The following is a 56578-nucleotide window of genomic DNA, read 5'->3' on the forward strand; positions in this document are numbered from 1 at the left end:
TTGCAAAGACAAAAACCATCAGGTTGATCGCTGCAATCACCGCGTCTTCGTGGGTGCGAAAGAAGTTGCTGTCGCGTCGCAAATCCCGCAACAGGTGATAGGAATGGATCAAACGCAAAGCGCGCAATATCCGCAAAAATGCTAGATTGCCCGTCAGGAACGGATCGAGCACCAGCGAAACGATAACAACAATATCCGCCAACGTGTAAATCTGGCGCAGCAACTTCCAACGGTCCTTCGCGATCCAAAGCCGAGCTGAGAAATCCAGAAAAATCAGAAAGCCAATCAACAGGCTTGCAGCTGTAACGCCCGGCCCGTGTAGAATATGAGCGGTAGCGACGAAGAAGATGATCGACACAATGTCGAACAGGATCAGGCCATAGCGAAACCAGACCGAAATCGGGTCATGCCCGATATACAGGTATTTCACAGTCTGCTTCATATCCGCCCTGTATCGTGCTGCATCTAAAGTGAAATTAACGGCAGTTGCACAAATCACCAAGCCACGAAAAAGGCCGCCCCGTTTGGAGCGGCCTCAGGCAGTATTTTGATGCGATCAGGCTGCGCGCGAGGTCAGGACTTCGTCCACCTGCTTCGCGGCCGAAACTTCGCCAGCACCGGACACGGCTGCGACTTCTCGGGTCAGACGCTCCAGCGCGGCTTCGTAAAGCTGACGCTCGGAATAGCTCTGCTCGCGCTGATCGTCGGTGCGATGCAAATCGCGGACGACCTCGGCAATCGAGATCAGATCGCCCGAGTTGATTTTCTGTTCATATTCCTGGGCGCGGCGGGACCACATGGCGCGTTTGACCTTGGCCTTGCCCTTCAGTGTCTTCATCGCCTGACTGATGACATCCGGCGAGCTGAGCGACCGCAAACCGGATTCGGTTGCTTTGTTGGTCGGCACGCGCAATGTCATTTTGTCTTTCTCAAATGAGATGACAAACAGTTCGAGCGAAAAGCCCGCAACTTCCTGCTCCTCGATCGAGATGATCTGACCCACGCCATGGGCGGGATAGACAACATAGTCGTTGGGGCGGAACTCAAGCTTTTTCGACTTTGTCATTCAGTTTTTTCCTTGCTTACGGACCAGGACACAGACAACAAAAGCACCACATGCGGGGACTGTCTAAGCCCCGTCAGGCGGCGTTTTTGTCACAAATTCAGAACTCCAAAGTGAGCATACTTTCGGAGTGCATCCCAATCTCGGTCATCATACAGGTTAGGAGTATACCACAAAAATATGACACCCGAAAGTTTACCCTACGGGAATTTTTCGAATTACACGCTGCTTCAACAGGTTACTTCGTGAACTTCGTGTCATACGCCAGGCTGCAGCAGCGAATCGCTCAGCCGCCTTCGCCGGGTGCCTCAGAGAAATACTTCTCCATTTTACCCTCTTCTCCGTCGCGCTCTTCAGCCTCAGGAAGCGGGTCTTTCTTGGTCACAATCACCGGCCACTGTTCCGAGAACTTGCGATTGAACTCGACCCACTGTTCCATTCCCGGCTCAGTATCGGGGCGGATTGCGTCTGCCGGGCATTCCGGTTCACACACGCCACAGTCGATGCATTCGTCCGGATGAATGACCAAAGCGTTTTCACCTTCGTAGAAACAGTCCACCGGGCACACTTCGACACAGTCGGTGTATTTGCAGGCGATACAGTTTTCGGTGACAACATAGGTCATAAGCGGATTCCCGTTTGCGGTTTGTGCGACTAGCTAATTCAGTCTGGCCTACTCTTCAAGATGGGATCAGCGATCTTCTGTGCGAGAAAGATCAAGAGCGCGCCGATCTTTCTTGGTCGGACGACCTTTTCCCTCAAAACCCGGATTCTTGGGCGTTGCGTCCCGCTTTTCGGTCATATCGAAATACAGCGTTTGCGCCTCTGGGGCCGGACCCCGGCGATCCCCAAGTTTTTCGATACGTACGACACGCACCATTCGCCCTTGCGGAAAAGTCAGAACGTCACCGGGGCATACAGCCTGCGCCGGCTTCAGCACCCGGTTTCCGTTCAACCTGACATGGCCGCCGCTGACCTGCTTGGCGGCAAGGCTGCGGGTCTTGAAGAACCGCGCCTGCCACAACCACTTGTCGATCCGCAGTTTGGCCTCGGCCATCTTACATCAGTTGCCGTCCTTCAAACCCATAAGCGCCGCAGCGAACGGGTTATCGGGATCAATGGCTTTTTCCTTTTTCGGAGGCCGTGACGAGAAGGACTTGGCGCCGTGAGGTTTGCCACCCTTCTTGCTATGTGGCTTGCCGCGACCGTCCTGAGGTTTACCACGCGGTTTTCCTTTGCCCTGCCCCTGCTCGCGGCGCGGTCCACGGTTCTGCTGACGCTGGCGACCCCAGGTGAAGGTATAGAAGACCTCGGCCTCAGGTTCATCCGCTGCGGCGTCAGGCGCTGGTGCCTCGGCTGCCGCCTCGGTGCTTGTCGTAGCCTCGGCTGACGCCTCGGCGTGTGTGACGCCCTCTTCCGATGCGGCCTCTGGTGCGGCGGATTCTTCGGCTGCAGCTTGATCAGACGCTTCTGAGGCTGGCTGCTCCACCGGGGTCGGTTTGACCTTTTCACGTTCGCCACGCTCGGCCTTGTAGCCCAAGCCCTGCATCAGGTCCGCGAATTGTTCAAGCGTCATGCCGGTGATCGAAAGCATATCCGGCTTGGCTTCGAACCCTCCCCGGCTGTCTTCAGCACGCAGCATGTCGGCCAGACGTTCCAGCATATCGATCCGGATCGAACGCTCACCCGCATCGCGGTAACCACACATGGTGTCATAGCCCTGCGGCGCATCCTTGGCGACAGGTACAGTAACCAGACCCGGAGGTGGAGCTTCGGGGAATTCCTGCAAACCGCTGGACAACGCCCACAACACCAGACGCAAGCGCGTCGGCGCGGGTTTCAGCAGCAGCGGCATGAAGATCGTGAACTGGCCAAAGCGGATGCCATGCTTGCGCAGAGCACCGCGCGCGTCCTGATCCAGATCTTTGACCTCTTGCGCGACCTGCGCGCGGGGCAGCACGCCCAGCGCTTCGACCATGCGGAAGGCAAAGCCCTTGGCCAGTCCCGTCAATTCCTCGTCGCGCGACAGGTTCAAAAGCGGCTCGAACAGCGCAGCAACCTTGCGGTCGATGAAATGCTGCAACCGGCGCTGCACTTTCTGTTCGACATCCGGCCCTGCGGCTTCATCCACAAAAACCTCGACCATCGGCTTGAGAGGCTCTGCCCCGGCGACAAGTTTGCCGACGGCATATTCGCCCCACATCAGGCCACCCTGATCGGTGAAATCAATTTCGGTATCGGGCGCATTATAGAAGCGATCGGCACGCAGATGGAATTGCGGCGCGAGTGCTTGCAGGGAAGCCGATTTCAAAGCTTTCGCCTCGGTTCCTTGCGCGCTTTTGTCCGGGGTAAACCGGAACCCTTCCAAACGACCGACGAATTCGCCTTCGACGGTCACTTCACCCTTGTCATTTACTTCGGCCAAAAGGGCCTCCTTCTGTTTGAGCCGGCGCAGCAAAACAGATGTACGCCGGTCCACAAATCTTTGAGTCAGACGCTCATGTAAGGCATCTGACAGTCTGTCTTCTACAGTGCGCGTCTCATCACGCCAATGCGATTCGTCACGCACCCAGCCGTTTCGTTGCGCAACATATGTCCAAGTGCGAATATATGCCAACCTTTTGGACAGCGTATCTATGTCGCCATGGGTCTGATCTATCCGACGGATCTGTCGCGCCATGAAGTCATCCGGGATCGATCCATGCTCATGCAAGTGACCATAGATCACCTCCAGCAAGCTGGCATGTTCTGCGTGGCTGATGCCGCGAAAGTCGGGGATTCGGCACACATCCCAAAGCAAACGGATGGATTGTGGATCGCTTGCGCGGGCAACTATCTCGGCCACTTGTGACAGGGATTTCAGCGCGTTCAGGTCATCCGCAGGGCGTGCTTTGGTCAGATGCTCGTCATTTGGGCTGACCTCAAGCGAAGTGATCAGTGCGTCGATGGAGCCGAACCGCAAGGCGGCATTCCGCCAGTTCAGCTTTTTCATCGGCGTAAAGCGGCTGTCCATGATGGCCTGCGCCACTCCTTCATCCAACGGCGGCGCTTCACCGGTCACACCAAAGGTGCCGTCAGACATACCGCGACCGGCCCGGCCTGCAATCTGCGCCAGTTCATTCGGGGCCAGCGGGCGCATCCGGCGGCCATCAAATTTGGTGAGGGATGAAAACGCGACGTGGTTCACATCCAGGTTCAAGCCCATCCCGATGGCGTCGGTGGCAACCAGATAGTCGACCTCGCCATTCTGATAGAGGTCCACCTGAGCGTTGCGCGTTCGTGGGCTGAGCGCACCCATGACCACCGCCGCCCCGCCCTTTTGACGCCGCAGCAACTCGGCAATGGCATAAACACTGTCGACCGAAAATCCGACGATGGCGCTGCGCGCGGGCATCCGGCTGATTTTCTTGGACCCGGAATAGACCAGTTGAGACATCCGTTCGCGCCGGACGAACTGTGCCTCGGGCACCAGCGCCGCGATTGGTCCGCGCATGGTATCCGACCCCAGGAAAAGCGTCTCATTCGTGCCACGGGACCGCAGCAGACGGTCGGTAAAGACATGGCCGCGTTCGGGGTCGGCACAGAGTTGGATTTCGTCGATCGCAACGAAATCTGCCCCCATGCCTTCGGGCATCGCCTCGACTGTGCAAACCCAATATTGGGTGCGCGGTGGCACGATGCGCTCTTCGCCCGTGACCAAGGCCACAACCGACGGGCCGCGAATGGCGACGATCTTGTCATAGACCTCACGAGCCAACAGCCGCAGCGGCAGGCCAATCACGCCGGTGCGGTACCCCAGCATCCGTTCGATCGCGTAATGGGTTTTGCCTGTATTTGTCGGGCCCAATACGGCCACTACTCGGGATGACCCGCTCACCATTGCCCCCTGCCCCGGACCTTACAGCGCTGCGCCTTCAACCTGAGGCTTCAGTCGATTCACCGCATTGGTTACTTCTTCGTGGTGGGGATGTATAGCCAAGGCCCGCGAATAAGCATCATACGCTTTCTCAGGCTCTCCTACGATTTCAAAGATCAAACCCAGCCCATAAATCGCTTCGTAGTGGTTGGGGTTCAGGGTCAGTACGTGTTCAAGATCGGCGGCTGCCATGCCAAACCGTTCGATCCCAAAAAACGCCGAAGCGCGGACATGCCAGCCTTCGGCGAACTCAGGCGCGTGATCCGTCAACGCTGTCAGGTGATCCAGTGCGGCGTCGATGTCACCATCTTCAAGCGCTTCTCGACCGCGCTCCAGCAGCAGATCCGCCGAGGCCGAGCCGGATTGCGCCCACAAAGCCTGTAACTGCCTGTCCAGGGCCATTGCCTGTTCGGGTGTCGATTGGGCAAGTTGCTGCAACAGCGCGTCTTCATCGCGCAAATCCGCCTGTTGCGCTAGGCAACTGGTGGAAAACGTGACTAGAACGGCAAGTGCCGCAACGGTACCTTTGAGATTGTGGATTGCAATGCTCATAACAATAGTCAGTGTAGCGTTGCGACCGGGGATGTCCATTCACGGCGCACTAACAAAATGAGGAAAAGCATGAGCGAGATTCTTGAAAAGGCAGCAGCCGCGCTGAATGAAAAACTGGAAGGCGGCGCGTTTGATGCTTCGGCCAAGTTTGCAATCGCCGATCTGGGCGCAATCGTTCTGGATTCTGACGGGGCACGAGTCAGCGACGATGACGCCGATGTCACCATGAGCGCTGACGCCGACACGTTCGAACAAATCCTCAGCGGCGAACTGAATCCCACCGGTGCATTCATGTCCGGCAAACTGACCATTGACGGCGACATGGGTGTTGCGATGAAGCTTGCCTCGGTGTTGGCCTGATGGAATTGACGCCGGCCCCTTTCTTTGAAGACGTGGCCGGCGGTCCCGTCGGTGGGAAGGCCCACTGGGTAATGACCTCGGACCAGATAAGAATCCGGGTCGCCCATTGGCTGCCCGAGGGCGACGCGCACGGTACCGTGCTGATGTTTCCCGGTCGAACCGAATACATCGAAAAATACGGAAGCACCGCTGCCGCGTTCATCCAACGCGGCTTTGCAATGCTCGCCGTTGATTGGCGCGGTCAGGGACTGGCAGATCGCTTGCTGGACGACCCTCGTGTCGGACATGTCGATCAGTTTACGGATTATCAGCGGGACGTTCAGGCAACGCTTGACCTTGCCCGAGCGCTGGAACTGCCAAAGCCCTGGTACGTGATCGGACATTCGATGGGGGGTGCCATAGGATTGCGCGCTGTGATCGAGCAGAAATGCTTTGCCGCTTGTGCCTTCACCGGTCCGATGTGGGGCATTTTCTTTACCCCGGTTATGAAACCCCTCAGCCGCGTGACGGCCTATTGGGGCACAGCGCTTGGCCTTGGCGAAAAAACGCCACCGACCACGACGCTGGAAAGCTATGTTCTGTCGCAACCCTTCGAGGGCAATATGCTGACCCGCGATCCGGCGATGTTTCGGATGATGCAGGATCAACTGAAAGCCCATCCTGAGTTGGCGCTTGGGGCGCCCTCGAACCTTTGGTTGCGCGAGTCGCTGGACGAGTGCGCGTGGCTGATAGAGCAACCCGCACCTGACACACCTGGCCTGACCTTCCTTGGCAGCCACGAACAGATCGTCGACCGCAAGGCCATACGTGCGCGCATGAAAAACTGGCCAAACGGCACACTCGTTGAAATCCCGGACGGCGAACATGAAGTGCTGATGGAGGCCCCTGATGTACGCGGGCCGGTTTTGGATCAGTTGGCAGAGCATTTTCTGTCCAATCGAACCAGCTAAGCTGCGATCCGAAAACCCTACTTCTGTCTGGCCTGTTGTTGGACTGGCCGCTTGTGATCCGCGCACGCCAGCCCTAGATGTTTGCAAAAGCTATCTACAAAAGGTGATCCATGCGCGAACTTCCCTTTCCTGTCCGAGACGCAAACGCAATGGGCGGTGCCGACAACCTTGGCAACCTTCCGGAATGGGATCTGAGCGATCTATACACCTCGGAAGACGCACCCGAGCTTGAGCGCGACCTGGGCTGGCTGGAAGGTGAATGCGCCGCCTTTGCCGCAGACTACGAAGGCAAACTGGCCGATCTGGACGCAGACGGCTTGCTGTCCTGTGTGTTGCGCAACGAAAAGATCAACTCCATTGCCGGCCGCATCATGTCCTTTGCCGGTTTGCGCTATTATCAACTGACCACGGATGCCGAGCGCGCCAAGTTTCTGTCGGACATGCAGGAAAAAATCACGATCTTCACCACGCCGCTTGTGTTTTTCACGCTGGAACTCAACCGTATCGACGATGACGTGCTCAAGGCGCATTTCGACGCCAATGCCGATCTGGCCCGTTATGAGCCGGTTTTCCGCCGCATCCGTGCGATGAAGCCCTACCAACTGTCCGATGAGCTGGAAAAGTTCCTGCACGACTTGGGCGTTGTCGGCGATGCGTGGGAACGTCTGTTTGATGAAACCATCGCCGGACTGACCTTTGAGGTTAATGGCGAAGAACTGAACATCGAAGGCACCCTGAACCTGTTGACCGAGCAGGACCGCGCCAAGCGTGAAGTAGCTGCGCGCGAACTGGCGTCGGTGTTTCAGGACAACATCAAGACCTTTGCCCGTGTCCACAACACCCAAGCCAAGGAAAAGGAAATCGTCGACCGCTGGCGCAATATGCCCACCGCGCAAACCGGACGTCACCTGTCGAACGATGTAGAGCCCGAAGTGGTCGAAGCGCTGCGCGAAGCTGTCGTGGCCGCCTACCCCAAGCTGAGCCATCGGTATTATGAACTAAAGCGCAAATGGCTGGGTCTGGACGTGATGCAGGTCTGGGACCGCAACGCGCCGCTGCCCATGGAAGACACCCGTGTCGTCAATTGGGACGAGGCGGAAAAAACCGTGATGGATGCATACAACGCTTTCGATCCACGCATGGGAGAGATCGCATCGCCCTTCTTCTCAAAGGGCTGGATCGACGCAGCGGTGAAACCGGGTAAGGCTCCGGGGGCATTTGCGCACCCCACGGTAACCAATGTCCACCCCTATGTGATGCTCAACTATCTGGGCAAACCACGCGACGTGATGACCCTGGCGCATGAGCTGGGCCATGGCGTGCATCAGGTGCTGGCCGCCGATCAGGGTGAGATGCTGTCCTCGACCCCGCTGACGCTGGCTGAAACAGCGTCTGTCTTTGGCGAAATGCTGACCTTCCGGAAGATGCTGGAACAAGCCGAAACACAAGAGCAACGCAAAGTCCTGCTGGCCGGTAAGGTCGAGGACATGATCAACACAGTGGTCCGCCAGATCGCCTTCTACGACTTTGAATGCAAGCTACATGCCGCCCGTCGCGAAGGTGAACTGACCCCGGACGACATCAACGCCCTGTGGATGAGCGTTCAGGCTGAAAGCCTTGGCCCTGCATTTGAATTCATGGACGGGTACGAAACCTTCTGGGCCTATATCCCCCACTTTGTGCATTCGCCCTTCTACGTTTACGCCTATGCCTTCGGCGATGGCCTCGTGAACGCGCTGTATTCGGTTTACGAAAGCGGCGCAGACGGCTTCGAAGACAAGTATTTCGAAATGTTGCGCGCCGGTGGGTCCAAACATCACAAAGAGCTTCTGGCCCCGTTCGGCCTTGACGCGAGCGATCCGAAGTTCTGGGACAAGGGCCTGTCGATGATCTCGGGCTTTATTGATGAGCTGGAAGCGATGGAAGCCTGATCAGGTCTGGCCCTTTGTCGTTAGGAACACGGCAGCTACAATCAAAACTGCGCCAAGGGCTGTGATCGGAGTGATTGCGGCCCCCAAAAAAAGCGCAGAGTTGATAAATGTGAATACAACTGAAGCTGCAAACATCAATGTTGCTGTCAAGGTTGAGACCCGCGCAGCAGCTTCGTACCAAAGATAGTAGGCCAACGCTGTTGGCAGAACACCCAACAAAATCAAAAACAAAACGTCGTTGGCCGTTGGTATTTGCAATGAAAAGGCGGCCATCGGTATCAACAATACGCCTGAGCAAAGGAAAACACCGAACAGGAAATTCAATCTCTCTCCTGTTGTTTTCGAACGGCGCATTGCACGGCTGCTGGAGATTAGAAACACGGCCCAGCTAAGGCCCGCGCCGATTTCCAGAAGATCGCCGAACAAAGGTTCACCACCGCCCTGAAAATCCCGGTAAACTGTTAAGAGCACGCCCAGAATTGCGAGTGCTGTCGCCAGGATGTCTGTGCGCGTCACCTTCGTATCTGCAAAGAAATAAAGGAAAACCAGAACAAAGAACGGAGCGGTATTCTCGAGCACCATCGCATTTGCCGCTCCAGTATGCTCGAGTCCAATATGGAACAGGATGTAGTTGACCACAGTCGACAGTACCGCCAGCCGAAAATTCCAGTCGTCCAGTTGAATCGACACTGAAACCCGCATCGCCCGCAACATGCAATAAATCGCCAGAGCGGCGATAAACAGGCGCGTGACAGCAATCTGTAGCCCGCCCAGATCACTTGTGAGATAGCGCACGATGACACTGTGCGTGCCCCAAAGGAACGCCGCCAGAAACCCAAGGACCAGACCGTTTTGCATCAGTTTGGTGCCGGGCATCACTGAGCCCCACTTATTTTAGTTGGCTGTCTTTAGAGCCCCGGCGGTTCATTCCGCCTCGTGCTTTGAACGCCCCGTCCCGCTCTTGTTGGCAATCAAGGCAAAGTTTCACGCCCGGCAGCGCAGCGCGTCGCTTTTCAGGAATCGGCTCTTCACACTCCGCGCAATGGGTCAGGCTTTCGCCGACGGGGCGCTTCTGCGCTTGCATCCGCGCCAGCTCGTCCGAAATCGAAGCTTCTATCTGTTCGCTTACCGCTCCGTCGCGTGCCCAGCCACCGGCCATGGGTTTCCTCCTGCAACATGGAACGACAGGATAGCCGAGCCTCTAGCCTCTGAGCAAGTTACAGTGACACCGCGTTTTCAAACACACGATCAATCACCTCTTGCGTGCCCCGCGAAAACTCTAGTGGACAGGGATAATCCGCACCGTCCCGGATCGACCGGCAAAACGCTTCAACCTGCAGCTTGTAGTGGTTTGCCCCAGGGAACCTGGTGATTTGAACCTCAAGACCCGGGCGATGCAGTTCTACCCGCGCCTCGCCAAACACGCGCGCATTGAAAGGCGTTGTCAGACGGATTAAACCGCCCTCGCCATGAAACACCATTTCCTGATGAGGGTGCATTCGGATGGACACGTAGGCCGAATAGGTGAAGCCGGGGAATTGGGCACGGATTTCGGTAAAGGTGTCTATGTCGCTCTGCCAGCGGATCGCAGATTGAACTGCAATGGGCTCTGCCCCAGTGGCAAAACGCGCACCACCGATTACGTAGACACCGATGTCCCGCAATCCGCCACCGCCCGTTTCGGCCCGGTTGCGGATGTTGCCCGTGTCCGCCCGATTGTCAAAACTAAACGCGCCGGTGACGTGTACCAAATCCCCAATGGCACCATCCGCAATCAGATCACGTGCCAGCTGCCACTGGGGGTGATGCACGATCATATAGGCTTCGGCCGCAAGCACTCCGGTCTGGTCGCGCTTGGCGATCAGTTGGTCAAACTCAGCGGCCTTCATGGTCATTGGTTTTTCGCACAGTACATGTTTACCGGCGTCCATTGCCCTTAGACTCCACTCGACATGCATGTGGTTCGGCAAGGGGATATAGACCGCGTCGATACCGGGATCTGACAGCAAAGCCTCGTAACTGTCCAACACCCTGAGGTCCGGGCAAAAGGACAGAAATGAATCTGCCTTTGCTACGTCAGATGTTGCCAATGCAGCCAAACGAGCACCATTGGCCGCGTGTATTGCCGGAGCCATATGCTCCCGCGCGAATTTCGCGGCCCCCAAGACGCCAAACTGAACGGGCTTTTGCATCGCACTCTCCATCCGTTTCTGTATGACCTCTCTGCCGCTTTTGACGTTCGCGAGTCAATTCACGGGTCGATCCGGTCACATAGATCAACGGTCCATAACGAATTTTCAAAGGGGTAAAACGAAACCAGCCCGCAGAGATTGCGGGCTGGTATAACGGTCAGCTGGTTGCCAGCATGCCTTTTTCGCGGGCAAGGTCCCGCATCTTCTTTTGCAGTTTCTCAAACGCGCGCACTTCGATCTGACGAATACGTTCGCGGCTGACGTTATACTGCGTGCTCAACTCTTCCAGAGTCACCGGCTGATCCATCAACCGGCGCTGAGTCAGGATGTCCTTTTCCCGATCGTTCAGCACATCCAGAGCAGCGGTCAGCAACTCACGGCGTGCTTCCAGTTCGTCGCGCGCTTCATAGTCGCCCGCCTGATCGGCATCTTCATCTTCCAGCCAATCCTGCCATTGCATCGTGCCTTCACCTTCGGACCCCACGGTCGCGTTCAGCGAGGCATCCCCACCGGACATACGGCGGTTCATGCTGATGACTTCTTCTTCGGTCACACCCAGATCATTGGCGATCTGTTTGACGTTTTCAGGACGCAGGTCGCCTTCCTCCAACGCGCCGATACGGGCCTTGGCCTTGCGCAGGTTGAAGAACAGCTTTTTCTGAGCCGAGGTTGTACCCAGCTTCACCAATGACCACGACCGCAGGATATATTCCTGGATCGAGGCGCGGATCCACCACATGGCGTAGGTTGCCAGACGGAAGCCTTTTTCAGGGTCAAACCGTTTCACCGCCTGCATCAGGCCGACATTCGCCTCGGAAATCACTTCGGCCTGCGGCAGTCCGTAGCCGCGATAGCCCATGGCGATCTTGGCCGCCAGACGCAGGTGAGATGTCACCATTTTATGCGCGGCTTCAGTGTCCTGCTCTTCGACCCAGCGCTTGGCCAGCATGTATTCTTCTTCCGGCTCCAGCAGGGGAAACTTGCGAATTTCCTGCATATAGCGATTCAGGCCGCCCTCGGGCGTCGGTGCGGGGAGATTTGCGTAATTTGCCATTATGATGTCCCTCCGACAAATGTTTAAGTCTTTAACATAGGATATGGGTAAGGAACCCTGCCTATTCAAGAGGTGCTGTTATCAGTCTGAAATTAAACTTCTGTTAAGGGAAGATAAGAAACTCTTACTCACAAGACTTTGCTTATTGTGACACTGGTGCGCGCAGCCCTGCAATCAGAGATTCCATGTCCTGCGGCAGATCAGCCTCGAACCGAAGGTTTTCACCCGTCACGGGATGCTCAAACCCCAAAACGGCTGCATGAAGGGCCTGACGTGGGAAATCGCGGACAGATTCGGCAGTCGAAACCGAAAATGCCTTGGCAGACAGCTTGCGCTTGCCGCCGTAAACCGGGTCTCCGACCAGCCCATGCCCTGCATGGGCCATATGGACCCGAATCTGATGGGTGCGCCCGGTTTCCAGCCAGCATTCGATCAGAGCCAGCCCCACAGGTTTTCCGAAGCTTTCAACAACCCGCGCACGCGTTACAGCGTGGCGACCCCCATGGAACAAAACAGCCTGCCTCTGACGGTCGGTCTTGTGGCGCGCAAGCTGCGTTGTCACGCGCATGATGTTGCCGGGCTCGAAACTGACCCCTTTGACACCGCGCAAACGAGGGTCGTTGGCGTCCGGCACCCCGTAGCACACGGCGCGGTAATACCGCTCGACGCTGTGATCGGCAAACTGCGCAGCCAAACCGTGATGCGCTGCATCTGATTTGGCCACCACCAAAAGACCGCTGGTTTCCTTGTCGATGCGATGCACGATGCCCGGTCGCTTGACCCCGCCAACACCTGACAGATCATCCCCGCAATGGTGCAGCAACGCGTTTACCAGAGTACCGCTGGGCGAACCCGGCGCGGGATGCACGACCATGCCTGCGGGCTTGTTCACGACGATCACATCCGCATCTTCAAAGACAACCTCAAGCGGGATGTCTTCGGGGCCAATATGGCTGTCTTCGGCCTCGGCCACGACAATGGTAACCTGTGCCCCTTCCGCAACTTTTGCCTTGGGGTCACACGCCTCACTTCCGTTGACCTGAACCGCACCCTCTTCGATCAGGCGCGCAAGCCGGGTGCGCGACAAGTTTTCACCATCTGGCACATCCCTTGAAAGCGCCTTATCAAGGCGTGGCGGCGGATCAGCCGCGATCTGAAACTCAATCTGGCGGGTGCCCATGACTGTCCCTTCCGAACCCCAAGAACCGCAGGAAACACCGCAGCTGCGATTGCTGCGGCGGATGGTCATGTTGTTGACCGCGGTGATGATTGGCGGGGTTCTAGTGACATTCGCCCTGATTGTCATCCGCCTATCGGACCGCACCCCCACCCTTCCGGATCAGATCGAGCTGCCGGACGGTGCGAAGGCCCAGGCGCTGACCATTGGCTCCAACTGGTATGCGGTTGTCACGGATGACAACCGTGTTTTGATCTTTGACAAAACGACCGGAAAGCTGCGTCAGGAGATTGTGGTCGAGTAAGAAAGGGCGAACACCTTGAGCGCGCACCAATTTTGGCATGCGGCTTACATTTCGTTCGGAAACAATGCCGTACCAACCCACGCCGCACCCAGCCGCTGATCCAACGCATCTGAGCGTATCTTCTGTTTTCCGGCAATCGGGGACAGAGTGACCTCGCGCAGGCAGATCCTTTCGCCCACCAAGCTCAAATCGACCCTGGCAAATTCGACGTCCTGCGCCAGAGTTTCTGCGATCCGAACCATCTCGTCGAATTGCGCGGGCTGCGGCTCTGAGTCCGAACTGGTTGGGAAAAACAACTCATCAGCAAGGTATGCGTAGTCTCGGTCGTGCAGCATCTGAATGCGCCCGCGCCCCCGGTCGCGGTCAACCTGCACCAAATGAACACGCCCTGCGATCACCCAGAACTGCCAGTCGGTGACTGTTGGTTCACCGGCTGTCAGGTCTTCTTCAAGACAATAGTTGGGCTGCCGGGTAACGCGCCACCAGTCCCCGGTCCAGAACCCTTCCGGCGTTTTGGTTTTGTGCCATGCGGCCATCTGTTTGTTTGCCGCGTCGCGCTCTGCTTCGTCCAGCGGAAGCGACACACCAATCCTGTGCGTTACGCTGGCCGAGCCTTTCAGGCTGTATTCTCCGGACTCACCGGAAAGCGCTTCAGGCAGGGCCGGTATGTGTGAATGCCATACACGCCTTGGCACGGTCAGACCGTCTGGCACCTGTTCCACAGCTTTGTCTTGTTCTGCAACAATCGCGTCGGGAACAAAGCCAAACAGCTTCATCACCAACAGCTTTTCCGAGAAGGTTTTCGGTGCAAGAAGATCAGGCAGACGACGGTGGCTTTCGGCATAGTTGAACAGCGACAAGGCAAGTGCATTCAGCCGCGCAGCCTCACTGCCGTAATGATCCCAGCCGCGCAGACGGCCCGGAGGGGGCGGATCGTTCACACCATAGAGATTGTCGGCCTGGATCCTGTCCAGCTCTGCCTGCGCGACTTTCAAATAGTCTTCCCTGTCTGACAGCAGGGCCGTAGACATTGCGCCGCCTGTGGCTTTTTGGATGTCGTCTGTTGTTGTCCGCAACGCAGGAAGGACGGCCGGAAACTCGATCGGCTTGGGCCCTTTTCTGCCATGGCGCGGCAGTGGCGCATCACTTGCGCGGATACCCAGGTTCCGCAAACGTCTGTCCAGGAAAGAATGCCGCTTGATACCATTTGCGATCCACCAGCGCATCCGGCGACCCCACAGATGCACCGCAAGGGTGTCATCCTTGATGTATGCCTCTCTGAACTCTCGGACGTGAATATCGTTGGCTTGTCCCGCCTGACGAAACGGCAACGGATAAAACACCGGGATTGGGCTGGCATGTTTCAACTCGTCATGTTGGCGCAGATACCATGTCATGACACCCGGTCCGTAAACGCTGTGCTCTTGATCCGAAGCGTGCGGCAACTCGCCGGCGCGCTTCATCCGCTCAAGCTCTGCGCGTTCATCGCCTTCGACCCACGGGCGGATCGGGTAAGGATCCTCGCTGTACTCTACATACGCGTCCAGTGCCGGACTATCTGAGGGCAGCCGCATCACGGCATTACAGATCGTGTCCCTGTTGAAGTAACCAAAGATGTGATCGGCCCTGGGGATCGGAGACAACGCCACCACATCCGTATCGCACCAGAGGAAATCCGTCTTTTTCATCAACTGCAATCTGAAGATGTCAGATTGCGGAACCGGCGTTTTGAACTGATTGTTCATGATGAACTCTTTCGGCTCATGCACTTCGTTGGCCGATACCAATTCAACGCCAGACGGTACGTTTTCGACCTGCCCATAGTGAAACAAAACCAACCTGTGGCCCTGCTCGATGAAGGACAACATGCACATCTGTTCCAGAAAACTCAGGCGGCCTTCCATCCAGAGCATCCCAATCGTCGGAAGAGAGCGATCCGCAGCCATAGTTTTGTTCTCCGAGGGGTGATCTGTTAGGACTCTGGCCGCAGTTCGCCGGACGCAGGGGTGGGCTCTGCTGAAAGCCGCTCCCGCACAATGCGGTCTTTTTTGACGAACTCCACCGCCGGTTTTGCCAGCAGTTTTTGGTACAATTCGTTGTAATCCGGCTGTTTCAGAAGATCGTTTATCAGCGCCTTGTGCCAGCGGAAAGATTTTCTGTGCAACCGTTTAAGCCGGTCATCTGCTCGAAACTCCTCCAACACAGCGTCAACCTCATCCTTGTATCGCAGGATCGTTTCATCCGTTGCACCGCCGCGGTTCCAGCGATCCCAGTAATCCGTACCAAGTGTCTGAGATGAGTGGTTGGCCCTGCCCCGGCTGCGTTTAGCCAGGTAAGCTTGAGTAGACCGAACCGCATAGTGGTTTATTTGCGCGATTTCAAAGCCAAAGGGTGGCGAGACATGGTTGCCAAAAGGCGCGGGTTCTTTGGCATGCCCTCCGGGCACAGAACGGAAAACCGCCGCCTGATACTCGGCCCGGGGATGAGGGTTGTGAAGCCCATAGCGTAAATAAACTTCACCTTGCCGGAACATGGATTTCACAAAACGACGCCCTGCCCCGCCCTGTTCATAGTCCAACTCACCGTCGAAAAATTGCTGCGTCACGGGTGCATCCCGCATCACATGCCGACCGCTGTTGGAAAAAATCTTCCACGGGATCGAGATGACATCGACACCCGGTGTCGCTTCGATCAGATCGTCCAGCTTGTTGTTGCCGACGTGAATGTTCAGAAACTCATCCGCATCGCCCACGTAGATCCACTTGGCCTCTTTTACGACCGGAAGACGGCGCGCCTGTCTGAGAGCGGACCGGTGAATCCCACCTGTTCCAACGCGATTTTTGTGAAACTCGACATGTCCCAAGTCCTGCAATCGGCGAAGTATTTGGTTTGTACCGTCCGTACAGTCATTTGTGTAAACAATGATCCGGTCGAACCCCAAAACCTTGTGATGGGCGACCCATTCCAGAATATAAGGCCCCTCGTTCTTCATCGCGGTGATGAGGATTTTTTCAGGCTTAACCATCGCTGCCACTCAATCCCGCCGCTTAACTGGCCTGCCCTTTGCTGTCGTCCTGCGGAACAATCTTTTCTATGGCAATCTGAGCACCGGCAATTGCCCGGATGCGCAACGCGCGTGGGTGCTTGCCAAGAAACTCGTTCACCGCCCGGATAACGCCATCACCCCACCAGCCCCGACGGTGGTAGTCATCAAAGGCCATGATCCCGCCAGGTTTGATCTTGGGAAACAGTGCAGCCAGATCGGCAGTCACGCCTTCGTAAGAATGGTCCCCATCGACATAGGCAAACGAGATGCTTTCGTCATCGAACAGTTCAAGTGCAGGCACCGAGAAATCGCGAATGATACCGACCTTGCCCTCTTCAATCTCTTTTTCGAACGACTTGACCACTTTCTGAAAGATGGCCTCCATCTTTTCGTCTTCGGTGCGGCCAACAAATGCGGTCGTGTGCGACTCTTCCCCAATATGCTTCCACGGATCGATCAGAAACAGCTGACTGGGTTCAAGCAGTTTGAGAATGGTTGGCGAGAACTCTCCTTGCCAGACACCAATTTCAACTGCGACGCCTCCTTTTGGAAGGCGTGACAGAAACGTGCGGCGGATTGCATCCTTGGTGTTCTTGCGTTTGGTTGCCTTGTCGGCCTGCGGCTTTTCCTTACGCCCCGGCGCAGCACCAATGATCTGGGGTTCGTTTGCCATCTCAACCTCGTTCTGTTTTCGAAGCAGGCATCAAAACGATGCGACCACCCCTCTTTGTTCTTTTCTAGATCGCTACCACGCCAACAGCGCAAGAGCCAGAAGCTTGGGTTATTCTTTGTCAAGCGGTGGCAATTTGTCGATCCCAAGCCACGGTGGCTCTAAGCTGGTTATTCTATAGGTGCTGGCATTGCCCGCCAGGAACCTGTTGATCGCTGCAGACATACCCGAATAAGAACCTTTGCCACGCCTGTATGACGTGAAGGCGATGCTGCCGCCCGGCGCAAGCACCCTGTCTATCCGTCTCAGCAATTGCAGCATAACACGTTCGGCCCGGACACCGCGAATGATCGCCACACCGACGCTTTGATCTTTGAACAGTTTCAACATCAAGGCAGGCATCGCCCTGTACACACGCAGTTTTCCCGTCAGAATGGGCTCGCGGAAATACTCGAGAAACGCAAAGAACGCGCGGTCAAGTGCCTGCAATTCCTCATCTTGGGTGGTGTCCGGGCAGGCGAACCCGTTCCAGGACAAACCCCAAGGTGCAATTACGGTCAATTGCGCCACAGTCCCCAAATCCAGTATTTCCTGGACGATTTCCGGTTCAACCTGCCCGATCAGGACCCAGGACTTCTTTCCGCTGATCGATTTCAGGAACTTCTTTCGTTGCTTTGCCGTTCTTTCAACTTCCTTAGGGGATGGCGGCAAAAAACTGGGGTCTCTGGGATCAAACGGCAGATCGACCTGTTTCGGGTCAGTGATCTTGGCGTGTTCGGCCTTTGCCTGTTCATAATCCAAAGGCGTGTCCAAGGCATCAAGCCGAACAAACCACGGGTAATTCAGCGTCTTGTTGTTCGAGATCATCGCCATTTGCCCGATCCGGTTCCATTTCGCGACCTGTGCGAAACTGACCTCGGGGTCTTTGTACATTTCCACATCAAACGATGCGTTGGCTTCTTCCAGGACCCCCAAATCCAGGGCTTTCAAGTTCTGGCCGCTGCGGAAATTCTGATACCGACGAATGAAACTCTTGGCGGCGTCGGTTTGGCGAACCGTGGCGATCCGGGACTTATGAAACTCAACAGCCTGTTTGTGAAGGTTTGACAGAACCTCATCCTGACACAGGCGTTCATGTGCGCGACGCATACGATCAAGCTTGGACAGGACTGACTGTTCCTCGACATCATTGAAGCAATGCATATGCCAATAGGCCTGCCCGGTCGCCTCCATCTTGGGATGAAACGCCGTTGTGTTCACATCCCCGCGAAGCCGCTTCATCAGATAGCTTTCGATGGACCTGACGGCATAGTGGTTCATACGAAACAACGCAGTCCCAAAGGCCGCACCAGTTGTCGTAAACGCCCAGCCACGCCGACGCATTGCAGGTGGCAGCGGGTCGCCATCCCCATCCACCCAAGCGAAGTTTTCAACTTTACCCTTGATCGGTCCGCGCGGTCGATGTGTGTTGATCAAACGATAAGAGCCGTTGTTGCGGATCAGCGATTTGAACGCGCGCAAATTCTGCGGCATGACCATGCCCATCTCGCCGGCACGCGTGAACTGCTCAATAACGAATTTGTCTTCGAACTCGACAATACCGTTGTGCCCAAACATCTGCCAAAGCGCCGCAAAACCATCTGCGTGTGGCAACGTTCGGAAAAGGTCATCCAGCGTGCCTTCGCCGACGCGGATATCGAAGAATTCATCGACGTCACACACCAGAATCCACTCGGCCTCGGACGACCAGGGATGTTTCATTGCGTTGGCATAAGCCGACGCTTGCGGCCCATGTTTCCACGGCCCGGGATTATCGATATGCGCAAGGAAACCAAGCTCTTCACACCGCTTGAGGATCGCATCCGTGCCATCCGAGCAGTCATTCGAGTTTACGATGAAGTGCGTGAAACCGATCGATTGGTAATAGGCAATCCACTCAAGAATGAAGGGGCCTTCATCTTTCATCGTGGATATGACTAGTCTCATCAACGCATCCCGCAACAATGGCCTGTACATTCAGAGTCACGGGAAAAGTGCATCACAGCAGAGGCATAGCTCGCATCCCTGAACAGGGCTGTGTTACGGGCCGTGGAATGGCAATGCAAGTGGGCAGCAGAGTGTTGCCCGTTCAGAAGCCACAACCGTGTCCGAAGCGCACGTGCTTGTCAGTTGCGGCAATGTGCATGCCAGAGGATCAAGATGTGAAATGGTGCGCCTAACGAGAGAAAGTTCGAACTATCTGTTCGAGGTTCTCGAAGAATGGGAAACCCATCTCACGCAACTTGACCTTAACGGTCGGAGGTGCGTCGATGAAGTATCCAGACAATGATATCAACAACTTAAATGACTCCGAATCCAAGAAAGAGCGCGAACCTACCTTTCCAGTGCCGTTTTCGCTGCGGCTGAGCTTTGAAGAGCGGGCGCAGCTTGAAAACGAGGCTGCTGGCATACCGGTGGGCGCGTATATCAGGCAAAGGCTGTTCCGCGACAAGGAGACCCCGCGCAAGACGCGTGGCAAGTCTCCGGTAAAAGATCATGTGGCGCTTGGACGTGTGCTAGGAGCACTCGGCCAATCGCGGATATCCAACAATCTGAACCAGCTTGCCAAGGCCGTGAATACCGGTTCGCTGCCTGTCACACAGGAGACCGAGGACGCGATCAAGCAGGCTTGCGATGATGTCAAAGCCATGCGGCAGGATTTGCTGCTGGCGCTTGGCGTCCGCTCATCGGGATCAGGCTCCAAAACAGGGCCAAGCCTGACGCCATGATCCTCAAGGGTAATCAGCGGGGAGGTGCTGCCAAGCTTGCGCAGCACCTCCTTCGCACAGATGAGAACGAGCATGTGACGATACATGAGTTGCGTGGCTTTGCTTCTGACGATCTGACCACCGCATTGCGCGAGGTCGAGGCGATCAGCAAAGGTACACGCTGTCGTCAGTACCTATTTTCGCTGAGCCTCAATCCGCCCGATATGGTCGAGGCCAGGATTGAGGACTTCGAGGCAGCGGCTGCGGAGATCGAGAAAAAGCTCGGCCTTGAAGGTCAGCCCCGCGCGATTGTTTTTCATGAAAAGGAAGGACGGCGGCACGCCCATTGTGTCTGGTCGCGGATTGATGCGGAGTCGATGACCGCGATCAACCTGCCGTTCTACAAGCGCAAGCTCGCCGAGCAATCGCGGCAGCTCTACCTTGAGCATGGCTGGGACATGCCGAAAGGCTTGCAGCATTGGACGCTACGCGATCCGCTCAGCTTCAACCGCGCCGAATGGCAGCAAGCCAAGCGGGTCAAGCTTGATCCGCGTGAGCTTAAGGCACTATTCAAAGCCTGTTGGGACTCGGCGGATTCAAAGGCTGCGCTGCAAAATGCATTGCAGGAACGCGGCTTCTGGCTGGCGCGGGGTGATCGGCGCGGCTTTGTCGCCGTTGATTATCGCGGCGAAATCTACTCGCTTGCCAAATGGTCTGGCGTCCGCGCCAAGGATGTGAAGGAACGCCTTGGCGATCCGAAAGATTTGCCGTCCGTCGATGAGGTCAAAACCCGTATCGGGCAGCACATGACGGGGGCACTATCCCGCTTTGTGAAAGACATGGAAGCCGATGCGCGGCGGCGCTCGGCAAGCCTTGAGTTCCGGCGCAGCGAAATGGCCGGTCGGCACAGGGAAGAGCGAAAGGCGCTTAAGGTCGCGCAAGACAAACGCTGGATTGCCGAAACCAATGCCCGTGCGGCCCGCTTACCGCGCGGCATGAAAGGCATCTGGCATCGGATCACGGGGCGCTATGCGGAAATCAAACGCCAGAACGAGCGCGAAGCCTGGGACGCGCATCGTCGCGATCAAGGTGAGACGGATAGTTTGATCCTGCGCCAGCTTGAAGACCGGCGTGTGCTGCAATTCGAGATCAGGGAGCACCGCCAGCAGGAGCAACAAGAGCTTCTGGATTTGCGGGCCGATATCGCCCGTTACCAAGCGCTTGATGCGCAGCGCGAGGCCGAGCCATCGCGAGACGAAGACCGTGGGCGGGGCCGCGACCGTGATAGGCCGCACCGCCCAAGACGATAGGAGATTTCAATGAGCAACGCGTTATTCACGTTACTTGTACCCCGCCGGATTCACGAACTGGCATGTGCCCTTGATCGGGAAGTCGAGAAGATCGGCGGGGAAGTTTCGGCGGTTGCGTTGGCCGAAGATCACACAGACCACGCGCATGACGCCGCAACCTGTGACGAATGGTACGAAGTTTGGCGTTATCTCATGGATCGGGATGTGGCCGAAGGGCCGACGCGCTACATCGTGACGGATGATCCCGCCGTTTCGCGCCTAACACCGGCCCATCCTTCCAAACCGGATTAAGCTGTCACCAAAGCGTTTATCCGTGACAACTTAGACCGTGCCGCTCTTTCCGCTGTCGTCCGGCCACAGTTCTTCAAGTCATCAGTTCTGGCAGAAAGGCCCGTGCAAACGGACAAGGCGATGAATGCCTGCTCCACGATGTTGCGCCCGAGGGTGTCCGATAAGGCCGCTTTCTGCGCCTCCCGATTCCGAGAAGAGCCGGATGGTCCGGTTCGAAACGGAAAAGGAGGATCGCATGATCACGTTTATCACAATGCACGAATTGCGAAGCCTGTCGGATCAGGAGCTTGGCGAGCTGTTTCAACTATTCACGCTTCTGCTTTCTGAAACCGAACCGCATACGCCAGACCACCGCCGTATTCGGGCAACGCTTGAGAATATCCGCAGCTTGCTTGGGCAACCACGGCAACAGTGCATCCGCCGCATTTGACACTGCGCAAAATTATCCCGCGTGGCCAAGTGAATCCTCAAGCAATGCGACCAGCTCGGCGCGGCGCTCCGGTGGCAGGGAATCGAGATTTCGCTGCCGCCATTTGACGGCGGGTAGATCGCTGGCGTGCGGGGTTCCGATCAATGACCAGTCCGGCTCCCCGCGCTCAAATCCGATCAGAAAGTCTCGATGTTTATCTGGCATGTTGCCGATCAGATCAGCGATCAAGTTTTGCTGTGTCTGAATGAGGTCTTCGATGGCAACGGCAGTTTCGGTCATGCCGTCGAAGCCGTCCCTGAATTCATCGGCAAGGTCTTTGACGCGGCCAGACAGCACCTCTCCCATAGGGCGGTTGTGGCTGAGAAGATAAACAAGGAAAGCTTCGCGCAGCGCGTCGGTCAGCCCTTCATTGGCAAGCAGATCGCGAACGTCGAATAAGTCTCGCGGATGCTGGCGGTCTAGGGCGGCGACGAGCTTGCCCGCATAAAGGTCTTCGAAGGACACAACGGCGATTTCCGCATACCCGAAAGCGTCTTCGACGGCCTCGATCACGGGTTGGGCGCTTGGTTCTTTGACAACACCGCGTAGCACTGGTGAGACTTCAATCTTGACCTGCGTGCGTTCCGCCGAAACCACCAAACGCAACACAGTGCCTTCGTTGATACTCTGTGTCGTTCGCGAACCTGGGATTTCGGCGAGTATGGCGGCCTCGATCCGCTTCATTGCCGCGTCAATTTCGGCAAGCGCCTCCGGCCTTGCGTGCATGGGCAGATACATCAGGTCGATATCAACCGACAGGCGCGGTAGATTGCGGACAAACAGGTTGATTGCTGTGCCGCCTTTGAGCGCAAAGCAGTCCTCACGCGCGGTAATGGGCAGAAGGCGCATCAGCAAGCGGACTTGACGTTCATAGTGTTCACGAAAGGCCATCGAGGTCCTCCGGAACGGTGATCAGATAGACAGGATCGAGCCGCCCGCCTTTCACGAGCATCCGCTTGCCCTTGCCAAGATCAACAGCGTCTTTGTCGAGCCGCTTGCGCCATGCATGATTGTGACGGTCGGCAAAGTAGAAGAACAGGCGCTTGACCTTGATGCTAGCGCAGTCGGTCAGAAGCTTTTGCAGGCGGCGCGGGCTAAAGTTTGCGGCCCCCTGCATGAACATGTCGGCCTGATGGAAGCTCTCGCGGCTTGGCAACTCGTCGAGCATTTCGAGATAAGCCCGCTCTGGTCTCGAAAGGGTCAGCGGCCAATCCCATTGCCCCCATGCCAATGCATCGAGGCTTCCGCCCTGAAGACGTTCCAGATCGCGCCCCGTTCCTTTGGCGATGTCCCATGCGAGGCTTCCAAGTCCGAGGGTGATCGGTTCGTTCCGAAACAGGGTTTCGCTGTTGTGATAGACAAAGCGTTGCGGAAGGTTCAGCTTGTTGAGCCAGCTTGGCGGCTTGTCGGGGCCGTGCAGATGGATCGTTTTGGTTTCATGCACGAGATAGTGGGCGAAACCTTGAAGCTCCAACGCTGTTCGGCCTCCAACAACGAGTGGCGCTGCGAGCAAGGTTTGGAGTGATATCACGACCTGCTGCCAATTGAGCGAGCCGCGCGGACGGCGGTAGACGCCGCGCGCGGCCTGCTCCAACCATCCGTTTTTGACGTAGTATGAGCGTAGGTTGCTGGCGATGCCGCGCTTCTCAAGCCATGCAGCATCGACCACCAACCCTTCGGGCAGGTCCTTCTCTAGTCGGTTTAGATGTGACGATCTTTGCTCACTCATATTGAGTATATTACATGAAGTTCAAACCCACAGCAAGTTTGATGTTTGCAATATTTACTCAACCATACTGATGATAACGTACGCTCCTCAAACCAAGTTTGCGCCCGCCTTGCGAGAAGTCAACGCGGCTGGCCGAATGGCCAGCCGAAAATTTTGCACCCTAAAACAGCGCGAGTTGCGGCGTTAATTCGGCTTCTAGTTTCCGCTGGAATGCAACAAGATCGGCATTTGGGCCGAGGCGGTCTATTCTATTTTGGCAGTGTGGTAATAGGCTTTTGATGGCATGTTTGCGAGCTGCAAGCGGATCATTGAAAGCCTGTTCGGTCCAAACTGTAGCAGGGAAAGAAAATCCGGATTCCGGTGTGCTGTAGCTGACGGATACCAACCAAAAGCCTTTCTGGGTTTCGTATAGCCGGATCGTGGCCGAAAACCGTTTGTGTTCCACTCTTATCTTTTCGCTGACACGGCTCAGAACCCCGTGTTCATTGCATTCTGCGCCCCATAGTCTCGCCGCTGCTTTTGTTGCTTGGGGTTCGACATAGTACCGCTGGCCAAAGCTCTGTTTTATTGCGTGGAGTTCACAGCGAAAATCGATGATGTTGTTGGTTTCTTCAATGTTCATGGTTCTAATCCTTTCGTTGAAAATTGATGGGGTGGCAGAGCCGCCGCTTACGCGGCGACTCCTTCCTCCTGCTCGGTTTCTTGCTCTTGGAAGCTGTGCAGGTAATCCGCTGCCCGCTGTGCGTGCGCTGCGGCGCTAAAGATTGCCCGCTTGTCGTTCTTCAAGACTTTGAGCCAGCTCTGGATATAGGCCGCGTGATCCGTTCCGGCTTCGGGTGTCAGGTCCAGATCGGCACAGAGGAAGGCCGCGCCTAGCTCGGCAACCAATTCTTCACGGGCGTAACCTTCATCGCCCCATTTCTTGCGCCCGAAATCACGGTCAAGGCGGCTCTTGTGCTTCGTCCAGTGGGTCAGTTCATGCGCCAAGGTCGCATAGTACCTTTCAGGGCTGCGGAAGCTCTCGAAACACGGCATTTGCACATGATCGCTGCCGCCGCTGTAATGGGCTGAATTCCCGCCAAAGCGAATATCTGCACCCGTGGCCGCAAAGAAGGATTCCGCGTGATCGATCCGCTCGGCAGGATCAATGACGGGTTCGGGCTTCACATAGAAATGCTCTGGCAGTCCGTCGATCTGCTCCACGTTGAACACGCTATAGCCCTTCATGAACGGGATTTTCCGTTCCTCTTCCGTGCCGTCGTCCTGCTCTTCGGTTTTGGTGATGGTGTTGGCATAGACAACCAGATTGCCGCGCTCGCCTTTTCTGACATGCGCCCCGAATTCACGGGCTTGGCGGTAGGTCATCCAGAACGGCGAAAGATAACCGCCCTCCATCGCCGCGCCCCAAAGCATCAGCACGTTGATGCCGCTATAGGCCATACCGTTATGGCGCAGGGGTTTGACGATCCGCCCGTCCATGTTTCCGGCTGACCACGGTTTGAGCCATGTCAATTCACCTTGTTCCAGATCAGCAATGATCTTGTCTGTTACTTTTTGATAAATGTCTTGTTTCATTGGCCTTTTCCTCCTCTTGAAAAGCCGGTTGCACATGCAACCGGACTAGGCCCGCGCCAATGAGCGGGGGGAGACCGTCAGGACCGCAGACAGCGGAGGGGGATCACCCGCCCTGCACAAACGAAGAGCGGAAGGACGGGGAGACCGCTGGCTGCGCCCGCAACTAATGTGAAGGGCTTGGTCTTGACGGAGGACGGGGCCGCAGGCCCCAAACAGAAGAAAGAACGTCAGCCCGTCAGGGCTGGCCAAAGATGCGCGAGGGATGGAAGCCGCATGGCCGAGACCGCCGCAGGTTGGCTCGGTTCACGACAGCCCGGTGCGGTGTTACCGCACGCGCTAAAATCACTGTTTCAGAAACTCACTCTTCGTAGACACTTCCGCTATTCCGCAGGAACAGGTTCATCTTGTCGATGTCTCTCACGCTCGAAACATGATTGAGGAATGCAATATTGGCTTCGTGCGCGGCGTCGATCAAATCTCGTAACAGCTCCGCATTTGTCAGGCTTGCACCGCTCAATGAGGCTCTGGCTTCAGCGACCTCTTCGCAGGATGTCTGCACCAAATAACTGTGCATTTTGCCAATGAGACCAACCACGATATCGGAAATCTGTATCCCAGGCTCCGACTTGGAGTCAGCAAACCTGTAGTGCGTCACTGGAACTCCGCTCGATGAAAGCTTCATTCCTTGAATTTGGTCCCGAATGGAATCTTCCATGTCGAGGATGTGGCTGGAATATTTGAAGAGTGCGATTCGGGTCAGGTAGAAGATGTCGAAGCTTTCGATCAGAAGATGAGGCGTAAATCCTTCGATGAAGTCGAGGCTTGGAAGATTGCGTCCAGCTTGCAGCATGCCTTTGAGCATGTTTGCGTTAAATTCGGGCAAAACACCTTCGCTTTTCTCCAGCAACCTGAGAAGGTCATCGAGAAAAGGTTTTCGGTTTTCCGGCGCGAGGTCTGGATAACCATAGCGATAAAATATGTTTGTGGTGTCTCGCAGGTTAGCCCTGAGCAGCGCGGCTAAGTCGGCTTTCAGCACCGCGTGGATTTCGATCAATCGCGGTTCGCCTAACCTGTAAAGGATCGAGTCCATGATATCGACGAGCGACCAGTAGAGCGGGTCGAGCGCATGATAGTGGAACACTAAACCACTATCGGATATCCATCGTAGGAACGTGGTCAGCTTATCGGACTTGAGCAAGTCCAGAAACTCGCCTTTGGCAACATGCTTGAGCTTTATTTCGTCCGCGCTCTTTTGGATTCGCATCGCGTCGCGTAATGCCTGAATATCAAGTGCGCGTGGCGCGCCTTCGTGGACCACTCCACCTAAAACAAAGGCAACTGGTTCCGCGACGTTTAAGCCGTGCGCGTCAAGACGGAGCTTTTTGATATTGTTCGTTTCGTCATGGTAAAAAGTGTAAACGCCATCAATTTTTGATAAACCGTGCATTTTTCTGTGCGCGTCTCGCATTTCATCGATGTCAATCAAAGATTCTCCTCCTATGCGTAATCGTAGTCGAGGCTAAGCAAACGGCACTATGTTGATGCGTCTTTGTCCACCGATTTTCGAGCAACCTCGACGTTCACGAAAACGTACCAAACCGGATGGGCAAGGCGATCTGTAACCAAAGTTCACGACAGCCCGCCCCGTCGAAGTCTAACGGAGACGGGCGCAGCTTCAATGTTGAAAACGTAGAGGAAAATCTGATCTAATGGCTGTGGATTGAAGTAACGAACACAGATTTAGAAATGGCAGAAAAAACAATGGATAAGCCAACAATCGGCATACTGGCCTACGGCTCTTTGATTTCCGACCCCAGAGCAGAGATTGAGCGCACTCGGACCGACACCATCCATGACGTCATGACTCCCTTTCACATCGAATTTGCGCGTAGCAGCAATGGTCGTGGCGGCGCACCGACCCTCGTTCCTGTCACAACTGGCGGCGCCCACGTCAGAGGCCAGGTCTTCGTTATGGACGCTTCTGAATCCGAGGCCGCCGATATCCTCTATCGCCGTGAAATCGGAAAGGTTGGTGATATGACGCGAACCTATACGCGTCCTGACCCTGTGACAGACAAGACTGTTGTGGTCGAGCGCTTAACCAACTTCACAGGGCTGGACGTTGTTCTCTATACGCAGATTGCCGCGACTATCACCCCTTTGACGGCGACACGCCTTGCCGAACTCGCGATCGCGAGTGTTTCCGATGCTAAGCGTGGTCACGACGGCATCAGCTACCTGATCGCAGCAAAACAGCACGGTATTTCTACCGCGCTGTCGCCCGCCTATGAGGATGAAATCCTGAAAGAGACAGAGTGCGAGACGCTTAATGAAGCGCTCACCAAACTCCAGGATCAGTCACGTTCGCGTTGAATGACACCGTGCTCATCGTAAGCGTCTAACAACATCTGAACATAGTCCCGCGTGCTGGTTGTCGCATGCCCCAAGCCTGGCCACGCAAAGGGAAAGGTCATGCAGGTTGCATTCAGTTCCAGCTCCACACCGAGCAATTCAGCAACGGCGATTGCCGCGTCGGGTTCCTTGGAGTCAGGCCATAGGTCTTCATCCAGAACAATGCAGGCATCGCCGTCGTCATCGACAAAAATCTCGGCGAGCTGAGCTCCGATCCGCTCTGCGGGGGTCGCGGCATCTTCAAGCAAAGCGGCGCGCAACAGCAATGAAATACCGTCTTCGTCCAATGTCAGTTTCGGCCTTGAATCCACCACTTTGACTTCGGGTTCGGGCCGCTGCCGTGACGGTGGGCTCTTAACAGGCTGGGGTTCCACATCGGAACCGTCCAACCAAGCTGGCGCAGAAGAGATGTTGATGGGCGATGCGCCGCAGCCAGGACAGTGCCAAAGATTTTCTGCAAGCTGAGCACCCGTGATCTTGCCGTCGCAATGAAGGCAATACCAATCGGCTGACCGTTCCCCGAACAGCGGATGAACCACGACCCCTTCGGCATCGGGCTTTGTGGATCGTCTTGGCCAGTCTGACGAAATCCCTGCACGCACCTTGGCTGCTTCTTCATCCGCAATGACCAATGCTGCGTCCAGAAATTCGCCTTTGCGCACAGGGCTGGTGTCGGCATGCGGTTTTTCGATTTCGACAACTGGCTTGGAAAATTGCGCTTCGCCAACAAGGATACGCCAACCTTCACCTTCCATGCGGATGTCACCGAAGGATTCAAAGACCCGATAGCTGTAATCGCCGATCTTTCCTTGCCTGACCGGTTCATCGACCGGACGGGCAAAGCTCTTGTCTATAAACCTTTCTTGTTCATCCGCGCCTGGATGGGATTGGAGGACAAACGCCTCGGCCTGCGCCAGTTGCTCGACGCTCGGCAGCCAACCTTGCTTCGCTTTGGTTGCCAGTTGCCCCCAATGCGCAAAGTCCAACGCGGCGGCAATCGCGTTGAGCGCTTCGTGTTGGGGAATGCGGTTTGCCCGCGCATACCGTTTTGCGAGCGTCTTGAGTGTGGTGATTTCACTTTTCATTGTCATGATCCATTTCAATAACGGGATCCGACTAGGTGTCCGCTACTAACCAGATCCCACAATTGGGCTGGAGCTTTCATGTTCAAAGGAAAGTGCTGCGTAGCTTTGCGTGGCGGACACACCGGCATGCACTGAAGGCCGAGATCAAGGGTGCAGGATTCGATGAGCCTCGTCAAGCGGTTACCGGATGTTTCATGGAGCCAATCCTGGTCTTTTCGGAGAGTGCGGCCACAAACCCTAGTTAGAGAATGAAATTCGGCCCGAACCCAAGGGATGCGTTTGAAATCTCCTGTGGATTAATGCCAAACGTCCTTAGTGCTGTCTGGATAATCGTCACCTCGACAAGCTATGCTCTGCCTCGAAGGCAAATCAGTTCTTGGGCTGCTGCCCATGCGCTTGAACATTAATGGGAGCACTCATGCTGCTTGGAAAAAATTTCGATGATATTGACGCTCAAACCGTTCAAGCGCTGATTGGTGCGGCGGCGACGGAATCCGTGCACCTCGACTTCAAAAAGGAAACATACGGAAATTCAGACGCCGATAAAAAGGAACTTTTGAAGGATATTTCTTCCTTCGCAAACTGTCTTGGCGGACATCTTGTCATAGGGATTGAAGAAGTGGATGGGACTGCATCTGCGCTCAGCCCGCTATCAGGAATAGACGTGGACAGCGAGTTGCTTCGGCTTGAAAGCATAGCGCGGACAGGTGTTGAACCTTCGATTGTTGGCTTGCGAATGAAAAGGATCGCAGTCACTGGCGGCGACGTGATCCTGATACACGTGCCGCGCAGCTATAATCCCCCGCACCGAGTAATGTTTCGCAACTCAAATCGCTACTATTCGCGCAACTCCGCTGGCGTTTACGAACTGACGATGGATGAGTTGCGCCGTCTTTTCGGTGAACAAAGGACCATCGAAGAACAAGCACAGGCATTTGTTCAAGAGCGGCTTCTTCGCATCCAGGCGGGGGACGCACCGATGCCCATCCCCTTGGAAAAGGGCGTGACCGTTATGCACCTTGTTCCACTACCAGATGTCGGTGCCAAACGCCGGATCGAAATCTCGGCTATGCGGGAACACCATGCGGCATTCAGACCCATGGGCGCGGAAGGCTGGTCAACGCGCGTGAATCTTGATGGCTTCAACGTTTTTAGGGGCGGAATTATCTGCCACGGCTACACACAGATGTTCAGGGATGGTTCCTTGGAAGCAACCAGCACAAGCATGATAGCGGATCATGATGGCGGCCGCTTCTTGCCATCCATCGCAGTGCCGGATCGGTTTATTAAGTCTCTATCGTCTTACATGGGTGGCCTGCGGGTGCTGGAGGCTTCGCCACCCGTTCTCTTACGTATATCTATTTTGGGAATGAATGGCGTTAGGATGGGAATTGGGCCTGAGTATGTTCTCGATCCACCACCGCCCTATGACCGCGAAGAGTTGCATTTACCACACTCGATAATCACCGAATATCGCGATGACGGAAACTACGAGGCAGTAGTGGCGGAACAAATGGACTTTCTGTGGAATGCTTATGATTTCGAGCGATGCTTCTATTTTGATGAAAATGGAGCATGGAAAAGACCCCGTTAGCAGGCCATAGGTAGCCGTGGACGCAACTGCTGAAGAACCTGTTGGCGCGCACGTTTGGTTAAGGTGCGAAGTGCACACCAGAACAATATCTAGCGTCCGATGCGCCAATGATATACTATTGGCTGAATTCGAAGAGCCAAGTACCAAGTGCAATCGAACCGGTTCTTCAGAAACTCGGACAACAGACATGACAAGTTTTCCAACGCCCTCCGAAATAATGAGGCAAAACAAACCATATCTATTCTCGGACAGCTCCACAGAGGGGGCATACATTCTGGCACAGTCCGAACTTAGCCACCATTTGGACAGCCTCACTCAAAGGAACCAGCATCAAGACTTCGAAGTTTTTGCGCGTAAGCTCTGCGAGCGAGAAATCTGCCCTAATCTTCGACCACAGACTGGACCAGAAGGTGGCGGGGACGGAAAAATTGACACGGAGACCTACCCTGTCACCGATGAGATATCTGATCGCTGGTTCCAGGGTTTGGCGAATGCAGGCAAAGAACGATGGGGGTTTGCGTTCAGCGCGAAGGAAAGATGGGCACCCAAGGTTCGAAACGATGTCCAAGGCATGGTCGGCACAGGCAGGAAGTACGACAGGATCATATTTGTCACCAGCCGCTCAGCGCGTTCTAAAGACCGGCTTAGAGTTGAAGACGAACTCAGCAAGAAATTTGAAGTGCCTGTCACGATCCACGATAGGTCATGGATTCTGGATCGCGTCTTTGAGCACGACCACAAGGACCTGGCGTACGAGTGTCTCGAAGCAGGTCAATTTGATGAATCTAAATTGGTCGTCGGACCGCGCGATTATGAACGAAATAAGGAACTTAATACTATTGAAGAACGGCTTGCAAAAAGCGGGCAAAGCGGTGGAGAGATCACACAATCGGTTGTGGATGCGCTCGAAGCAGCTCAGTTGTCGAGAATGCTCGAAAGGCCAAGAATTGAGACAGTTGGGCGATTTGAACGGGCGATAAGACTTGCCGAGAAGCACGGAACTAGACGTCAAGAGATGCATGCTAAATATGAGCGGGTCTGGACTGATATTTGGTGGTTTGACGAGATTGAGGCAATCAACGAGGACTATGAAGAGATTGAAGCTCTAGCCTTCTCGGAAAATCACGCAGACGACATATCAAAGTTATCTAATCTATTCACAGTTCTAGCAGCACGTGTAGCGCAAGGTTGGGAAACCGCCCAAGAACTTGATACGGAATCCAGAGGTGAACGGTTAAGATCAAAAATCCAGGAAGTAAGCACAGACACTTCCCGGCCAAACAACGCACTTTACGCTAAGGCTCTAGGTCATTGCTGGAGCTATCCTTTGCATCCGCCAGTAAGGACGCTGATCTTCTGGACGCAGTATGGAACGGCTTGTCTGAAATCATTGATCAGGCACGTGGGCTGGGAGAGTTTCCTGCGGAGTTGATTGATCAGGTTACTGAGGCGATGCAGCCCTTTGCTCCTACAAGTGAAGCATTTGACGCTCTGGTCTTGAAACTTGCCGAGTTCATGGGCCAAAGAGCTAAAGAGGGCAAGGCAGGAAAAATCCTCTTTCGCAGAGGAGAACAGCGGCTCGAAGCGGAAGAACCCATTGAGGCCATTCGCTGGCTCGGGAAAGCATCCATTTACTTTATGAAAGATGAATATGCGGAAGAGCAGTTTGAAACGCTATATTGCTTATCAATAGCCTATCGTGGCGCAGGGCTTCTTTGGGCTGCCCGCGCTACATCATTATCGGCGTTGGTCAGAATAGTGGCCTTGTCGGATGGCACTGATGGCCCCAGACCGGAACTTGTGCCTGCGGCAAACCTCTTTGCTATGATATCCATACAGCTTGGCCGCTTCGTCGATGCGCTGAATGTAATCTTTTGGCTGAAGAGCCTGAACGAAACCCTCCCACTTTCAGATGAAGGACGCGAACGGCTCAGAAACAAGCTGCTTGAGTTTGACCATCTTCTTATGTGCCAGATTGTCAATCTGGGGCCAAACGATCTGCGGGCATTGTCGAATGCTCCCGACATTCTAGAGAAGTTACATCTGTTTTCGTCACGCATGACATTGATGCTATTGTTGGGACATGCCGAAATCTTGAAACAAGACGGCTCAATGCCCGAAGAAGCTTCGGTTAATGAACTCATTGAACTTGCAGAATTGGCCGCTGTGCAGCCTGCTGCGCGTGATTTGCCGAAGCATTTGTTGATGTACCAAAACCGCGATTTTGCGTGTTCAACCACTCTGCTTGGCGTAGATGTGAAGTTTTCGGCGGGCGCTTCTGTGTTTGATCATGTGCTTTGCGAAGCGCATATCACCGCCCTTGAAGGTTTTCTCGCCACGGCAATCGAAACAGGTATGTTCGCTCATGCTTCATCATTGTCGGTGACAATACTTACATCTAAAAACATTGAAGAACCGGACATATCCCTTGATCCCAACTCAATGACGCTGACAGTGAATTGGCCACTCGACTGGGATGTGAGAGATGTCAGCTTCCACCAAACCCTTTGTGACCATCTGATCGAATTCTGTGCGAAAGCCGTCGATGCAATCGCAATAGTAAACCCAGAGAAAAACGGTGGTTTCATGTCGCAGGTCGCGGATGAACTCGTCATTCAGCGCAGTGTTGGTTTTAGCAACGCTTGCATCGGAAACCATCGTATTTTCGGTACGCATGCGTCAACGCTCAACGAGCTTCATCACCTTTCCGAGAAGGAATATTTGCCTAAAGACGATGCTCCAACGCTGACGCGGGGAGACTACCTCGATGATCAAAGTAAAACGAAGGAGAGTTTCACAGACCCCGACAAGATTGTCCAAAGCCACCGAGGATATGCTGTAGAATCGATCATCAATCTGCATTTGTGGGATAGAGCCGGATGGAACGGTATCATGTTTGCAGGATATGGCTCACAGTATCCGCCGGTTCTCGCGTTGATTTTCGGTGATGAACAAGTGTCAAGATCAATCTTTTCTGGTTGGAGAGAAAAGGTCGGGCAACGGGACGAGGAAGACGTTATTCGGCTAACGCTGATAAAAGGTATTGATGCAAAGAACCTCCCACACTATCGCGCGTCGATCTCAAAGAATTTCGATCCTGATCGCGATATCGTGGACGCTGGCAAAAAATATATGCAAGCGTCTAGGATGCTTACGATGGAGCCGCAGAGCAGTAAGAACTTGGACACTTTCCTTGCGGATTATGACGACAAACAATGCTACTTCTTGGCACCCGCCGTTCTTGGTGCGGACGGAAAGCCTCAGATTTTTTCCGATCTGTCGATATTGAAGCGAAAGCTCTATGTCCGTAACGCGTGGGAAATTGGTGTCCACGATTTAGACAGTATGGCCCTTCGTACTGATGACGATATTCTTATCCCGCAAGGAGTCGAAAATCCGCCCTGTAACGAGCTGATGGAATTCAAACGGCGCGCGAGGGCGGCAGGTTAGCTGCTTCCACTGATGGTCCTTAATTTTTTGTTCCAACCGGCTTTGGTTGGTCTCGATGAAATCGTCTCCATGACATGGCCTCCACGGCGTGGTGGTGATCAAACGGGCGTCTGTTTGTGCATGGTTCGGTGTCGGTGGAGAGGGAATTCTCCGAGTCTGACGAGCTGGGTTTGGGGGTGGTGATAGACCCCCGGGAGTGCTCATCTTCGGTAAGATGACGGCATCCAATCGGCGCACGGTTGGTCAGGTTCTCTAAGGTCATGAAAGGTCTTGGATCGATGGGTGTGGGAGAGCGAAGTCTCCCGCGAGTGTTTGACCGGCGATACGGTCTACTGGCTCTGGAATGGGTTCAATACCCTGGACGAGCCACCGCCGGAGGGATGCAACGGGAACGCGCAGCGGGTTCCCTTGTCAAGATTGTGTTGTAGTACAACACACATCTTGCGGGTCAGATAAGAGTGGAAATGGGGCGTAAGTTACTGCTTTTGTAGTACAATAGTTGAGCCTTCCTGAGAAGGCACTTTGTTTGTCGGGAAGAAAGAGAAAAGGCGCTGACCTGTGAGGCCGCGCCTCTCTCGTTTTAGGGCTAGATGGAACCTATTTGGTTTTTGGTTTGAAGGTTGCCGGAAGAACCACCAGACGGCCTGAGGCTGCGTTGACCGGAACCCGAAGATTACCCTTGTAACCGTTGCCGGATTTGGTCGGCCATAATCCAGAAAGCTCTGTCCACTGAACTTGTCCGTCCGGTGTGTCCTGAACCAGCCAAACCCGAAAGTTTGGGCGTGTGCCTTGTGCTGTTCCTGATTGTTGGTTTTGTTTCGTATTGATCATTTTCATCTCCTTGGTTTTGAGCGGCCAGCCCCATGCCAGCCGATGCCGAAGAGACGGGCGCGTGCGTCAGGGCGGGTGCAACGCATTGTTGGGGGGACCGCGACGAAGCATGGCGAAGTCAGCGGGGGAGCCGACAAAGCAAGTTGCAGCCATCAGCCCTTCGACATGCGCCATCTTCGGGCACGGTCTGGTCATGAGGGTGGTCGCGCAGGCAAGTGGAGATGAGATCAAACGAGCGAGCCGCGACAAATGTCAGGCAGCACGCAAAGTCAGAATTCGAAACGCTGTAGTGGGATATGCGCCTGTGGCGTTGGCACATCCAAAGTATCGAGGAAGTCCGGCCTTTCGCCGGTCAACTCGGCTTTATGCTCCAAGAGCAGTTTGAAGGATCGTGTTACCCTCGCGGACGCCGTGGCGGGGCAGCTGCAGAAAATCGACCCGCGCTCCACCCGATAAGGCCGTAGGCGATCAACAAAAACAATATTGTCACCCAATCTCTGATCACGGCATATTTTCCAGGCAGCCAAGATTCAGGGACCAAGTTTGGGACAAAGTAGTTACAGGCAAGGACAAGAAATACCAAACCAGCAATTCCACATCCTTTTGCATTGCGCCTTACTAATTCGACTTCTCCGGCAACTCGATTGTACCGACGGTTTCGCGCTATGAAATAACTGAGCAGTGCGACAACAAATGACAGAGCATAGATTCCGCCCGCGTACATAACCCCTATCAAGGGATCAAAGCGAAGTAGAAACTCGTGAACTTGCGAAATCCATTGCGCAGTATCTTTGAAGAACGAGGCAATCACCCGAAGGGCGGCGTATATTGTAATCGTCCAACTAGTTATCCATGAAATAAACCGCATATCATTCGAACTGTGAGCATATTACCGCTGGAATGCTGGCCAAGACTTCACCATCCTCTCCGACAATCGGGATTCCAACAACAGATGGTATTGGTGTATCGTTTGGAAAAGTGTATCTAACAAAATCCAATTCGCTGCCGATCTCAAATGATTGCAAGTCATTTTCAAATTTTGCTTCTTTAGTGTTGCTTTCAGGAATTTTAAACCTGACTAGCGTGTCTCTTTCGCTCGCGACGGGATCAAAATACTCAAGTAGGCAGACACCATTCCCAAAACTTACAGCCCGAAAGTTGATCTCAACAATCACGTATCCCTCTGGTGATTTGTTTGTCGGAAGTGATCCGTAGAAGATACTCGAAATAAACCAACCAACCCCTTTTGAAACCGGCGGATTTGTCGCGTTTTTTTCACCAAAACTGCCAATTGGCACATGGACCGAAAAGGGTGTCTTGTTGACCCCAATCAAAGCTTTGGTCTTTGTGGGTTCTTTCGGCTCTCCTGACCAAAATCTACTAAATAAAACGCCATTCTGTGTCTCGGTGTCGCTTATGCGAACTTCCGGCCAGATCACTCGGTACTCGTGAGATACATTCTCGACGACGACGCAATATAACCCATAACCGCCATCGGCAAACCCGTCGATAGCGACTGTCGTCCCGTCGAAGGGAAAGTACTGATCTGACCTGTTCTCACATTCACGCCGCCACTTTTCAGCGCCAGTTTCTTGAGCAGTGGCCGAATTTGTAAGGAAGCACGCAAACAAAAGGGTGATGTACGGAATGAGGACGCGCATCAACTACTCCAAAAAAACCTTCTAAAGATGATGTTATCTGTCAACTCACTAGTCAACTGGCAACTGCTGCCGAGCGCGTTAGCAGTAAATCACGCGACGATGTATGCCCCGTCCACTAGCCCATTAGGCGTAAATTATTTGCATGTTCACAAAGGGTTATGGTAGAGTTTTCAATTTTTTTGAATTGGAGACCAATATGGTGAAGCATTTTTCAAGAAACAACTTAGGTATGACATTCGCGGCTGCAGCGTGCGTTTTGGTTCTTGGCGTTGGATACGCCACTCAAAAGGCAGACACCCTATTGAAGAGAGCTGTGAAGGAAGATTTCGCCATTGCGGTGAGGCCGCTGACCATGCTTGGCGCGGATGTAAATCAAGAGCATGGATGGCCACTAATGCGAGCAGCAATTCACAATCAAGTTTCTGTCGCGAAAGCCCTTCTCGCAAATGGGGCGAAAATTGACTTTAGCGCTAGCAGTGGCACACCCGAGAACAAGTCGGACTTCGCGGCTTTTCGAGCGGCTGCGATGAATGGAAACCTAGAAATTGCTAAGATGCTTCTTGACCGAGGGTCCGATATTACCTCGAAAGACAATCAGGCTCTGAAAATAGCAACGTTGAGGGGGCATGAACACATCGTACAATTATTGCTTGATAGCGGCGCTAGCTTTCACGCCGATGACGATGAACCGCTCGCAATAGCGGCGGAAACAGGCAATCTAGCCATTTTGAAGCTATTTCTTGAAAATGGAGCAAATTCTTGCGCCCATGATGGACGAGCGTTGCAAAAGGCTCGGGCCAAAAGTCACAGAGAAATAGCTAGGCTCTTGGAAACCGACATGTTGAGCAAGGGTTGCTACGCTCGCTAATCCCCTAATTTGGTGCACTAAAGAGAGGTGCTCGTAGCGGCGTGGGTGGTCGCGCAGGTAAGCGGAGATGAGATCAAACGAGCGCGCCAATACGAATTGCAAGCAGCTATTGAGGGCTACACAAGCTTCTCGACCGGCTCGATATGATCGCGCGTAGGTACAACTTCGAGTGCATCCGGATCGAATACTGGCTTAGCAAACTGCTGAACAATCCAACGGCAAGACATCCGATCACGAAAAGTACACCGAAAGTCACGTTGAAAAAATTCTGGGGGATATTTTACCCTAGTACATGCGACATCAAAGCAAACCCAACCCCTTTGGCCGGTTAATGATCGGTTTCCTGATTGCCTTTGGCACATGGAAACTGATGCTGGCCATGAACGCGCTGCCCGATCCGGTGTCGGCCTTCGCGCTTGGCCTGCTGTTTCTTGCAGGGCTTTGGACGATCCTGTGCGGCGTCTTCGATGCCGTTCGCATGATCACTCTTCACATCGAACGCAAGCAGGCAGAGACCCCCACCGGTGTCTTTGGTCGGGCGCGGTTTGCGGATTTGCGGGATTGCGCCGATGCCGGACTGACCGATCCGCTTGGGCTGTTTCTCGGCGCGTTGAATGGTGTGCCGCTTTTCTTTAACGGCAAATCGCACCTGTTGACGATTGCTCCCGCCCGTCAGGGCAAAGGCACATGTGTCGTGATCCCGAACCTGCTGCACTATGCGGGGTCGATGTTTGTGACCGATCCCAAGGGCGAGCTTGCCGCTGTGACCGCGCACCATCGCCGCGAGCGGTTCGGGCACAAAACCATCTTCAATAATCCTTGGGGTCTCCATGGCCTTCCGCAGAGCCGGTTCAATCCGCTGACGCCGCTTTTGGAGATGTTCGCCGACCCGCTGCGTCATCATGAACTTGGCGATGCCGTGCGAAGTTTGGTGCTGCTGCTCATCCCCGAACCTGTCGGCGGTGACAAGAACCAGTATTTCAGGGATGCCGCTCGCAACCTGCTGGAAGGCTTGATCCTGTACTTCGTCACGCGCGGCAGGCCGATCCGCTGCACGCTGCCCCAACTCTGGCGGCTCGTCAAAAGTACCGACATGCTGGAAATGGCGTTCCGTGACATGGCGGAGTCCGACGCGCTGGACGGCATCGTGGCCGCTTATGGTCAGGAGTTCCTGCACCAGTTCAAAAGTTCCGGCGGTCAGTTCTCGGATTTCAGGACCACCGTCTCGAACGCCCTGCAAATCTTCCGCCCAGGCGGGCCGCTGGCCGAGGCCGTATCCCACACGGATTTCAGCTTTGATGACCTCAAGGCCGAAGACACGACGGTCTATGTGATGATCCCCGCCGAGCGCATTGGCGAATACGGGACGTGGCTGGCCTTGATTACGCGGCAGGCCATCAACGCGGTAGCGAGACAGCGCAGCGAGAGGCAAGTTCTGTTCCTGCTCGATGAGTTTGCCAATATGGGCAAGATCACGGGGCTGGCTGAAGCCCTCACCCTGTTGCCAGGATATGGCGTGCGCGTCTGGGCCATTGTGCAAGACCTCTCACATCTGCATCAGGTCTACGGGCGCGAGACGGCGAACATCATCCTGAGCCAATCCGAGGTGAAACAGTTCTTCGCGGTGCAGGATGCGGCGCTTGCCGAACGGCTTTCAAAGCTCTTGGGCGAACGGTCGATCATCACGCGCAATTACAATCTTGGCCGCGATGAGACCGACGATATCGGCGTCAGCGTCAGCGAGCGCGGTATCCCGCTCCTGCTGCCGCAAGATATCCGCGCCATGCCCGCCGGTCAGCAACTTCTCTTCGTGAATTCTGCGCCGCCCATCATCTGCGAGAAAATCCGCTACTGGGACGTTGCCCCGTGGCGGGACTGGGCCGATCCGAACCCGATGGAAGGCGATCACCCGCGCGACGGAACGCCCGTGATCCGGCTGCGCTACAGGAACGGAGGCAAGATCCTATGAGCAAGGTCGAAGTTGAAATCCAGAGCCGGAAGGCTCCGCGCCGCCACTTTTGGCAGGAGCGGCGACCGGTGGTGATTGAGGCGGCTCCCACGCCGAGCACAAGGAGCGCCATCATGCGCGGCCTGTGGTGGCTTGCCAAACCGCGCCGCATTACCTGGGTTCCGGCGGTGCTGACCGCCGTGGTGCTCGGCTTCGGAACGCCGCATTTGCTGGTTTATTACCGCTGCGGCGGTGTCGGGACGCCCGCACAGCGCTGCTACGAGTGCAATTACTACGGCGTACAGGGCTTGCGCGGTCAGCTCGGCGAGCGCTGGAACTGCCCTGTCGTCACCATGATCCCCGTCAATTGGAACGTGCTGCGCAGGCAGCTCGGCATGGACCGGTGAACATCCATAACAAAGAGAGAGGCAAAGCATGGAACTGATACGAAGCATATTGACCCGATTACGCGGCGATCCGCGCGTGATCGACAAGGGAACCTGCAAGGTGCTGAAGGCCGCGCATCTGCGCCCATCCAGCGGGCATGAGATGGTCAAGAGCCACCGCGTGATCCTTATGCTCGGCGCAATCGCCACCTTGATTGCGCATTACGCGCCGGAAACGGTGCACGATCCGCATAAGAACGTCATCGTTGAACTGCTCGAATACGGCATCGTCGCGCTTATCAATGCCGGTGAACAGCTTGTGGCGGTCGTGCAGGCAAAATCGCTAGACGTGCCGCTGGAAAACCTGCGCGGCTGGCTGTTCGCCGCCATGCTCACCTTCGTCGCGGTCGAGCTTCGCGATAGCGTCCTGTTCCGGTGCTATTGCTGGCTGATGAACCGTGAGGACGTGCGGATCACTGTCGGCGCTCAATCTCTGACCGTGCGGCGGCATTGGATGAGCTTCGGCACGACCATCAAACGCAGCGCCATCCGCGAAATGCGCGTCATTAATAATCATCCCACGGGCCATGATGTTGTGATCGTGCATGACGGCGGCGTCCTGCGGCTCGCGAGCATCTTTGGCGATGAGACACGGGCGCTGCTTTTAAAGATGCGGCTTGACGATCTGCTGGCCCGATCAGCGCCCGCCAAGAAGCTCGATACGCCCCTGCAAAAGCCAGACGCGACGGCTAATCATCCGCGTTTGGTTCACTGATGCGGATACAAACTTAAAATTGAATTTTTGCATAAATACAACTGTCAGTTGTATACTGAAATGATGGGCATACAAAATATACCCCATGAGGAAAGAGCGATGAAACACGATACATCGATACAAAATAGACAACCCCTGACCGATAGCTTTGTCCAATCGGCGCAGCGCAACGTTACCATCGATATCGAGAAATATCAGGCATATCTCGATCATTCCGGCATGAGCGCGGAACGCAAAGAGGCGTTCTTGCGGGATATGTTCTCGATTGTGATGGCCTTTGTCGAGCTGGGTTACGGCGTGCATCCGCTCCAAGAAGTCTGTGGAAAACCCCATGAAGAGCTTGATTGCGCGGCCCAAACGGATTCCAATGAGAGGAGATCAAAAGAAGAACAAGACGACACGCACGGGGTTCCGCGAGACCCGCCGCGTGGATTGGAGGCCAAATGAATTTACCGCAATCACAGCTTATGCAACCGGAACAGGCCGTGCCCGCGATCATCTATAGCCGCGTGTCCAGCACAAAGCAGAAGATCGAAGGCAGCGGCCTTGAAAGCCAGGAACATCGCTGCCGCCAATATGCAGAAGCAAAAGGCTACACTGTCGAGGCCGTGTTTCCGGACGATGCCTCCGGCGGCGGGAATTTTATGAACCGTCCTGGCATGGTGGCTCTGCTGAGCTTTCTCGATGCGCAGCCGGACAAGCAATATGTAGTGATTTTCGATGACTTGAAACGCTTCGCACGCGATACGGAGTTTCACATCAAACTGCGGCGGGAATTCGAGGCGCGGGGCGCGAGGATCGAATGCCTGAACTTCAAACTTGATGACTCGCCGGAGGGCAAGTTCGTCGAGACGATTTTTGCCGCGCAAGGCGAGCTTGAGCGCGAACAGAACCGCCGTCAGGTGATCCAGAAAATGAAAGCCCGTGTCGAGAAAGGCTATTGGGTGTTCCACTCTCCCGTCGGCTATAGGTACGCATCGGATCGTATTCACGGAAAACTTCTTGTTCCCGACGAGCCGGTTGCATCGGTCGTCGCGGAAGCGTTGAACGGCTTCGCCAGCGGGCGTTTCCTGTCACAGGCGGAAGTTAAGAGATTTCTGGAATCCAAGCCGGAGTTCCCGAAAGACCTGCCGAACGGCGAAATCCGCGCTTGGAAGGTGACCAAGCTGCTCAAGCGCCCGATCTATGCAGGATATGTCGAAGCGCCGAACTGGAACATATCACTTCGGAAAGGCCATCATGAGCCGCTGGTCAGTTTTGAAACACATAACCGCATTCTCGAACATTTGGAGAGTAACGCTCGCCCTGCGGCGCGAAAGGATATCAACGAAGATTTTCCCTTACGCGGATTTGTGCAATGCGATGACTGCGGCAAGCCCATGACGGCGTGCTGGTCGAAAGGCTGTCGCCGCCATTACCCGTATTATCTTTGCGGAACGCGCGGCTGCCCGTCCAAACGCAAATCGATCCCGCGCAGCAAGATCGAAGACGGGTTTGCTGAAATCCTGAGAAGCTTGCAGCCGACGCATCAGCTCTTCGAGCTTGTGCGGGTGATGTTCAAGGACGCTTGGGATATGCGGCTCAAGGAAGCTCATACGGCCAAGGATGCCGTAGCGAAGCAACTCAAGGACGTTGAAAGGCAAATTGAGGGGCTTCTGGACAGGGTTTTGGATGCGCCCAACCCATCATTGATCAGCGCCTATGAGAGCCGCATCACAAAGCTGGAACGCGAGAAGATTCTTTTGACGGAGAAAGCCGAGAAAATCATACCGCCGAAGGGTAGGTTCGAAGAGTTTATCGAACTCTCGCTTTCGTTTCTGTCAAGCCCTTGGAATATATACGAAAACGGCCATCTTGCACTTAAGCAAACGGTGCTCAGACTGGCGTTTACTGAGCCCCTGCGATACTCCCGCGAAAGTGGTTATCGAACTCCCGAAACCACCTTTCCATTCAAGGTGTTAGCAGAATTTTCCAACCAAAAATGTGAGATGGTGCGGTCGAGAAGACTCGAACTTCCACGGGAGTTACCCCACAGCGACCTCAACGCTGCGCGTCTACCAATTCCGCCACGACCGCACTGCCAGTGACTTGGTAGAGCGGCGTATAGACGTTGGCGCGTGCGATGTGAAGAGGCAAAAACGCTCTGGTTTAAATTACTCTGCGAAGGACTTATTTAGCAGGTTGATCCCAACGCATCCGATCTGACAGGAGCCGCAAATGACCTCATCCGAGAACCGCCCTATTGTTCAGATCGACATTGTTTCTGATGTCGTGTGCCCGTGGTGTATCATCGGGTTTCGTCAGCTTGACGCAGCGCTTCAGCAACAGGGTGTTTTGGCCCGGTTGCGTTGGCATCCGTTCGAGTTGAACCCGAACATGCCGCCCGAAGGTCAAAACCTGCGCGAGCATATCATGGAGAAATACGGAACCACCGTTGAACAAAGCCAGCAAGCGCGGGACAGGCTCACTTCTATTGGCGCAGAGCTGGGGTTTACCTTCAACTTCAGCGACGACAGCCGGATGGTGAATACGTTTGCCGCACATCAGTTGCTGGATTGGGCAGAAGGGCAAGGTCGACAACACCCGCTGAAGCTCGCCCTGTTTGATGCGTATTTTACACAGCAGAAGGACGTCTCGGACACTGAGGTCTTGCTGGATGCCGTTCGGTCCGTCGGGTTGGATGCGGAAGTTGCACGGCAAGCGCTTGAAAGCGGCCAACACACGGCCTCTGTCCGCGAGAAACAGAAATTCTGGACCAGCCAGGGCATTTCCGGCGTGCCCGCCATGGTTTTCGGTGGAAAATACCTGCTGACCGGGGCGCAAGGGGTCGAAACCTATGCTCAGGTTCTGCAACGTTGCCTGTCCGAGGCCGCCTGACCCCTTTCCCTGACCGCTGTAGGCGGATATGAGGCCGGCATGGAATGGAAAATCACCGATGGTCTGACCAGCTATGACGACGCCGTGGCCTTCATGGAAGCCCGCGTCGCCGAGATCGCGCGTGGCGACGCCGAAGAATGCGTCTGGCTGCTCGAGCATCCGCCCCTGTATACCGCAGGCACTTCAGCCAAGGTCGAGGACCTGACGGATCCTGATCGGTTTCCTGTTTATGAAAGCAAGCGCGGCGGCGAATACACCTATCACGGGCCCGGTCAGCGTGTGGCTTATGTCATGCTGGATCTCAACAAACGCGGACGTGATGTGCGCCAGTTTGTAAAACAGCTTGAGACCTGGGTGATTTCGGCGCTTGCGGAGTTCAATGTACACGGCGAAATCCGTGACGGGCGCGTTGGTGTTTGGGTCCGCCGGGATGACAAGCCGCTGACGGTGACCGGCAAGCCTGCGGAAGACAAGATCGCCGCCATCGGTCTGCGCCTGCGCAAATGGGTCAGTTTTCACGGCATCTCGGTCAACGTGGAACCCGATCTGGAGCATTTCTCAGGCATCGTGCCTTGTGGAATAACTGAGTATGGCGTCACGTCTCTGGTCGACCTGGGCCTTCCCGTAACCATGGCTGATCTTGATGCGGCGCTGGAGAAGACATTTGCAGAGGTTTTTGGCTCAAAAGACCTGTGAACAAACCGGTCCAGCTGCAAAGCGAATCGGTTTTAGCGCTCAGGCATCAAAACAATATGCTCAAGCGAATGGCTCTGTTTCCGAAGCCTCACGCAATTAACCCTCAATGCTCCGGCTTTATCAGTTTCTTTAGCTAATATTTAACTCTTTTAGATACAAAGGGCGCGTTAACGAGTAATATGAAACTGCCAATCAAGAGTGAGTGGTATGTTAACCGGTGATCCAGGGCTCGCCCTCGAAATCCGAGAAGTGTTTGGTTACGAGTCTGCCGTTCCGACCCCAAATCGGAACGGCAATTCTCTTTCCCCCACCTGATAGACGACTGGCCTCCGCGCCCCAAAAAGGGTGTCGGCCAAAACTCCGTCGCGGGCGCAGACCCGGAAACCAGCTTTACAAAGCAGCTTTGATCTTTTCAGCGTGCTGCGCGATCTGGTCGAAATCCCCCATGTTGCCCGGCGGGCGCATCGACACCCCTTCGTGACGCGGCAGGACATGAAAATGCAGGTGGAACACCTCCTGGCCGCCTGCCGCTTCATTGAACTGTTGGATCGTCACACCATCCGCATCAAACGCCGCTTTTGCGGCCTGCGCCATTTTCTGGACGGTGTTCATCACGGCTGCCAGTTGCTCGGGCGTGGCATCCAGTACATTGCGGCATGGGGTTTTTGGTATCACCAGCAAATGACCATCGGATCGCGGCATGATGTCCATAAACGCCAGAGTCTCGTCATCCTCATACACGCGGGTCGAGGGGATTTCATTGCGCAGGATTTTGGCAAAGATATTGTCTGGATCGTAGTCAGCCATATCAAGTCTCCGGATTGCGGGCGTTGGCGTAGTTCTGAGACGCCAGCACATGACGGTCAAGGCGGATCTCTGCCACGCGCCTGTTCCAACCTCGCGTTTATGGCTTGAAAAACGGGTGAGCATCCCCAGATAGATGCCGTTCGAGGCCTGAAAATCGCGCGGCAACCCCCTACCCGCGACAATTAATCTTGATCCAGATCAAACTCGGCCATTGAAGGTGCCCTCTTCGCATTCTAAAACCAGCAGGAATCCCGCGCGCCGGAGAGGTCTGGCTGCGCGGTTTAGTTGCAACAGGAGGCACCTATAATGGCAGACGCAGCCATTCATGGTCACGACCATGAAGATCAGCGCAGCTTTTTCCAGCGCTGGTTCATGTCGACCAACCACAAGGACATCGGGATTCTGTACCTGATCGTTTCGGCTCTGGCCGGTCTGATCTCGGTGGCGATGACCGTTTACATGCGGCTCGAGCTGATGCACCCGGGCGTTCAGTACATGTGTCTGGAAGGCTTCATGGCCGACCCATGTACACCCAACGGGCATCTTTGGAACGTTATGATCACCTATCACGGTGTTCTCATGATGTTCTTCGTGGTCATCCCCGCCTTGTTTGGTGGATTTGGCAACTATTTCATGCCGTTGCAGATTGGCGCGCCGGATATGGCATTCCCGCGGATGAACAACCTGTCCTTCTGGCTTTACGTCGCCGGTACGTCGCTGGGTGTGGCCTCGCTGCTCAGCCCCGGTGGCAACGACCAGCTTGGTTCAGGCGTGGGCTGGGTTCTGTACCCGCCGCTGTCGACGACCGAAGGCGGCATGTCCATGGACCTTGCGATCTTCGCCGTGCACGTATCGGGCGCCTCCTCGATCCTCGGCGCGATCAACATGATCACCACCTTCCTGAACATGCGTGCCCCGGGCATGACCCTGTTTAAGGTGCCGCTGTTCAGCTGGTCGATCTTCATCACCTCGTGGCTGATTCTGCTGTCGCTGCCGGTTCTGGCGGGTGCGATCACCATGCTGCTGATGGACCGCAACTTTGGCTTCACCTTCTTTGATCCGGCCGGTGGCGGCGATCCGATCCTGTACCAGCACATCCTGTGGTTCTTCGGCCACCCGGAAGTGTACATCGTGATCCTGCCCGGTTTCGGCATCATCAGCCACGTGATTGCCACCTTCTCGCGCAAGCCGATCTTCGGCTACCTGCCGATGGTCTGGGCGATCATCGCGATCGGTGTTCTGGGCTTCGTTGTGTGGGCGCACCACATGTACACCGTTGGCATGTCGCTGCGTCAGCAGGCTTACTTCATGCTGGCCACGATGGTTATCGCGGTTCCGACTGGGGTTAAGGTTTTCTCGTGGATCGCGACCATGTGGGGCGGTTCCATCGAGTTCAAGACGCCGATGCTGTTTGCCTTCGGCTTCCTGTTCCTGTTCACCGTTGGTGGTGTGACCGGTGTGGTTCTGTCGCAGGCTGGCATCGACCGCGCCTATCACGACACCTACTACGTCGTGGCGCACTTCCACTACGTGATGAGCTTGGGTGCCGTCTTCGCGATCTTCGCTGGCGTGTACTTCTACTTCTCGAAGATGACGGGTCGTCAGTACTCGGAGTTCTGGGGCAAGGTTCACTTCTGGATGTTCTTCATCGGCGCCAACCTGACCTTCTTCCCGCAGCACTTCCTGGGCCGTCAGGGTATGCCGCGCCGCTACATCGACTACCCCGAGGCATTCGCCCAGTGGAACTTCGTATCGTCGATTGGTGCGTTCATCTCGTTCGCTTCGTTCCTGCTGTTCTTCGGCATCGTGTTCTATGCCCTGTTCCGTGGCGCGAAAGAGACGCGTCCGAACCCGTGGAACGAATATGCGGACACGCTGGAATGGACCCTGCCCTCGCCGCCGCCCGAACACACGTTCGAGCAGCTGCCCAAGCAGGAAGACTGGGACAAGGGCCACGCGCACTGATCCCGACCTGATCGAAAGAAACCCCGCCCAAGTGGCGGGGTTTTTCTTTATGCGGGCCTCACGTTCGCCAATTGCCGCAAAATCGGGTATCATATGCAGGCAAGACAGCCGGAGGGTCGTCTATGCCCGAAATCGACTTTTGGTATTCCATCGGCAGCACTTACAGCTTCCTGACCGTGATGCGTCTGGATGAATGGTGTGCCGAACACGACGCCACCGTGAACTGGCGCCCCTTCAACGTGCGCACAGTCATGTCGGCCCAGCAGAACGTTCCCTTTGCAGGCAAGCCCGTGAAATCCGCCTATATGTGGCGCGACATAGAACGGCGCTGCGCCAAGTACCACATTCATGCCAAACTGCCCGCGCCCTACCCGGTCTCAGACTTGGCTTTGGCCAATCAGGTCGCCGTTCTGGGAATGAAGGAAGGTTGGGGCAAATCCTTTACTCAAGCCTTGTATCGCATCTGGTTCGAGGAAGGTATCGAAGCCGGAAGCGAAAGTGCCTTGTCCGAGGCTTTGTTGCGCTGCCAGCAAGATCCTCGTCTGGCGCTTGGACGAGCCCGCAGCGCTGAAGTTATTGCAGCGCTTGAGGCTGAAACGGACGCAGCCGTAAAACTGGGCGTTTTTGGCGCTCCAAGCTTTGTTGTCCGGCAGGAAGTGTTCTGGGGAGATGACCGATTAGACGACGCCCTGTCCTGGGCGCGTGTCGGGCACGTCATCTGATCAAAACCCATCGACACAAGAACGCCCTGCGCTATGTTCGCGATATGCCGTATACATGGAATCAGACGTCCGAAACGGAACAAGAACTGCGCCTGTGGCCGCACAACTCTCTGCCTCCGCGCGGAGCTATGATCACTATACTTTCGGTGTTCCTGTTTGGCCTGATCCCCTTGCTGGCCATGCTGGGGTCCGTGGTTCTGTGGGGGCTGTTGCCCTTTCTTCTGATCACGGTGTTTGGCCTTTGGCTGGCCATACAGACCAACTATCGCGCACGCAGCGTTTTCGAGGTTCTGACGCTGTCTGACACACAAGCGCATCTGGTTCATTACACACCCGGCAAAGACCAACAGGAATGGTCCTGCAACCGCTTTTGGGCGAGGCCGGAAATGCATGAAAAAGGTGGACCCGTCCCCCACTATGTCACCCTTATCGGTGATGGGCGCGAGGTTGAGATCGGGGCCTTCCTATCTGAAGAAGAACGGATAACGCTTTATGACGAACTGAACACAAGACTGCGCGAACCGGCCGCGCAGTAGGTCTTCGTTCATTTTGTTGTCTTAGCAGTTGCCGTTTGATGCCGCGCAGAGGTGATCTTTGACCATCGGGCCAACCTTACCGAAATCCATCTGTCCGGTATACCGAGTCTTCAACTCGCCCATGACCTTGCCCATGTCTCGAATGGACCCGGCCCCGGTCGCGGTGATCGCAGTCTGAATCGCCTTTGACACCTCGTCATCATCCAGCTGCTTGGGCAAAAACTCCTCGATGACCGCAACTTCCTGCATCTCGCGTTCGGCCAGATCCAACCGACCGCCTTCTTCATAGGCGCGCGCACTTTCTTTGCGTTGCTTGGTCATTTTACCAAGGATTTCAAGCACCTCAGCATCGCCGCAGCCCTTGACCTCTTCGTTGTCCGAGGCGCGCGCCGCGATATCGCGGTCCTTGATGGCCGCGTTGATCAACCGCAAAGTCGACAGACGCTCGGCTGCTTTGTCCTTCATTGCTTGCTTCAGGGCGGCATTCACCCGTGATCGCATGTCCATTTGGTTTGTCCATCCCCATGACAACGGAACCCCGAACATATCTAAACAAAAAGCCTGACACAACAGGGAGTGGATACCGCTAAGTCTTTGAAAAACAACAATAGCCAAAAATTTGAACAGACTTGACCCAAGCGCCCAACCCCCTTAGGTATGCGCCGGTTTACCTTGCAGGAGAGTCGCGCCATGGCCCAGAACGCCCCGTCCAAGCCCACCGCATGTCTGGCATTGGCCGATGGGACACTGTTTTACGGCATAGGCTTTGGTGCCACCGGACAAACAGTGGCCGAGTTATGCTTTAATACAGCCATGACCGGCTATCAGGAAATCATGACCGACCCCTCTTATGCCGGTCAGATCGTAACATTCACCTTCCCACATATCGGCAATGTTGGTGTGAACCCCGAAGATGACGAAACCAATGATCCGGTTGCTGCGGGCATGGTCGTTAAATGGGACCCGACCGAGCCTTCGAACTGGCGTTCAGCCGAAGAGCTCAAGGGCTGGCTGGCCCGTCGCGGCCGCATCGCGATCGGCGGCGTCGACACCCGGCGCCTGACCCGAGCCATCCGCCAGCAAGGCGCGCCGCATGTCGCGCTGGCTCATGACCCCGAAGGTAATTTCGACATCGAAGCGCTGGTGGCAGCCGCTCGTGGGTTTGCCGGTCTGGAGGGCATGGACCTGGCCAAAGACGTAACCTGCGCGCAAAGCTATCGCTGGGACGAAATGCGTTGGGCCTGGCCTGACGGTTACAGTCGTCAGGAAGCCTCTGCGCACAAGGTTGTCGCCGTCGATTACGGTGCGAAACGCAACATTCTGCGCTGCCTCGCGTCGGCGGGTTGTGATGTGACGGTTCTGCCGGCAACGGCCACCGCGGCCGAAGTGCTGGCCCATCAGCCCGACGGTGTGTTCCTGTCGAACGGCCCCGGCGATCCGGCAGCAACCGGTGAATACGCAGTACCGATGATCAAAGAAATTCTAGACACCACCGATCTGCCTGTATTCGGCATCTGCCTTGGCCACCAGATGCTAGCGCTGGCCTTGGGCGGCCAAACGGTCAAGATGAACCACGGCCACCATGGTGCAAACCATCCGGTCAAGGATCTGGACACCGGCAAGGTCGAGATCACATCGATGAACCACGGCTTTGCCGTTGATGCTCAGTCCCTGCCAGAAGGCGTTGTGGAAACGCACCGGTCTTTATTTGACGGTTCGAACTGCGGGATCCGCATGACCGACCGGCCTGTTTATTCGGTGCAGTATCACCCGGAAGCGTCCCCCGGACCTCAGGACAGTTTCTATCTGTTCGAACGCTTCGCCAACGCCATGGAAAAGAAAAAGCAAAGCGCATAACACTCAAACTTTTCAGTGTTAACGGGGCGTTAACCTTGATCGAACAACCCTGAGCGCGGGTAACTGCGCCAGGGTTCTTTTTATGGTTGAACTAAACCTCCAAAACTTCGCAACCGCTTCTCCGATCCCAGCACCTGGATTTCGAAAACCGCTGGGCACCTGTCTGGTAGAAGCTGGAACTCTGACACAGTCGGAACTTGACCACGCCTTGCACTTGCAATCCCAACAAAATGCGCCTTTGGGCGAAATTTTGGTGGGTGAAGGATTTGCCACCCGGCAAGACGTCCTGCATGCCTTGTCTGTCCAGTCTGGCTGGCAGATTGCGGACTTGGAACAAATTCCGCCCATGCCGGGGCTGTGCGACCTGAAGCCAGTAGACTTCTGGCTGGAACACAACGTTGTTCCGTGGATGCGCGTTGGGCCGCTTCTGTTGGTTGCGACGGCGCGTCCGGATCGGTTTCCAGTTATCGCGGCCGACATGCAGGATTGCGACTTTACGATCATTCCGGTTCTGGCGGCCTCTGATCAAATCGACCGAACAATAGCAGAGCAGTTCTCGCGCCCTTTGGCCGAAGCCGCTGAGACACGGGTCGACTCCGAACAAAGTTGCCGCAACTGGACGGTTAACTCGCGCATTGCGCCAAGCCTGGCAGCGCTTGGTATTGCTGTATTGTTCGCAACTTTCCCGCTGTTTGCGTTGGCGGTTCTGCTCACCGCAGCTGTGGGAACCTTGATTCTGTTCACTGTTCTTCGCGTCGCTGGGGCTTTGGCCTATCTGGTTCATTCTTTTCAGAAAAAGCGTGAAGTTTCGCGTGCAGCCATCCCGCTTCGACAACCCTGCGTCTCAATCATGGTCCCACTGTACAAAGAGCGGGAGATTGCCGATGCACTTGTTCAACGCCTCAAACGCCTGACCTACCCCAAGGCGCTTTTGGACGTCATCTTGGTGCTGGAAGAAAAAGACGAGGTCACGCGCGCGACTGTGGCGCAAGTGGATCTGCCCAGTTGGATGCGGATCGTCGAGGTGCCCGAACTGGGCGGGCTTACCACCAAACCGCGAGCCATGAATTATGCCCTGGACTTTTGCCGAGGCGACTATGTTGGCGTCTGGGATGCCGAAGACGCCCCGCAGCCGGATCAGATCGAACGGGTGGTCGCGCATTTCACGCAGGCCGCGCCGCAGGTGGTGTGCCTTCAGGGCAGCCTTGATTATTACAACCCACGTACAAACTGGCGCTCACGCTGTTTCACCATCGAATACAACAGTTGGTTTCGCATCATCCTGCCGGGAATAGCGCGCATGGGGCTTGTCGTTCCACTGGGCGGGACCACCTTCTTCTTCCGCCGCGACAAGCTTTTGGAATTGGGCGGCTGGGATGCCCACAACGTGACTGAGGATGCCGATCTTGGCGTGCGGCTGTGCCGGGCCGGGTACCGAACAGAACTGGTGGATACCACCACTTATGAAGAAGCGAATTTTCGCGCCTGGCCTTGGGTGAAACAGCGTTCGCGCTGGCTCAAGGGTTTCATGGTGACGTATCTCGTGCACATGCGATCCCCTCAGAAACTGCTGCGCGATCTGGGCGTCGCGCAGTTTTTAGGGTTTCAGGCGTTCTTTCTGGGTACGTTGGGGCAATTTTTACTCGCCCCCGTCTTGTGGCTATTCTGGTTGTCAACGCTGGGTTTGGTCAATCCAATGGCGCAAGTTGTTTCACAACAGCTGGCCACGGCACTTATTTTTTTGTTTTTGACAACCGAAGCGCTGGGTATTTGCGTTGGATGTCTTGCCGTCTTGGCGCGCGAGCGGCGGTTTTTGTTGCCTTGGGTACCAACCATGGCCCTCTACTATCCGTTAGGAGTCATTGCCGCTTACAAAGCCCTTTGGGAACTGGCGACGAACCCGTTCTTCTGGGACAAAACCCAACATGGGCAGGCCAGCGAAGATCAACAGTCCGCCTGACACTTACTTATCGCGCAGGCTTGCATCCTGCTTGAGACGCGTCATGAACGCGATCGAGATATGATCCTTCAGTGCGCGCGCAGCTGCCTCTTCATCCCTTGCGGCAATAGCTTCGACAATACCTTTATGCTCACTTTGGGCGATCTCGCCACGCCCCTGCACCGCCAGTGAGGTCGTTGCCATCAGGGCCATTGTCCGGTGCACAAGATCAAGCTGCTGCACCAGATAGCGGTTATGGGACGCCAGATGGATCTGCTCATGAAAGCGTCGGTTCGCACGCGACAAGGCTGACGGGTCATCAACCAGCTTGTCATCTTCGACGACCATCTCTTGCAGTACCTTGATCTCTTCTTCGGTCGCGTGTTTGGCCGCAAGGCTTGCTGCCAACCCCTCCAGTTCCCGACGCACGATATACAGCTCGGCCATCTGGTTGTGATCCAGCGACGCCACGATCAGCGACCGCCCGTCCCGCTCCAGCAAAGACTGTGTCTCGAGCCGCTGCAACGCTTCGCGGATCGGCGTGCGTGACACCCCGAACCGTTCGGCCAGCTCGCTTTCCACCAGACGATCACCGGGCTTGTAGACGCCCACGTCGATGGCTTCGAGTATCAGGCTGTAGGCATCCTTGGTGGGGGATCTGGTCTGGCTCATGGGGTTCATTGTCTCCTCGTTCGGACCTGTCTATCCGTCCAAAGGGGGAACGATCAAGTAGAGCATTGAAAACACCGCGCGCGCGCCCTACACCCTGCTTATGGTCAAACCGGCTTTTTCTCATGTCACTCAATGGGTGTTCGATCTGGACAACACCCTTTATCCGCCGCACATGCGCCTGTTCGATCAGATCGAGGTGTTGATGACGGATTATGTCATGCGGGCCATAGGTGTGGATCAGGCCGAAGCGGACCGTTTACGGGCACATTACTGGCGCGAATACGGCACAACCCTTGCCGGATTGATGGCCGAACATGATCTGGACCCGGACCCGTATCTGCACGCCGTTCATCAAGTGGACATGAGCCATATGGACCCGGATGCAGCGTTGGCCGATCACATACGCGCCCTGCCCGGGCGACGTATCGTCTATACCAACGGCAGCGCTCCTTACGCCGAACGGGTGCTTGAGGCACGCGGCCTTTCCGGATTGTTCGATGCAATCTATGGCGTGGAACATGCAGGCTATCGGCCGAAACCCGAAAAAGCAGCCTTTGAGGCGATCTTTGCGCAGGATGGGATTCGGGCTGAAGAAGCTGCCATGTTCGAGGATGATCCGCGCAATCTGGCGGCTCCGCACGAGATGGGAATGCGTACAGTGCACGTGGCGCCTGACCCGCATGACGCCGATCACATCCACCATCACACTGACGATTTGACGGCGTTTCTGGCCCGCCTGCGATAGGCTGTCACACTGCGACGATCCGCACATTCTGCACCTGCATCCTCGTCCCTATATGCACGTCAGCGACGAACAGATGGAGACCTCAATGACCGCGATCGAGATGACCGGCCGCCTGCCGATTTGGCAGCGCCTTTTCTTTGCAATCCCTGTATTCGGGTGGCTGGCCCGCGATGCGGTCAATGGCAAGGCCGAAGATCTGTATTACACCGCTGGTGCGATTTTCAGCATGTGGGGATGTTCCATCATGTTGTTCGGCTTGCCCGGTCTCTTCATTCCTGCCCTGATGATGGTGCCGGTGATGTTCCTGATTCTCATTCTGATTTCACGGGGCTGAGACACGGGACAGGATGTCACTTGGCGCTTGGGGTGGAACCGAACTAGGTTCTGCCCAAACCGATGAGAGGCGCCATGACTGACAGCTGTGACATCCTGATTTCCGGCGGTGGCATCGCCGGCCTGACCGCAGCGGCGGCTTTTGGAGCCGCAGGGTTTGACGTGGTCTGCGTCGATCCGACCCCTCCGATCATCGAGCGGGATGTAGACGGATCGGACCTGCGCACCACCGCCTTTCTGCAACCCGCACGTGGGTTGTTAGAGCAATGCGGGCTTTGGGCGCGTCTGGATGCCCACGCGGCCCCGTTGCAGATCATGCGCATCGTGGATGCAGGCGGCGACGTGCCAGAGCCGCGTGTTGTGCGCGACTTCAATGCCGCCGACATTTCCGATCAACCCTTTGGCTGGAACCTGCCCAACTGGCTTCTGCGCCGGGAAATGGTGGCGCGACTGGCAGACCTTCCCAATGTCGATTTCCGCCCCGGCACCGGTACAACCAGTCTGTTCACGCGGACCGCCGAAGCCCGCGTTGGGCTGAGCGACAGCAGCCGCGTCCGGTGTAAACTGGTTCTCGCAGCCGATGGCCGCAATTCACCGATGCGCGAAGCCGCAGGAATATCGGTTCACACAACACGGTACGGGCAAAAAGCGCTGGCTTTTGCGGTGACCCACCCCATTCCACACGACAACGTCTCGACTGAAATTCACAGATCCGGTGGCCCATTCACATTGGTCCCCCTGCCCGACTGGCAAGGGCAGCCGTCCTCAGCCATTGTCTGGATGGAGCGCGGTCCAAAGGCTGTCGACCTTCTGAACCTGGAACCTGAAGCCTTTGAAGCCGCAATGACCGAGCGGTCCTGCGGATTGTTCGGCCCTTTGAAGCTGGCGTCGCGCCGGACGATCTGGCCCATCATCAGCCAGTCTGCCGAGCGGTTGTCCGGCGAACGCATTGCCTTGATGGCCGAGGCAGCGCATGTGGTGCCGCCGATTGGCGCTCAGGGGCTGAACATGTCCTTGGGTGACTTACGCTGCTTGCTGGACCTCGCGCAGGCGCGACCCGAAGGGCTGGGCGACGCGCAGATGCTGGACGCTTATCACAAGGCCCGCCATACCGAGGTCGAGATGCGGGTCAAGGGCATCGACCTGCTGAACCGCGCCTCGATGATCGAGGCGCGCCCGTTGCGCGATGCAAGGGCCATGGGGTTGAGCGCGCTCTATTCCCTGCCGCCCGTGCGCAAGACATTGATGCAGATGGGCCTTGGCGTTCGCTAAGGCCCGGTTCGTTTACAGAACCTGATCCAGCACCCGTTTCAAACGCGCGATGGTTGCGTCCACATCATAAAGCTTGTCGAGCCCGAACAGACCCAGACGGAAGGTGCTGAACCCTTCGGGCTCATCACATTGCAGGGGCACGCCAGCAGCAATCTGCATTCCAAGCGCTGCAAATTTCTTGCCGTTCTGGATGTCGGGGTCCGAGGTATAGCTGACGACTACGCCGGGCGCGCCAAAACCGTCTGCAGCCACAGAAATGATGCCTTTGTCCTTTAACAAGGACCGCACACCATCTCCCAACGCCCATTGCGCAGAACGCAGTTTCTCGAACCCATAGTCTTTGGTCTCCGCCATGGTATCGCGGAAGGCCAGCAACGCGTCCGTTGGCATGGTCGCGTGATAGGCATGACCGCCATTTTCATAGGCCTGCATGATCTGACGCCACTTCTTCAGATCCACCGCAAAACTGTCGGAGTCTGTTTCCTGTAAACGCGCTTCACCTCTCTCTGACAGCATGACAAGGCCAGCACAAGGCGATGCGCTCCACCCTTTCTGGGGGGCAGAAATCAGTACGTCGACTCCTGTCGCCTTCATATCCACCCAGGCACATCCGGACGCGATGCAATCCAACACCATCAGCGCGCCAACCTCATGCGCGGCATCTGCCAAAGCGGTCACATAATCATCCGGCAAAATCACACCCGCGGATGTTTCAACATGCGGGGCGAACACGACACTCGGTTTTTGCGACCGAATGGCGTCAACGACTTCTTCAATGGGGGCCGGTGCAAAGGGCGACGGGGTGGAATTGCCCGTCTGACGGGCCTTCATAACTGTGGCGCTTTGCGTCAGGGAGCCGCTTTCGATGATCTGGCTCCACCGGTACGAGAACCACCCGTTCCGAACCACCAAAACATCCGCCCCACGCGCAAACTGACGGGCTACGGCCTCCATGGCATAGGTGCCACCGCCCGGAATAACCGCGACGCCTTCAGCGTTATACACCTCTTTCAACATGTCCGAGATGTCGCGCATGACCTGTTGGAACTTCTGCGACATGTGGTTCAGCGAACGATCGGTGAACACCACCGAAAACTCTTCAAGCCCGTTCGGGTCAACGGTATCCAATAGCGCTGGCATTCCTCATCCTTTCCAAAAACGTTTTCGAGAACCTGATCTCTTTGCCTGCCTCCGTAAAGCACTTTCGCGACAAAAAGTGACGCAACGGCATGCAGCTTAAATTTGCAAATGCAGCACCAGATCCTGCTGAAAAACCCATAAATGACGCCAAGTAGTGTCACCTTCCCCTTTACACTTCTGCTTGCTTCTGAACAGATGCACACACTTTATACTTGAAGGGATAATTCTACCCGTGACTATACAAAAGCGGATAAGCTTCCAGTCCGTTCGAGACGAAGTTAAACGGCGTATTGAAAGCCGCGTCTGGCCACAAGGATCGCTTTTACCAACCGAAACGCAATTGGCAGAAGAATTCAATTGCGCACGTGCCACAGTCAATCGCGCCCTGAGGGAATTGGCCGAACAGGGATTTGTTGAGCGCAAACGCAAAAGCGGAACGCGGGTCAAGAAAGAACCCAGCAAACATGCCAAGCTTGAGTTTTCGCTGGCCCGTCAAATGGTTGAAAGCCAAAACGCAACCTATCGGTATGCTTTGGTCGAGCGAAACCTTGTGGAAAGCCCCGGCTGGCTGTCTTCGCAATTGGACATACCTCATGACATGCGCGTTCTGCATGTCATTTGTATGCATTACGCGGACAACCGGCCGTTTCAGTTGGAAGAGCGCTGGATCA

At 55.5% G+C, this 56578-nt stretch carries 54 protein-coding genes, 1 tRNA gene and 2 pseudogenes (1 of these 57 cut by a window edge); 28 read left to right on the top strand and 29 right to left on the bottom strand.

Annotated elements, in window-relative coordinates:
• From AC2FNU_RS01980 to AC2FNU_RS02005, 6 genes and pseudogenes are all read right to left on the bottom strand, one after another.
• Window positions 1–442: pseudogene (locus tag AC2FNU_RS01980) on the bottom strand (ion transporter); the annotation flags it as partial.
• Between the two features lie 114 nt (window positions 443–556).
• The gene (locus tag AC2FNU_RS01985) at window positions 557–1066 is read right to left on the bottom strand and encodes a CarD family transcriptional regulator (protein ID WP_171089457.1); all 510 of its coding nucleotides are present in this window, start codon (window positions 1064–1066) and stop codon (window positions 557–559) included.
• A gap of 283 nt (window positions 1067–1349) precedes the next feature.
• A complete protein-coding gene (fdxA, locus tag AC2FNU_RS01990) occupies window positions 1350–1688 on the bottom strand; it encodes a ferredoxin FdxA (RefSeq protein WP_170503422.1) in 339 nt (112 codons plus the stop codon).
• 66 nt (window positions 1689–1754) lie between these two features.
• Window positions 1755–2120: an RNA-binding S4 domain-containing protein gene (locus tag AC2FNU_RS01995; protein WP_496784468.1), complete on the bottom strand. Its 366-nt coding sequence runs from the start codon at window positions 2118–2120 to the stop codon at window positions 1755–1757.
• A gap of 6 nt (window positions 2121–2126) precedes the next feature.
• A complete protein-coding gene (locus AC2FNU_RS02000; RefSeq protein WP_496784469.1) occupies window positions 2127–4943 on the bottom strand; it encodes a helicase-related protein in 2817 nt (938 codons plus the stop codon).
• An 18-nt stretch (window positions 4944–4961) separates the two neighbouring features.
• Window positions 4962–5570 carry a tetratricopeptide repeat protein gene (locus AC2FNU_RS02005; RefSeq protein ID WP_496784470.1) on the bottom strand — a complete coding sequence of 203 codons (609 nt, stop codon included), beginning with the start codon at window positions 5568–5570 and terminating at the stop codon, window positions 4962–4964.
• Between the two features lie 30 nt (window positions 5571–5600).
• Between AC2FNU_RS02005 and AC2FNU_RS02010 the strand changes: the two genes are divergently transcribed.
• The 3 genes from AC2FNU_RS02010 (at window position 5601) to AC2FNU_RS02020 (ending at window position 8772) form a co-directional block, all read left to right on the top strand.
• Window positions 5601–5891, top strand: coding sequence for an SCP2 sterol-binding domain-containing protein (locus AC2FNU_RS02010; RefSeq protein WP_171089449.1), 291 nt, complete (start codon window positions 5601–5603; stop codon window positions 5889–5891).
• Entirely contained in the window at window positions 5891–6841 is a 951-nt protein-coding gene (locus AC2FNU_RS02015) for an alpha/beta fold hydrolase (RefSeq protein ID WP_496784471.1), read from the top strand. The genes AC2FNU_RS02010 and AC2FNU_RS02015 overlap by 1 nt, the downstream gene beginning before the upstream one ends.
• A gap of 110 nt (window positions 6842–6951) precedes the next feature.
• Window positions 6952–8772: a M3 family oligoendopeptidase gene (locus AC2FNU_RS02020; protein ID WP_496784472.1), complete on the top strand. Its 1821-nt coding sequence runs from the start codon at window positions 6952–6954 to the stop codon at window positions 8770–8772.
• Here the strand turns inward: AC2FNU_RS02020 and AC2FNU_RS02025 are convergent, their stop codons facing one another.
• The 5 genes from AC2FNU_RS02025 to AC2FNU_RS02045 form a co-directional block, all read right to left on the bottom strand.
• Window positions 8773–9648, bottom strand: coding sequence for a DMT family transporter (locus tag AC2FNU_RS02025; RefSeq protein ID WP_496784473.1), 876 nt, complete (start codon window positions 9646–9648; stop codon window positions 8773–8775). It lies immediately after the preceding gene.
• Between the two features lie 13 nt (window positions 9649–9661).
• Window positions 9662–9931 (bottom strand): DksA/TraR family C4-type zinc finger protein, encoded by a 270-nt coding sequence (locus tag AC2FNU_RS02030; RefSeq protein WP_480798749.1) that lies wholly within the window; start codon window positions 9929–9931, stop codon window positions 9662–9664.
• A gap of 58 nt (window positions 9932–9989) precedes the next feature.
• Window positions 9990–10964, bottom strand: a complete 975-nt coding sequence (locus tag AC2FNU_RS02035; RefSeq protein WP_496784474.1) for a Gfo/Idh/MocA family protein — start codon at window positions 10962–10964, stop codon at window positions 9990–9992.
• Between the two features lie 157 nt (window positions 10965–11121).
• Window positions 11122–12018, bottom strand: coding sequence for an RNA polymerase sigma factor RpoH (gene rpoH / locus AC2FNU_RS02040; protein WP_171089435.1), 897 nt, complete (start codon window positions 12016–12018; stop codon window positions 11122–11124).
• Between the two features lie 142 nt (window positions 12019–12160).
• Complete coding sequence (locus tag AC2FNU_RS02045; RefSeq protein WP_496784475.1) at window positions 12161–13198, bottom strand: RluA family pseudouridine synthase; 1038 nt, start codon at window positions 13196–13198, stop codon at window positions 12161–12163.
• Here AC2FNU_RS02045 and AC2FNU_RS02050 point away from each other — a divergent pair.
• On the top strand, window positions 13197–13499 hold the full coding sequence (locus AC2FNU_RS02050; RefSeq protein ID WP_171089432.1) for a DUF6476 family protein: 303 nt from the start codon (window positions 13197–13199) through the stop codon (window positions 13497–13499). The genes AC2FNU_RS02045 and AC2FNU_RS02050 overlap by 2 nt on opposite strands.
• 44 nt (window positions 13500–13543) lie before the next feature.
• On the opposite strand, the gene AC2FNU_RS02055 is transcribed toward AC2FNU_RS02050, so the two are convergent.
• The 4 genes from AC2FNU_RS02055 to AC2FNU_RS02070 form a co-directional block, all read right to left on the bottom strand.
• Entirely contained in the window at window positions 13544–15445 is a 1902-nt protein-coding gene (locus AC2FNU_RS02055; protein ID WP_496784476.1) for an ATP-grasp fold amidoligase family protein, read from the bottom strand.
• 26 nt (window positions 15446–15471) lie between these two features.
• Entirely contained in the window at window positions 15472–16524 is a 1053-nt protein-coding gene (locus AC2FNU_RS02060) for a glycosyltransferase family 2 protein (RefSeq protein WP_496784536.1), read from the bottom strand.
• Between the two features lie 22 nt (window positions 16525–16546).
• A complete protein-coding gene (locus AC2FNU_RS02065; RefSeq protein WP_496784477.1) occupies window positions 16547–17218 on the bottom strand; it encodes a class I SAM-dependent methyltransferase in 672 nt (223 codons plus the stop codon).
• A gap of 108 nt (window positions 17219–17326) precedes the next feature.
• Complete coding sequence (locus AC2FNU_RS02070; protein ID WP_496784478.1) at window positions 17327–19201, bottom strand: glycosyltransferase family 2 protein; 1875 nt, start codon at window positions 19199–19201, stop codon at window positions 17327–17329.
• A gap of 323 nt (window positions 19202–19524) precedes the next feature.
• On the opposite strand from AC2FNU_RS02070, the gene mobC reads away from it, so the two are divergent.
• From mobC to AC2FNU_RS02090, 4 genes are all read left to right on the top strand, one after another.
• A complete protein-coding gene (gene mobC / locus AC2FNU_RS02075; RefSeq protein WP_496784479.1) occupies window positions 19525–19983 on the top strand; it encodes a plasmid mobilization relaxosome protein MobC in 459 nt (152 codons plus the stop codon).
• Window positions 19980–21272 (top strand): relaxase/mobilization nuclease domain-containing protein, encoded by a 1293-nt coding sequence (locus AC2FNU_RS02080; protein WP_496784480.1) that lies wholly within the window; start codon window positions 19980–19982, stop codon window positions 21270–21272. The genes mobC and AC2FNU_RS02080 overlap by 4 nt, the downstream gene beginning before the upstream one ends.
• A gap of 9 nt (window positions 21273–21281) precedes the next feature.
• Window positions 21282–21563: a hypothetical protein gene (locus AC2FNU_RS02085; RefSeq protein WP_496784481.1), complete on the top strand. Its 282-nt coding sequence runs from the start codon at window positions 21282–21284 to the stop codon at window positions 21561–21563.
• A 235-nt stretch (window positions 21564–21798) separates the two neighbouring features.
• The gene (locus AC2FNU_RS02090) at window positions 21799–21993 is read left to right on the top strand and encodes a hypothetical protein (RefSeq protein WP_496784482.1); all 195 of its coding nucleotides are present in this window, start codon (window positions 21799–21801) and stop codon (window positions 21991–21993) included.
• Between the two features lie 12 nt (window positions 21994–22005).
• Here AC2FNU_RS02090 and AC2FNU_RS02095 read toward each other — a convergent pair whose 3' ends face one another.
• From AC2FNU_RS02095 to AC2FNU_RS02115, 5 genes are all read right to left on the bottom strand, one after another.
• The gene (locus AC2FNU_RS02095) at window positions 22006–22923 is read right to left on the bottom strand and encodes a nucleotidyl transferase AbiEii/AbiGii toxin family protein (RefSeq protein WP_496784483.1); all 918 of its coding nucleotides are present in this window, start codon (window positions 22921–22923) and stop codon (window positions 22006–22008) included.
• Entirely contained in the window at window positions 22910–23761 is an 852-nt protein-coding gene (locus tag AC2FNU_RS02100; protein WP_496784484.1) for a type IV toxin-antitoxin system AbiEi family antitoxin domain-containing protein, read from the bottom strand. The genes AC2FNU_RS02095 and AC2FNU_RS02100 overlap by 14 nt, the downstream gene beginning before the upstream one ends.
• A gap of 160 nt (window positions 23762–23921) precedes the next feature.
• On the bottom strand, window positions 23922–24383 hold the full coding sequence (locus AC2FNU_RS02105) for a hypothetical protein (RefSeq protein WP_496784485.1): 462 nt from the start codon (window positions 24381–24383) through the stop codon (window positions 23922–23924).
• A gap of 47 nt (window positions 24384–24430) precedes the next feature.
• Window positions 24431–25336 carry an ArdC family protein gene (locus AC2FNU_RS02110; RefSeq protein ID WP_496784486.1) on the bottom strand — a complete coding sequence of 302 codons (906 nt, stop codon included), beginning with the start codon at window positions 25334–25336 and terminating at the stop codon, window positions 24431–24433.
• 358 nt (window positions 25337–25694) lie between these two features.
• On the bottom strand, window positions 25695–26822 hold the full coding sequence (locus tag AC2FNU_RS02115; RefSeq protein ID WP_496784487.1) for a DUF3800 domain-containing protein: 1128 nt from the start codon (window positions 26820–26822) through the stop codon (window positions 25695–25697).
• A gap of 260 nt (window positions 26823–27082) precedes the next feature.
• On the opposite strand from AC2FNU_RS02115, the gene AC2FNU_RS02120 reads away from it, so the two are divergent.
• Entirely contained in the window at window positions 27083–27709 is a 627-nt protein-coding gene (locus AC2FNU_RS02120; protein ID WP_496784488.1) for a hypothetical protein, read from the top strand.
• Here AC2FNU_RS02120 and AC2FNU_RS02125 read toward each other — a convergent pair.
• The gene (locus AC2FNU_RS02125) at window positions 27691–28839 is read right to left on the bottom strand and encodes a hypothetical protein (protein WP_496784489.1); all 1149 of its coding nucleotides are present in this window, start codon (window positions 28837–28839) and stop codon (window positions 27691–27693) included. The two genes, AC2FNU_RS02120 and AC2FNU_RS02125, sit on opposite strands and share 19 nt — an antisense overlap.
• Window positions 28840–29251: 412 nt before the next feature.
• Here AC2FNU_RS02125 and AC2FNU_RS02130 point away from each other — a divergent pair, with 412 nt between their 5' ends.
• Both AC2FNU_RS02130 and AC2FNU_RS02135 read left to right on the top strand, forming a co-directional pair.
• Window positions 29252–30427 (top strand): AlbA family DNA-binding domain-containing protein, encoded by a 1176-nt coding sequence (locus AC2FNU_RS02130; protein ID WP_496784490.1) that lies wholly within the window; start codon window positions 29252–29254, stop codon window positions 30425–30427.
• Between the two features lie 1311 nt (window positions 30428–31738).
• On the top strand, window positions 31739–33877 hold the full coding sequence (locus AC2FNU_RS02135) for a hypothetical protein (protein ID WP_496784491.1): 2139 nt from the start codon (window positions 31739–31741) through the stop codon (window positions 33875–33877).
• Window positions 33878–34474: 597 nt separating this feature from the next.
• Here the strand turns inward: AC2FNU_RS02135 and AC2FNU_RS02140 are convergent.
• Together AC2FNU_RS02140 and AC2FNU_RS02145 are read right to left on the bottom strand one after the other, a co-directional pair.
• A complete protein-coding gene (locus AC2FNU_RS02140) occupies window positions 34475–34708 on the bottom strand; it encodes a hypothetical protein (protein WP_496784492.1) in 234 nt (77 codons plus the stop codon).
• 869 nt (window positions 34709–35577) lie between these two features.
• Window positions 35578–36369 carry a hypothetical protein gene (locus AC2FNU_RS02145; protein ID WP_496784493.1) on the bottom strand — a complete coding sequence of 264 codons (792 nt, stop codon included), beginning with the start codon at window positions 36367–36369 and terminating at the stop codon, window positions 35578–35580.
• 196 nt (window positions 36370–36565) lie between these two features.
• Here AC2FNU_RS02145 and AC2FNU_RS02150 point away from each other — a divergent pair, with 196 nt between their 5' ends.
• From AC2FNU_RS02150 to AC2FNU_RS02175, 6 genes and pseudogenes are all read left to right on the top strand, one after another.
• Window positions 36566–37237 (top strand): ankyrin repeat domain-containing protein, encoded by a 672-nt coding sequence (locus AC2FNU_RS02150; RefSeq protein ID WP_496784494.1) that lies wholly within the window; start codon window positions 36566–36568, stop codon window positions 37235–37237.
• Window positions 37238–37529: 292 nt separating this feature from the next.
• Window positions 37530–39206 carry a type IV secretory system conjugative DNA transfer family protein gene (locus tag AC2FNU_RS02155; RefSeq protein WP_496784495.1) on the top strand — a complete coding sequence of 559 codons (1677 nt, stop codon included), beginning with the start codon at window positions 37530–37532 and terminating at the stop codon, window positions 39204–39206.
• Window positions 39203–39592: a hypothetical protein gene (locus AC2FNU_RS02160; protein ID WP_496784496.1), complete on the top strand. Its 390-nt coding sequence runs from the start codon at window positions 39203–39205 to the stop codon at window positions 39590–39592. The genes AC2FNU_RS02155 and AC2FNU_RS02160 overlap by 4 nt, the downstream gene beginning before the upstream one ends.
• Before the next feature lie 28 nt (window positions 39593–39620).
• Entirely contained in the window at window positions 39621–40346 is a 726-nt protein-coding gene (locus tag AC2FNU_RS02165) for a hypothetical protein (protein ID WP_496784497.1), read from the top strand.
• A 48-nt stretch (window positions 40347–40394) separates the two neighbouring features.
• Complete coding sequence (locus AC2FNU_RS02170; RefSeq protein WP_496784498.1) at window positions 40395–40793, top strand: hypothetical protein; 399 nt, start codon at window positions 40395–40397, stop codon at window positions 40791–40793.
• A 20-nt stretch (window positions 40794–40813) separates the two neighbouring features.
• Window positions 40814–41788: pseudogene (locus AC2FNU_RS02175) on the top strand (recombinase family protein); the annotation flags it as partial.
• Here AC2FNU_RS02175 and AC2FNU_RS02180 read toward each other — a convergent pair.
• Window positions 41687–41989, bottom strand: a complete 303-nt coding sequence (locus tag AC2FNU_RS02180; RefSeq protein ID WP_496784499.1) for a hypothetical protein — start codon at window positions 41987–41989, stop codon at window positions 41687–41689. The pseudogene AC2FNU_RS02175 and the gene AC2FNU_RS02180 overlap by 102 nt on opposite strands.
• A 346-nt stretch (window positions 41990–42335) precedes the next feature.
• Window positions 42336–42422: transfer RNA gene (locus tag AC2FNU_RS02185), tRNA-Leu, on the bottom strand.
• Between the two features lie 141 nt (window positions 42423–42563).
• Between AC2FNU_RS02185 and AC2FNU_RS02190 the strand changes: the two genes are divergently transcribed.
• Together AC2FNU_RS02190 and lipB are read left to right on the top strand one after the other, a co-directional pair.
• The gene (locus AC2FNU_RS02190) at window positions 42564–43223 is read left to right on the top strand and encodes a DsbA family oxidoreductase (RefSeq protein ID WP_496784500.1); all 660 of its coding nucleotides are present in this window, start codon (window positions 42564–42566) and stop codon (window positions 43221–43223) included.
• Between the two features lie 39 nt (window positions 43224–43262).
• Window positions 43263–43919 (top strand): lipoyl(octanoyl) transferase LipB, encoded by a 657-nt coding sequence (gene lipB, locus AC2FNU_RS02195; protein WP_496784501.1) that lies wholly within the window; start codon window positions 43263–43265, stop codon window positions 43917–43919.
• 390 nt (window positions 43920–44309) lie between these two features.
• Here the strand turns inward: lipB and AC2FNU_RS02200 are convergent, their stop codons facing one another.
• Window positions 44310–44726: an HIT family protein gene (locus AC2FNU_RS02200; protein WP_171182734.1), complete on the bottom strand. Its 417-nt coding sequence runs from the start codon at window positions 44724–44726 to the stop codon at window positions 44310–44312.
• A 306-nt stretch (window positions 44727–45032) separates the two neighbouring features.
• Between AC2FNU_RS02200 and ctaD the strand changes: the two genes are divergently transcribed.
• The 3 genes from ctaD (at window position 45033) to AC2FNU_RS02215 (ending at window position 47949) form a co-directional block, all read left to right on the top strand.
• Window positions 45033–46691 carry a cytochrome c oxidase subunit I gene (gene ctaD, locus AC2FNU_RS02205; protein ID WP_496784502.1) on the top strand — a complete coding sequence of 553 codons (1659 nt, stop codon included), beginning with the start codon at window positions 45033–45035 and terminating at the stop codon, window positions 46689–46691.
• A 122-nt stretch (window positions 46692–46813) separates the two neighbouring features.
• Window positions 46814–47413 carry a 2-hydroxychromene-2-carboxylate isomerase gene (locus AC2FNU_RS02210; RefSeq protein ID WP_496784503.1) on the top strand — a complete coding sequence of 200 codons (600 nt, stop codon included), beginning with the start codon at window positions 46814–46816 and terminating at the stop codon, window positions 47411–47413.
• 44 nt (window positions 47414–47457) lie between these two features.
• Window positions 47458–47949, top strand: coding sequence for a DUF2244 domain-containing protein (locus tag AC2FNU_RS02215; RefSeq protein WP_496784504.1), 492 nt, complete (start codon window positions 47458–47460; stop codon window positions 47947–47949).
• Window positions 47950–47970: 21 nt separating this feature from the next.
• Here the strand turns inward: AC2FNU_RS02215 and AC2FNU_RS02220 are convergent, their stop codons facing one another.
• A complete protein-coding gene (locus AC2FNU_RS02220) occupies window positions 47971–48456 on the bottom strand; it encodes a GatB/YqeY domain-containing protein (protein ID WP_496784505.1) in 486 nt (161 codons plus the stop codon).
• A 183-nt stretch (window positions 48457–48639) separates the two neighbouring features.
• On the opposite strand from AC2FNU_RS02220, the gene carA reads away from it, so the two are divergent.
• Complete coding sequence (carA, locus tag AC2FNU_RS02225) at window positions 48640–49806, top strand: glutamine-hydrolyzing carbamoyl-phosphate synthase small subunit (RefSeq protein ID WP_496784506.1); 1167 nt, start codon at window positions 48640–48642, stop codon at window positions 49804–49806.
• Between the two features lie 82 nt (window positions 49807–49888).
• Window positions 49889–51766, top strand: coding sequence for a glycosyltransferase (locus tag AC2FNU_RS02230; RefSeq protein ID WP_496784507.1), 1878 nt, complete (start codon window positions 49889–49891; stop codon window positions 51764–51766).
• Window positions 51767–51769: 3 nt separating this feature from the next.
• Here AC2FNU_RS02230 and AC2FNU_RS02235 read toward each other — a convergent pair whose 3' ends face one another.
• The gene (locus AC2FNU_RS02235) at window positions 51770–52417 is read right to left on the bottom strand and encodes a GntR family transcriptional regulator (RefSeq protein ID WP_496784508.1); all 648 of its coding nucleotides are present in this window, start codon (window positions 52415–52417) and stop codon (window positions 51770–51772) included.
• 100 nt (window positions 52418–52517) lie between these two features.
• Here AC2FNU_RS02235 and AC2FNU_RS02240 point away from each other — a divergent pair, with 100 nt between their 5' ends.
• The 3 genes from AC2FNU_RS02240 to AC2FNU_RS02250 all read left to right on the top strand — a co-directional run bounded on the left by AC2FNU_RS02240 (window position 52518) and on the right by AC2FNU_RS02250 (window position 54767).
• Window positions 52518–53162, top strand: a complete 645-nt coding sequence (locus AC2FNU_RS02240) for a pyrimidine 5'-nucleotidase (protein WP_496784509.1) — start codon at window positions 52518–52520, stop codon at window positions 53160–53162.
• 85 nt (window positions 53163–53247) lie between these two features.
• Window positions 53248–53496: a hypothetical protein gene (locus tag AC2FNU_RS02245; protein ID WP_480798731.1), complete on the top strand. Its 249-nt coding sequence runs from the start codon at window positions 53248–53250 to the stop codon at window positions 53494–53496.
• Window positions 53497–53570: 74 nt separating this feature from the next.
• Window positions 53571–54767, top strand: a complete 1197-nt coding sequence (locus AC2FNU_RS02250) for a UbiH/UbiF family hydroxylase (RefSeq protein WP_496784510.1) — start codon at window positions 53571–53573, stop codon at window positions 54765–54767.
• Window positions 54768–54779: 12 nt separating this feature from the next.
• Here AC2FNU_RS02250 and AC2FNU_RS02255 read toward each other — a convergent pair whose 3' ends face one another.
• Window positions 54780–55907, bottom strand: a complete 1128-nt coding sequence (locus AC2FNU_RS02255; protein WP_496784511.1) for an aminotransferase class V-fold PLP-dependent enzyme — start codon at window positions 55905–55907, stop codon at window positions 54780–54782.
• A gap of 232 nt (window positions 55908–56139) precedes the next feature.
• Here AC2FNU_RS02255 and hutC point away from each other — a divergent pair, with 232 nt between their 5' ends.
• Window positions 56140–56578, top strand: the 5' portion of a protein-coding gene (hutC, locus tag AC2FNU_RS02260) for a histidine utilization transcriptional repressor HutC (RefSeq protein WP_496784512.1). Its footprint extends 263 nt past the window's final position; 439 of the gene's 702 nt are visible here — the first part of the coding sequence; the start codon lies at window positions 56140–56142; the stop codon falls past the right edge of the window.

This window comes from Ruegeria sp. BHSB064 (assembly GCF_059613205.1).

Excerpts from the sequence above, each read along its gene's own strand:
- AC2FNU_RS01985 (WP_171089457.1), bottom strand. The coding sequence starts at position 1,066 with ATGACAAAGTCGAAAAAGCTTGAGTTCCGCCCCAACGACTATGTTGTC.
- fdxA (WP_170503422.1), bottom strand. The coding sequence starts at position 1,688 with ATGACCTATGTTGTCACCGAAAACTGTATCGCCTGCAAATACACCGAC.
- AC2FNU_RS01995 (WP_496784468.1), bottom strand. The coding sequence starts at position 2,120 with ATGGCCGAGGCCAAACTGCGGATCGACAAGTGGTTGTGGCAGGCGCGG.
- AC2FNU_RS02000 (WP_496784469.1), bottom strand. The coding sequence starts at position 4,943 with ATGGTGAGCGGGTCATCCCGAGTAGTGGCCGTATTGGGCCCGACAAAT.
- AC2FNU_RS02005 (WP_496784470.1), bottom strand. The coding sequence starts at position 5,570 with ATGGACATCCCCGGTCGCAACGCTACACTGACTATTGTTATGAGCATT.
- AC2FNU_RS02010 (WP_171089449.1), top strand. The coding sequence starts at position 5,601 with ATGAGCGAGATTCTTGAAAAGGCAGCAGCCGCGCTGAATGAAAAACTG.
- AC2FNU_RS02015 (WP_496784471.1), top strand. The coding sequence starts at position 5,891 with ATGGAATTGACGCCGGCCCCTTTCTTTGAAGACGTGGCCGGCGGTCCC.
- AC2FNU_RS02020 (WP_496784472.1), top strand. The coding sequence starts at position 6,952 with ATGCGCGAACTTCCCTTTCCTGTCCGAGACGCAAACGCAATGGGCGGT.
- AC2FNU_RS02025 (WP_496784473.1), bottom strand. The coding sequence starts at position 9,648 with ATGCCCGGCACCAAACTGATGCAAAACGGTCTGGTCCTTGGGTTTCTG.
- AC2FNU_RS02030 (WP_480798749.1), bottom strand. The coding sequence starts at position 9,931 with ATGGCCGGTGGCTGGGCACGCGACGGAGCGGTAAGCGAACAGATAGAA.
- AC2FNU_RS02035 (WP_496784474.1), bottom strand. The coding sequence starts at position 10,964 with ATGCAAAAGCCCGTTCAGTTTGGCGTCTTGGGGGCCGCGAAATTCGCG.
- rpoH (WP_171089435.1), bottom strand. The coding sequence starts at position 12,018 with ATGGCAAATTACGCAAATCTCCCCGCACCGACGCCCGAGGGCGGCCTG.
- AC2FNU_RS02050 (WP_171089432.1), top strand. The coding sequence starts at position 13,197 with ATGACTGTCCCTTCCGAACCCCAAGAACCGCAGGAAACACCGCAGCTG.
- AC2FNU_RS02045 (WP_496784475.1), bottom strand. The coding sequence starts at position 13,198 with ATGGGCACCCGCCAGATTGAGTTTCAGATCGCGGCTGATCCGCCGCCA.
- AC2FNU_RS02055 (WP_496784476.1), bottom strand. The coding sequence starts at position 15,445 with ATGGCTGCGGATCGCTCTCTTCCGACGATTGGGATGCTCTGGATGGAA.
- AC2FNU_RS02060 (WP_496784536.1), bottom strand. The coding sequence starts at position 16,524 with ATGGTTAAGCCTGAAAAAATCCTCATCACCGCGATGAAGAACGAGGGG.
- AC2FNU_RS02065 (WP_496784477.1), bottom strand. The coding sequence starts at position 17,218 with ATGGCAAACGAACCCCAGATCATTGGTGCTGCGCCGGGGCGTAAGGAA.
- AC2FNU_RS02070 (WP_496784478.1), bottom strand. The coding sequence starts at position 19,201 with ATGAGACTAGTCATATCCACGATGAAAGATGAAGGCCCCTTCATTCTT.
- mobC (WP_496784479.1), top strand. The coding sequence starts at position 19,525 with ATGAAGTATCCAGACAATGATATCAACAACTTAAATGACTCCGAATCC.
- AC2FNU_RS02080 (WP_496784480.1), top strand. The coding sequence starts at position 19,980 with ATGATCCTCAAGGGTAATCAGCGGGGAGGTGCTGCCAAGCTTGCGCAG.
- AC2FNU_RS02085 (WP_496784481.1), top strand. The coding sequence starts at position 21,282 with ATGAGCAACGCGTTATTCACGTTACTTGTACCCCGCCGGATTCACGAA.
- AC2FNU_RS02090 (WP_496784482.1), top strand. The coding sequence starts at position 21,799 with ATGATCACGTTTATCACAATGCACGAATTGCGAAGCCTGTCGGATCAG.
- AC2FNU_RS02095 (WP_496784483.1), bottom strand. The coding sequence starts at position 22,923 with ATGGCCTTTCGTGAACACTATGAACGTCAAGTCCGCTTGCTGATGCGC.
- AC2FNU_RS02100 (WP_496784484.1), bottom strand. The coding sequence starts at position 23,761 with ATGAGTGAGCAAAGATCGTCACATCTAAACCGACTAGAGAAGGACCTG.
- AC2FNU_RS02105 (WP_496784485.1), bottom strand. The coding sequence starts at position 24,383 with ATGAACATTGAAGAAACCAACAACATCATCGATTTTCGCTGTGAACTC.
- AC2FNU_RS02110 (WP_496784486.1), bottom strand. The coding sequence starts at position 25,336 with ATGAAACAAGACATTTATCAAAAAGTAACAGACAAGATCATTGCTGAT.
- AC2FNU_RS02120 (WP_496784488.1), top strand. The coding sequence starts at position 27,083 with ATGGCAGAAAAAACAATGGATAAGCCAACAATCGGCATACTGGCCTAC.
- AC2FNU_RS02125 (WP_496784489.1), bottom strand. The coding sequence starts at position 28,839 with ATGACAATGAAAAGTGAAATCACCACACTCAAGACGCTCGCAAAACGG.
- AC2FNU_RS02130 (WP_496784490.1), top strand. The coding sequence starts at position 29,252 with ATGCTGCTTGGAAAAAATTTCGATGATATTGACGCTCAAACCGTTCAA.
- AC2FNU_RS02140 (WP_496784492.1), bottom strand. The coding sequence starts at position 34,708 with ATGATCAATACGAAACAAAACCAACAATCAGGAACAGCACAAGGCACA.
- AC2FNU_RS02145 (WP_496784493.1), bottom strand. The coding sequence starts at position 36,369 with ATGCGCGTCCTCATTCCGTACATCACCCTTTTGTTTGCGTGCTTCCTT.
- AC2FNU_RS02150 (WP_496784494.1), top strand. The coding sequence starts at position 36,566 with ATGGTGAAGCATTTTTCAAGAAACAACTTAGGTATGACATTCGCGGCT.
- AC2FNU_RS02155 (WP_496784495.1), top strand. The coding sequence starts at position 37,530 with ATGCGACATCAAAGCAAACCCAACCCCTTTGGCCGGTTAATGATCGGT.
- AC2FNU_RS02160 (WP_496784496.1), top strand. The coding sequence starts at position 39,203 with ATGAGCAAGGTCGAAGTTGAAATCCAGAGCCGGAAGGCTCCGCGCCGC.
- AC2FNU_RS02165 (WP_496784497.1), top strand. The coding sequence starts at position 39,621 with ATGGAACTGATACGAAGCATATTGACCCGATTACGCGGCGATCCGCGC.
- AC2FNU_RS02190 (WP_496784500.1), top strand. The coding sequence starts at position 42,564 with ATGACCTCATCCGAGAACCGCCCTATTGTTCAGATCGACATTGTTTCT.
- lipB (WP_496784501.1), top strand. The coding sequence starts at position 43,263 with ATGGAATGGAAAATCACCGATGGTCTGACCAGCTATGACGACGCCGTG.
- AC2FNU_RS02200 (WP_171182734.1), bottom strand. The coding sequence starts at position 44,726 with ATGGCTGACTACGATCCAGACAATATCTTTGCCAAAATCCTGCGCAAT.
- ctaD (WP_496784502.1), top strand. The coding sequence starts at position 45,033 with ATGGCAGACGCAGCCATTCATGGTCACGACCATGAAGATCAGCGCAGC.
- AC2FNU_RS02210 (WP_496784503.1), top strand. The coding sequence starts at position 46,814 with ATGCCCGAAATCGACTTTTGGTATTCCATCGGCAGCACTTACAGCTTC.
- AC2FNU_RS02215 (WP_496784504.1), top strand. The coding sequence starts at position 47,458 with ATGCCGTATACATGGAATCAGACGTCCGAAACGGAACAAGAACTGCGC.
- AC2FNU_RS02220 (WP_496784505.1), bottom strand. The coding sequence starts at position 48,456 with ATGGACATGCGATCACGGGTGAATGCCGCCCTGAAGCAAGCAATGAAG.
- carA (WP_496784506.1), top strand. The coding sequence starts at position 48,640 with ATGGCCCAGAACGCCCCGTCCAAGCCCACCGCATGTCTGGCATTGGCC.
- AC2FNU_RS02230 (WP_496784507.1), top strand. The coding sequence starts at position 49,889 with ATGGTTGAACTAAACCTCCAAAACTTCGCAACCGCTTCTCCGATCCCA.
- AC2FNU_RS02235 (WP_496784508.1), bottom strand. The coding sequence starts at position 52,417 with ATGAGCCAGACCAGATCCCCCACCAAGGATGCCTACAGCCTGATACTC.
- AC2FNU_RS02240 (WP_496784509.1), top strand. The coding sequence starts at position 52,518 with ATGGTCAAACCGGCTTTTTCTCATGTCACTCAATGGGTGTTCGATCTG.
- AC2FNU_RS02245 (WP_480798731.1), top strand. The coding sequence starts at position 53,248 with ATGACCGCGATCGAGATGACCGGCCGCCTGCCGATTTGGCAGCGCCTT.
- AC2FNU_RS02250 (WP_496784510.1), top strand. The coding sequence starts at position 53,571 with ATGACTGACAGCTGTGACATCCTGATTTCCGGCGGTGGCATCGCCGGC.
- AC2FNU_RS02255 (WP_496784511.1), bottom strand. The coding sequence starts at position 55,907 with ATGCCAGCGCTATTGGATACCGTTGACCCGAACGGGCTTGAAGAGTTT.